General features: G+C 60.7%; 50 protein-coding genes (1 of these 50 running past the window's edge). 22 read left to right on the plus strand and 28 right to left on the minus strand.

Translation table 11 applies throughout. The annotated features are described in order from the left end of the window. A protein-coding gene (locus tag ACESYO_RS06600) for a thiamine diphosphokinase (RefSeq protein WP_373209627.1) crosses the window boundary here: on the minus strand, nt 1-632 show its 5' portion. The gene continues 19 nt to the left of window position 1, outside the view; only the first 632 of its 651 coding nucleotides appear in the window; the start codon lies at nt 630-632; its stop codon lies beyond the left edge, outside the window. A 231-nt stretch (nt 633-863) separates the two neighbouring features. On the opposite strand from ACESYO_RS06600, the gene ACESYO_RS06605 reads away from it, so the two are divergent. Next, nucleotides 864-1,343 carry a DUF2798 domain-containing protein gene (locus tag ACESYO_RS06605; protein ID WP_058965133.1) on the plus strand — a complete coding sequence of 160 codons (480 nt, stop codon included), beginning with the start codon at nt 864-866 and terminating at the stop codon, nt 1,341-1,343. Nucleotides 1,344-1,433: 90 nt separating this feature from the next. Here the strand turns inward: ACESYO_RS06605 and rsgA are convergent, their stop codons facing one another. From rsgA to ACESYO_RS06660, 11 genes are all read right to left on the minus strand, one after another. Next, nucleotides 1,434-2,333 (minus strand): ribosome small subunit-dependent GTPase A, encoded by a 900-nt coding sequence (gene rsgA, locus ACESYO_RS06610; RefSeq protein WP_373211227.1) that lies wholly within the window; start codon nt 2,331-2,333, stop codon nt 1,434-1,436. 79 nt (nt 2,334-2,412) lie between these two features. Beyond that, entirely contained in the window at nt 2,413-4,320 is a 1,908-nt protein-coding gene (gene pknB, locus ACESYO_RS06615; RefSeq protein ID WP_373209628.1) for a Stk1 family PASTA domain-containing Ser/Thr kinase, read from the minus strand. 1 nt (nt 4,321) lies between these two features. Beyond that, nucleotides 4,322-5,062, minus strand: coding sequence for a Stp1/IreP family PP2C-type Ser/Thr phosphatase (locus tag ACESYO_RS06620; protein ID WP_058965136.1), 741 nt, complete (start codon nt 5,060-5,062; stop codon nt 4,322-4,324). Continuing rightward, entirely contained in the window at nt 5,059-6,099 is a 1,041-nt protein-coding gene (gene rlmN, locus ACESYO_RS06625; protein ID WP_283128280.1) for a 23S rRNA (adenine(2503)-C(2))-methyltransferase RlmN, read from the minus strand. The genes ACESYO_RS06620 and rlmN overlap by 4 nt, the downstream gene beginning before the upstream one ends. A 3-nt stretch (nt 6,100-6,102) precedes the next feature. Beyond that, complete coding sequence (gene rsmB / locus ACESYO_RS06630; protein WP_283128281.1) at nt 6,103-7,407, minus strand: 16S rRNA (cytosine(967)-C(5))-methyltransferase RsmB; 1,305 nt, start codon at nt 7,405-7,407, stop codon at nt 6,103-6,105. 24 nt (nt 7,408-7,431) lie between these two features. Further along, nucleotides 7,432-8,346: a methionyl-tRNA formyltransferase gene (gene fmt / locus ACESYO_RS06635; RefSeq protein WP_058965139.1), complete on the minus strand. Its 915-nt coding sequence runs from the start codon at nt 8,344-8,346 to the stop codon at nt 7,432-7,434. Next, on the minus strand, nt 8,346-8,876 hold the full coding sequence (gene def, locus ACESYO_RS06640; protein WP_058965140.1) for a peptide deformylase: 531 nt from the start codon (nt 8,874-8,876) through the stop codon (nt 8,346-8,348). The genes fmt and def overlap by 1 nt, the downstream gene beginning before the upstream one ends. 73 nt (nt 8,877-8,949) lie before the next feature. Continuing rightward, nucleotides 8,950-11,202, minus strand: coding sequence for a replication restart helicase PriA (gene priA, locus ACESYO_RS06645; RefSeq protein ID WP_373209629.1), 2,253 nt, complete (start codon nt 11,200-11,202; stop codon nt 8,950-8,952). Between the two features lie 34 nt (nt 11,203-11,236). Continuing rightward, nucleotides 11,237-11,809, minus strand: coding sequence for a guanylate kinase (gmk, locus tag ACESYO_RS06650; protein ID WP_283128284.1), 573 nt, complete (start codon nt 11,807-11,809; stop codon nt 11,237-11,239). Beyond that, nucleotides 11,802-12,080, minus strand: coding sequence for an extracellular matrix/biofilm regulator RemA (remA, locus tag ACESYO_RS06655; RefSeq protein ID WP_058965143.1), 279 nt, complete (start codon nt 12,078-12,080; stop codon nt 11,802-11,804). The genes gmk and remA overlap by 8 nt, the downstream gene beginning before the upstream one ends. Before the next feature lie 13 nt (nt 12,081-12,093). Further along, nucleotides 12,094-12,972: a YicC/YloC family endoribonuclease gene (locus ACESYO_RS06660; protein ID WP_058965144.1), complete on the minus strand. Its 879-nt coding sequence runs from the start codon at nt 12,970-12,972 to the stop codon at nt 12,094-12,096. A gap of 261 nt (nt 12,973-13,233) precedes the next feature. Here ACESYO_RS06660 and ACESYO_RS06665 point away from each other — a divergent pair, with 261 nt between their 5' ends. Together ACESYO_RS06665 and ACESYO_RS06670 are read left to right on the plus strand one after the other, a co-directional pair. Then, nucleotides 13,234-14,004 carry a heparan-alpha-glucosaminide N-acetyltransferase domain-containing protein gene (locus ACESYO_RS06665; protein ID WP_058965145.1) on the plus strand — a complete coding sequence of 257 codons (771 nt, stop codon included), beginning with the start codon at nt 13,234-13,236 and terminating at the stop codon, nt 14,002-14,004. A 218-nt stretch (nt 14,005-14,222) separates the two neighbouring features. Continuing rightward, nucleotides 14,223-15,620, plus strand: a complete 1,398-nt coding sequence (locus tag ACESYO_RS06670; RefSeq protein ID WP_283128285.1) for a [FeFe] hydrogenase, group A — start codon at nt 14,223-14,225, stop codon at nt 15,618-15,620. Nucleotides 15,621-15,721: 101 nt separating this feature from the next. Here ACESYO_RS06670 and ACESYO_RS06675 read toward each other — a convergent pair whose 3' ends face one another. The 6 genes from ACESYO_RS06675 to ACESYO_RS06700 all read right to left on the minus strand — a co-directional run bounded on the left by ACESYO_RS06675 (nt 15,722) and on the right by ACESYO_RS06700 (nt 19,977). Beyond that, on the minus strand, nt 15,722-16,564 hold the full coding sequence (locus ACESYO_RS06675; protein ID WP_058965146.1) for a pseudouridine synthase: 843 nt from the start codon (nt 16,562-16,564) through the stop codon (nt 15,722-15,724). Between the two features lie 76 nt (nt 16,565-16,640). Then, complete coding sequence (gene ytfJ / locus ACESYO_RS06680; protein WP_087182244.1) at nt 16,641-17,036, minus strand: GerW family sporulation protein; 396 nt, start codon at nt 17,034-17,036, stop codon at nt 16,641-16,643. Nucleotides 17,037-17,115: 79 nt separating this feature from the next. Beyond that, complete coding sequence (locus tag ACESYO_RS06685) at nt 17,116-17,958, minus strand: DUF2953 domain-containing protein (RefSeq protein WP_058965148.1); 843 nt, start codon at nt 17,956-17,958, stop codon at nt 17,116-17,118. A gap of 37 nt (nt 17,959-17,995) precedes the next feature. Beyond that, nucleotides 17,996-18,562: an SMC-Scp complex subunit ScpB gene (gene scpB / locus ACESYO_RS06690; protein WP_283128286.1), complete on the minus strand. Its 567-nt coding sequence runs from the start codon at nt 18,560-18,562 to the stop codon at nt 17,996-17,998. Between the two features lie 8 nt (nt 18,563-18,570). After that, entirely contained in the window at nt 18,571-19,290 is a 720-nt protein-coding gene (locus ACESYO_RS06695; RefSeq protein WP_058965150.1) for a segregation and condensation protein A, read from the minus strand. A gap of 12 nt (nt 19,291-19,302) precedes the next feature. Next, complete coding sequence (locus ACESYO_RS06700) at nt 19,303-19,977, minus strand: site-2 protease family protein (protein WP_058965151.1); 675 nt, start codon at nt 19,975-19,977, stop codon at nt 19,303-19,305. A gap of 262 nt (nt 19,978-20,239) precedes the next feature. Here ACESYO_RS06700 and rpmB point away from each other — a divergent pair, with 262 nt between their 5' ends. From rpmB to ACESYO_RS06740, 8 genes are all read left to right on the plus strand, one after another. After that, nucleotides 20,240-20,428 (plus strand): 50S ribosomal protein L28, encoded by a 189-nt coding sequence (gene rpmB / locus ACESYO_RS06705; RefSeq protein WP_077138557.1) that lies wholly within the window; start codon nt 20,240-20,242, stop codon nt 20,426-20,428. A 149-nt stretch (nt 20,429-20,577) separates the two neighbouring features. Beyond that, nucleotides 20,578-21,342 carry an esterase family protein gene (locus ACESYO_RS06710; protein ID WP_283128287.1) on the plus strand — a complete coding sequence of 255 codons (765 nt, stop codon included), beginning with the start codon at nt 20,578-20,580 and terminating at the stop codon, nt 21,340-21,342. Between the two features lie 143 nt (nt 21,343-21,485). Next, nucleotides 21,486-21,998 carry an RNA polymerase sigma factor gene (locus ACESYO_RS06715; protein WP_283128288.1) on the plus strand — a complete coding sequence of 171 codons (513 nt, stop codon included), beginning with the start codon at nt 21,486-21,488 and terminating at the stop codon, nt 21,996-21,998. Next, a complete protein-coding gene (locus ACESYO_RS06720) occupies nt 21,995-22,543 on the plus strand; it encodes a zf-HC2 domain-containing protein (RefSeq protein WP_283128289.1) in 549 nt (182 codons plus the stop codon). The genes ACESYO_RS06715 and ACESYO_RS06720 overlap by 4 nt, the downstream gene beginning before the upstream one ends. Next, entirely contained in the window at nt 22,536-23,522 is a 987-nt protein-coding gene (locus ACESYO_RS06725; protein ID WP_283128290.1) for a YfjL-like protein, read from the plus strand. Before ACESYO_RS06720 ends, ACESYO_RS06725 begins: the two co-directional genes overlap by 8 nt. A 160-nt stretch (nt 23,523-23,682) precedes the next feature. Then, nucleotides 23,683-24,669 (plus strand): diaminopimelate dehydrogenase, encoded by a 987-nt coding sequence (locus ACESYO_RS06730; protein WP_283128291.1) that lies wholly within the window; start codon nt 23,683-23,685, stop codon nt 24,667-24,669. Nucleotides 24,670-24,703: 34 nt separating this feature from the next. Beyond that, a complete protein-coding gene (locus ACESYO_RS06735; RefSeq protein ID WP_283128292.1) occupies nt 24,704-25,372 on the plus strand; it encodes an MBL fold metallo-hydrolase in 669 nt (222 codons plus the stop codon). Between the two features lie 42 nt (nt 25,373-25,414). Next, complete coding sequence (locus tag ACESYO_RS06740) at nt 25,415-25,786, plus strand: VOC family protein (RefSeq protein ID WP_283128293.1); 372 nt, start codon at nt 25,415-25,417, stop codon at nt 25,784-25,786. Between the two features lie 89 nt (nt 25,787-25,875). Here ACESYO_RS06740 and ACESYO_RS06745 read toward each other — a convergent pair whose 3' ends face one another. Together ACESYO_RS06745 and ACESYO_RS06750 are read right to left on the minus strand one after the other, a co-directional pair. Continuing rightward, nucleotides 25,876-27,234, minus strand: a complete 1,359-nt coding sequence (locus ACESYO_RS06745) for an MATE family efflux transporter (RefSeq protein WP_283128294.1) — start codon at nt 27,232-27,234, stop codon at nt 25,876-25,878. A 186-nt stretch (nt 27,235-27,420) separates the two neighbouring features. After that, nucleotides 27,421-27,744, minus strand: coding sequence for a hypothetical protein (locus ACESYO_RS06750; RefSeq protein ID WP_058965159.1), 324 nt, complete (start codon nt 27,742-27,744; stop codon nt 27,421-27,423). A gap of 283 nt (nt 27,745-28,027) precedes the next feature. On the opposite strand from ACESYO_RS06750, the gene ACESYO_RS06755 reads away from it, so the two are divergent. The 4 genes from ACESYO_RS06755 to msrB all read left to right on the plus strand — a co-directional run bounded on the left by ACESYO_RS06755 (nt 28,028) and on the right by msrB (nt 34,268). Then, the gene (locus ACESYO_RS06755; RefSeq protein ID WP_087185407.1) at nt 28,028-29,251 is read left to right on the plus strand and encodes an IS110 family RNA-guided transposase; all 1,224 of its coding nucleotides are present in this window, start codon (nt 28,028-28,030) and stop codon (nt 29,249-29,251) included. Nucleotides 29,252-29,523: 272 nt separating this feature from the next. Continuing rightward, nucleotides 29,524-30,591 carry a hypothetical protein gene (locus ACESYO_RS06760; RefSeq protein ID WP_283128435.1) on the plus strand — a complete coding sequence of 356 codons (1,068 nt, stop codon included), beginning with the start codon at nt 29,524-29,526 and terminating at the stop codon, nt 30,589-30,591. A gap of 58 nt (nt 30,592-30,649) precedes the next feature. Continuing rightward, a complete protein-coding gene (locus tag ACESYO_RS06765) occupies nt 30,650-32,995 on the plus strand; it encodes an ATP-dependent DNA helicase (protein WP_373209630.1) in 2,346 nt (781 codons plus the stop codon). A gap of 301 nt (nt 32,996-33,296) precedes the next feature. After that, a complete protein-coding gene (gene msrB, locus ACESYO_RS06770; RefSeq protein ID WP_373209643.1) occupies nt 33,297-34,268 on the plus strand; it encodes a peptide-methionine (R)-S-oxide reductase MsrB in 972 nt (323 codons plus the stop codon). A gap of 98 nt (nt 34,269-34,366) precedes the next feature. Here msrB and ACESYO_RS06775 read toward each other — a convergent pair whose 3' ends face one another. Together ACESYO_RS06775 and ACESYO_RS06780 are read right to left on the minus strand one after the other, a co-directional pair. After that, the gene (locus ACESYO_RS06775) at nt 34,367-35,644 is read right to left on the minus strand and encodes a sensor histidine kinase (protein ID WP_373209631.1); all 1,278 of its coding nucleotides are present in this window, start codon (nt 35,642-35,644) and stop codon (nt 34,367-34,369) included. Beyond that, complete coding sequence (locus ACESYO_RS06780) at nt 35,632-36,330, minus strand: response regulator transcription factor (protein ID WP_373209632.1); 699 nt, start codon at nt 36,328-36,330, stop codon at nt 35,632-35,634. The genes ACESYO_RS06775 and ACESYO_RS06780 overlap by 13 nt, the downstream gene beginning before the upstream one ends. A 110-nt stretch (nt 36,331-36,440) precedes the next feature. Between ACESYO_RS06780 and ACESYO_RS06785 the strand changes: the two genes are divergently transcribed. Continuing rightward, nucleotides 36,441-38,681, plus strand: coding sequence for an ABC transporter substrate-binding protein (locus ACESYO_RS06785; protein ID WP_373209633.1), 2,241 nt, complete (start codon nt 36,441-36,443; stop codon nt 38,679-38,681). A gap of 1 nt (nt 38,682) precedes the next feature. Here ACESYO_RS06785 and ACESYO_RS06790 read toward each other — a convergent pair whose 3' ends face one another. Then, nucleotides 38,683-39,777 carry a sensor histidine kinase gene (locus ACESYO_RS06790; RefSeq protein ID WP_283128441.1) on the minus strand — a complete coding sequence of 365 codons (1,095 nt, stop codon included), beginning with the start codon at nt 39,775-39,777 and terminating at the stop codon, nt 38,683-38,685. Beyond that, nucleotides 39,698-40,408, minus strand: a complete 711-nt coding sequence (locus tag ACESYO_RS06795) for a response regulator transcription factor (protein WP_373209634.1) — start codon at nt 40,406-40,408, stop codon at nt 39,698-39,700. Before ACESYO_RS06795 ends, ACESYO_RS06790 begins: the two co-directional genes overlap by 80 nt. Before the next feature lie 152 nt (nt 40,409-40,560). On the opposite strand from ACESYO_RS06795, the gene ACESYO_RS06800 reads away from it, so the two are divergent. The 5 genes from ACESYO_RS06800 to ACESYO_RS06820 are packed head-to-tail and all read left to right on the plus strand — an operon-like array spanning nt 40,561 to nt 47,088. Next, the gene (locus ACESYO_RS06800; protein ID WP_373209635.1) at nt 40,561-42,879 is read left to right on the plus strand and encodes an ABC transporter substrate-binding protein; all 2,319 of its coding nucleotides are present in this window, start codon (nt 40,561-40,563) and stop codon (nt 42,877-42,879) included. A 10-nt stretch (nt 42,880-42,889) separates the two neighbouring features. Next, a complete protein-coding gene (locus tag ACESYO_RS06805) occupies nt 42,890-43,735 on the plus strand; it encodes a carbohydrate ABC transporter permease (protein ID WP_373209636.1) in 846 nt (281 codons plus the stop codon). Further along, the gene (locus tag ACESYO_RS06810; protein ID WP_373209637.1) at nt 43,729-44,586 is read left to right on the plus strand and encodes a carbohydrate ABC transporter permease; all 858 of its coding nucleotides are present in this window, start codon (nt 43,729-43,731) and stop codon (nt 44,584-44,586) included. The genes ACESYO_RS06805 and ACESYO_RS06810 overlap by 7 nt, the downstream gene beginning before the upstream one ends. A gap of 1 nt (nt 44,587) precedes the next feature. Beyond that, nucleotides 44,588-46,096: a hypothetical protein gene (locus ACESYO_RS06815; protein WP_373209638.1), complete on the plus strand. Its 1,509-nt coding sequence runs from the start codon at nt 44,588-44,590 to the stop codon at nt 46,094-46,096. Further along, nucleotides 46,093-47,088 (plus strand): ABC transporter permease, encoded by a 996-nt coding sequence (locus ACESYO_RS06820; protein ID WP_373209639.1) that lies wholly within the window; start codon nt 46,093-46,095, stop codon nt 47,086-47,088. The genes ACESYO_RS06815 and ACESYO_RS06820 overlap by 4 nt, the downstream gene beginning before the upstream one ends. Before the next feature lie 74 nt (nt 47,089-47,162). Here ACESYO_RS06820 and ACESYO_RS06825 read toward each other — a convergent pair whose 3' ends face one another. From ACESYO_RS06825 to ACESYO_RS06840, 4 genes are read right to left on the minus strand one after another with little or no spacing between them, the layout of a single operon-like run. Then, nucleotides 47,163-48,320 (minus strand): ABC transporter permease, encoded by a 1,158-nt coding sequence (locus ACESYO_RS06825; protein WP_373209640.1) that lies wholly within the window; start codon nt 48,318-48,320, stop codon nt 47,163-47,165. Beyond that, complete coding sequence (locus ACESYO_RS06830) at nt 48,286-48,987, minus strand: hypothetical protein (RefSeq protein WP_058965167.1); 702 nt, start codon at nt 48,985-48,987, stop codon at nt 48,286-48,288. The genes ACESYO_RS06825 and ACESYO_RS06830 overlap by 35 nt, the downstream gene beginning before the upstream one ends. A gap of 23 nt (nt 48,988-49,010) precedes the next feature. Further along, nucleotides 49,011-49,862, minus strand: coding sequence for a carbohydrate ABC transporter permease (locus ACESYO_RS06835; protein WP_346672681.1), 852 nt, complete (start codon nt 49,860-49,862; stop codon nt 49,011-49,013). Next, the gene (locus ACESYO_RS06840; RefSeq protein ID WP_373209641.1) at nt 49,859-50,734 is read right to left on the minus strand and encodes a carbohydrate ABC transporter permease; all 876 of its coding nucleotides are present in this window, start codon (nt 50,732-50,734) and stop codon (nt 49,859-49,861) included. Before ACESYO_RS06840 ends, ACESYO_RS06835 begins: the two co-directional genes overlap by 4 nt. A 137-nt stretch (nt 50,735-50,871) precedes the next feature. Between ACESYO_RS06840 and ACESYO_RS06845 the strand changes: the two genes are divergently transcribed. Continuing rightward, complete coding sequence (locus ACESYO_RS06845) at nt 50,872-52,221, plus strand: hypothetical protein (protein WP_373209642.1); 1,350 nt, start codon at nt 50,872-50,874, stop codon at nt 52,219-52,221. The last annotated feature ends 141 nt before the right edge of the window (nt 52,222-52,362 follow it).

The following is a 52,362-nucleotide window of genomic DNA, read 5'->3' on the forward strand; positions in this document are numbered from 1 at the left end:
TCCTTTCTGGTGCGAATCACCAGCAAAGCACCCTCCCGCACCGTGATAACGGCTCCGCCGGGCAGGGTCTCGTTGCTTACCCCCAGCGGGAAATCCACCGTGGTAAGGGTAGCGTCCTCCAGCGTGTATTTGGCGCCCCGCTCGCACACGCCCTCGGCCCTGCCCTCCAGCGGCAGCACCGAGAAATATTCCTCCGGCTCGTAGGGCAGCTCCAGACGCCCGCCGGGCATCAGGTAGCAGAGCAGGCTGTCCTCATCGGCCAGCGTTACCTGCACGCCCTGCTTTTCCAGCCAGAGGCCGGTACCGATGTTGGCCAGCGTATGCTCCAGCCGGTGACCGCCCAGCGCTCCCAGCAGCAAAACCTGCGAAAAGCTCTTTTCCACCGCCAGCTTTGCGGCGTAGTGGGTGTCGGTGTCGTCCTTGACCCGGGGCAGCACCACAGCGCCGGTTCCTTCCGGCTCAGGTGCACTGTCGAAATCCCCCAGAATCACATCCGGTTCCCGCCCCAGAATCTTCCGGGTACTCTGGTAGCCGCCATCGCAGGCGATCAGATAGTCGCCGGGCCGCAGCAGCTCCTTCATGGAGGCTGCCAGTGGCGCGGCCGACACGATCACGCATCGTGTTTGCTGCATACGATTCTCCTTTCCGCGCCCCCCTTTGGACGGCAGAGCTTACGCCTGATTGTACCACACTGCCGCCCGGGATGCAAACCGCCCTTTGCCTTTTGGAAAAAACAGTGGTATAATACATTCAAACAGAAAACTGCCATGAGTCTGGCACAATAGAAATAAGTCGTTACGGCGTAGTCTATTCATCCGATGGACTGGGCCGTTTTCTTATTTTAAGAAGGAGTGTTTTCTATCATGCCAAAGACAAAACTGGAAGAACTGGTGTATGGCCTGCTGATGACCCTGTTCATGGTGCTGGCCATGGAGCTTTATAACACCGGCCTGCGCATGGGCGGGCTGACCAATGCGGGGATTCTGGCCGCACTGCCGGAAACGCTGATCATCTTTCCCATCTGCTTTGTGATGGGCTTCTGCTTTGTGGACCGGTTCGCTCCGCGCATCGCCTTCCGTCTGGTGGATCCGGCGGTGGACCGGCCAATTTTTGTGATTCTGGCCCGTGCCAGCATCACGGTGGCGTTCATGTGCCCCATCATGAGCTTCTGGGCCACGGTCATTTTCAAGCGGCCGGGTTGGGAGTTTGTACCCTGCTGGCTGCAGACCGTTGCCTGCAATTTCCCCATGGCGTTTTTCTGGCAGATCTTTTTCTGCGGGCCGCTGGTTCGGTTTTTGTTCCGTCTGCTGTTCCGCCGGGGCAAAACCTCCTCTGCGGCATAAATTCAACCCATCCTCTTTCTCCCCATCAAAATGCCCCGCGCATGCCGTTTCCGGCACACGCGGGGCATTTTTTGTTTATCAGAGAAGCGGTCAGCGCAGCTCCCAGTCCTTGATGTCCTTCACTTCGTCGTACATGGCGGCGTAGCTGTCGTATCGGCTCTGGCTGATTTTGCCCTCCTTCAGGGCTTCCAACACCGCACAGCCCTTTTCGGCCCGGTGAGCACAGCCGGTGAACTTACATTCGTGCACATAGGGCGCAAATTCCGGAAAAGCGTATTGCAGATTCTCTTTGGGAATGTAGCAGGCTTTGCCGGTATCCAGGCTGGCAAAGCCCGGGGTATCGGCCACATAACCGCCGAAGGCCTCGAAGATTTCCACCTCGCGGGTGGTGTGGCGGCCGCGGCCCAGCTTCTGGCTGATGGAGCCGGTCTGCTGGGCAAGATCGGGCAGCAGGGCGTTGAGCAGAGTGCTCTTCCCCACGCCGGAGTTGCCGCAGAACGCGCAGAGCTTGCCCCGGATCATGGCTTTGATCTCCTCCAGACCGCCGCCGGTGGCATGGTCAATCACCACCACCGGCAGGGTGGACAGCGCATAGGCTTCGGTCAGCTTTTCGGTGCTGGCCAGGTCACCCTTGGTAAACACCAGCACCGGCTGAACCTCCTTGTCCACCGCGATGGCAGTGAGCTTGTCCAGCACCAGCGTGCTGGGCACCGGCTGGGTGGTGCTGGCCACAATGAACAGCACATCCAGATTGGCAATGGGCGGCCGCACGAACACATTCCGGCGGGGCGCAATCTCGGCAATCACATTGCCGCCGTTCTCCACCTCCACCGTGACCCGGTCGCCCGCCACCGGGGTAATGCCCCGTTTGCGGAAGATGCCCTTGGCCTTGCATTCCAGCAGCTCATCGCCGCACTGCACATAGTAAAACCCGCCGATTCCTTTTTTGATGTATCCTTCCGGCATAGTAATGCGTTCCTTTCCCTGCATTCCCTTGATTGTACCAGTTCAAAAGGCCGGGCCGCAGATGCCACGGCCCGGCCCGAACGACGTGTGATTTCAGTCAGAATCAATCGTCCTCTTGATTCTGCATGGTATCCGAATTGCCCTGATCCGGAGTAACCACCACCGGCGGCTGTGTCGCACTGGGGGTGGGACTGGGCGTAGGTTCCGGAGTAGGCTCCGGTGTGGGTTCCGGGGTCGGTTCCGGGGTGGGCTCCGGCCCCAGCGACACGGTGTAGCCCACCGTGGTATTGATGCGTACCAAAGTGCCCGACTCGTAGGTCTGGTCAATTACACGGCCCGCCTCATACTCGCTGCTGTAAGCCTCGGTACGGGTACCGGTGCGCAGGTTGCTGGCGGTCAGAGCCTTCTGGGCGTCCGCCTCGGTCAGACCGATCAGCTGGGGCACCGAACGCTCCAGATCCACCTTCTTCTGGCTCACATACATGGTCACGGTGGAACCGCTGGCCACCTGTTCGCCGTTGGCGGGATCGGTGCGGATTACGCTGCCCTCCGGTACGGTGTCGTCCGCCTCATTCACCCGGCGTACCTGCAGGCCCTCGTTCTTCAGAGCCTCCTCCGCTTCGGATGCAGTCCAGCCGTTCACCGACGGGATATTCACATACAATGTGCCGATGCTCACCTTCAGGGTGACCTTCTGGCCCTCCTTCACGGTACGGGGCCCACGGGGCGACTGGCTGATGATGATGCCTTCCTCGGTCTCACTGCTGTTCACCATTTCCGCGGTCAGGCTGAGGGTATCGCTGTACTGGGCCTTCACTTCCTCCCAGTTCATACCGGTGAAGTCCGGCAATTCCACGTCCTCCTTGCTGCTGAACAGGGGGTTGGTGGAATTTGCAAAGATCATAAAGCACAGAATGGCGGAGCCCAGGGCGAAGGCCGTGGCCATGCCCGCCAGCACCGGCAGCAGGCCGATGCGTTTTTTCTTCTTTTTCCGGCTGCGGGTACCTGTGGTATGGCCCTGACCGCTGCGGGAAGCCTGCTGGCTGCCGGTGCGCCCAGTGCGCTGACCAGTGCGCCGCGGATCGTTCTGACCGGAGCCGGATCTGCTTTGTTTAACCACCTTGTCAATATACCTCGACGGCGAATCCTCTGTTAAATACTCATACTCAAACCGGATGCTGGGGTTGCGTTTGAATTCCTCAATGTCCTCCAGCATGGCGCGGGCGCTGGGATATCGCCGGTTCGGGTCCTTCGCCATGGCCCGGGCGGTGATGTCCTGCAATGCCTGCGGCACATCCGGTGCGATCTGCCCCAGAGGGACAGCCTTGTCTGAAATCTGCTTGATGGCCACCGAGACCGCATCGTCCGATTCAAAGGGCAGCTTGCCGGACAGCATCTCGTACAGCATAATGCCCACGGAATAAATATCTGCCTTGGCGTCGGTCACGTCGCCCTTCGCCTGCTCGGGGCTGATGTAATGCACCGAACCGATGGCCTTGTTGCTCACCATCTGGCTCTCGGCGCGGGAGAAGCGGGCGATGCCAAAGTCCATGATTTTGACCTTGCCATCCGCCAGCAGCATGATGTTCTGGGGCTTGATGTCCCGGTGAACCACACCCTTCCGGTGGGCGTGATCCAGTGCATCCAGAATCTGCTCGGTGAAATGCACCACCTCTTTCCAGGTGAGGGGTTCGCCCCGGCGGGTCATGTACTCCTTCAGAGTAATGCCGTCGATGTATTCCATCACGATGTACTGGAGCTTGTCGGTGACCGACACATCGAACACCTTCACGATGCCCGGATGGTCCAGAATGGAGATGGCCTTGGACTCATTTTTAAACCGGTAGACCAGCTCCGGATTTTCCAGGAATTCCTCCCGCAGGACCTTCACCGCAACCACGCGCTGGTTTTTCAGGTCCACACCCTTATACACATTGGCCATGCCGCCCACGCCCACCAGCTCTTCCAGCAGGTAGCGGCCGTCCAGCTTTTTGCCTATCAGTTGATCCATCTCAGTCCTCCGTTTGCTCTACCTCGATCAGCAGGGCGGTGATGTTATCCTGCCCGCCTGCCTGGAGCGCCTGCTCCACCAGCCGCCGCGGCACCGTGAAAAACGGATTGTGCTGGATGATGGCAAGCAGCTGGCCGTCCGGCACTACGCCGGAAAGCCCGTCGCTGCACATGAGGATCACGTCGCCGGGCTGGGCGGGCATGCTGGAATAATCAGCCCGAACCCCCGGCTCCACTCCGAGCGCTTTGGTAATGAGGTTTTTGTGGGGATAGTTCTCGGCCTCCTCGGTGGTCAGCCGCCCCGCTTCCACCAGCTCCTGCACCATGGAATGATCCCGGGTGAGCTGGCTGATCTGGCCCTCCCGGCAGAGATAGGCCCGGGAGTCGCCCACATGGGCCACATGCAGGGTGTCGTGCCGCACCAGGCAGCACACGGCGGTGGTGCCCATGCCCTTGTTTTCCGGATGCGCCTGAGCCTGATCGTAGATGGCCCGGTTGGCCTGGGTGACGCAGTGCATCAGGAAGGCCCGCTCCTGCCCCTTGGGCAGGTTTTTCAGCCCGCTTTCAAAGCAGGACTCCATGGTATCGGTGGCGATCTGTGCCGCCAGCTGACCCGATGCCGCACCGCCCATACCATCGCACACAACGGCCCAGACGGTGTCGTCCGGCAGGCGGGCGGCCCGGTAATTGTCCTGATTTTCACTGCGGCAGCTGCCGATATCGGTTTTGCCGGCCAGTTTCATGGCTGTTCCTCCTTTGCTGCCTCCCGCCGCAGCTGGCCGCAGGCAGCGCTGATGTCGCTGCCCAGACGGCGGCGCACGGTGGCGTTCACCCCCAGCTCGGTGAGCATATTCTGGAAGCGCTTCACATTCTCCGCATCGGTGGCGGAATAGGGGCTGCCGTCCACCGGATTGATGGGAATCAGGTTCACATGAGCCCCCATTCCCCGGATGAGCTTTGCCAGCTCCTTTGCGGTGGCGGGGCTGTCGTTCACGCCCCGCACCATGGAATATTCAAAGCTGATGCGCCGGCCGGTAACCTTCTGGTAGCGGCGGCAGGCGGCGATCAGTTCTTCCACCGGGTATGCGTCATTCACCGGCATCATCTGGCTGCGCATGGCGTTGTTGGGCGCATGCAGCGAGATGGAAAGAGTGAGCTGCAGCTTCTTTTCCGCCAGCCTGTCGATCTGAGGCACAATGCCGCAGGTGGACAGGCTGATATTTCGCATGCCGATGTTCACACCCTCGGGGCTGGAGATGATGGTGAGAAAATCCATCACGTTGTCGAAGTTGTCCAGCGGTTCACCGATGCCCATGAGCACAATGTGGGAAATGCGCTCGCCGATGTCCTTCTGGGCGGCGTAGATTTCCGCCGCGATCTCCCCGGCTTCCAGGTTGCGCACCCGGCCTGCCTGGGTGGAGGCACAGAACCGGCAGCCCATGCGGCAGCCCACCTGGGTGGACACACACACGGTGTTACCATAATTATAGCGCATTACCACCGTCTCGATGCAGTTGCCGTCCGCCAGACGGAAAAGATATTTCACCGTGCCGTCCCTGGACTGCTGCCGCCGCTGGATGATGGGAGCCGCGATGTAGTACTCCTCTTCCAGCTTGGCCAGCAGCGCCTTGGGCTGGTCGGTCATGGCCGAAAACTCGGTGACCAGCTTCTGGTGCAGCCAGTGAAAGATCTGTTTCGCCCGGAAGGCGGGCTGGCCCATGGCTTTCAGCTGCTCGGCCAGCTGCTCAAGGGTGTAGGATGAAATACAGGTTTTCTGCATGGTTCACAACTTCTCCATAATGGCAATGAAAAATCCGTCCGGCCCGGCCTTGCCCGGCAACAGGGTCAGCATGCCGTCCTCCACCCGTGCGCCTTCGGGCACGAAGGGGGGCGAAACCAGCCGGAAATCAGCGTTTTGCTCCAAAAAGGCCCGCACGATGTTCTGGTTCTCCCGCGGGTCGATGGTGCAGGTGGAATACACGATGCGGCCTCCCTGCTTCACATAACGAGCGGCGGCGGCCAGAATCTTCGCCTGCAGCCCGTGCAGCTGCTCCACACCGTCCATGGTTTTGTAGCGGATGTCCGGCTTTTTGGCGATGATGCCAAGGCCGGAACAGGGTACGTCACATAAAACCCGATCCGCCCCGGCAAATTCTTCCCGGTAGACGGAGGCATCATTGTGCAGCACCTTCACATTAGTCAGGCCCGCACGGGCGGCGGCCTTTTCGATCAGCGGCAGGCGGCTTTCCACCGCGTCGCAGCTGATGAGGGTGCCGGTGTTCTCCATATCCTGACCGATGGTCAGGGTTTTGCCACCCGGCGCGGCGCACAGATCCAGCACCTTTTCGCCGGGTCTGGCCTGCAGACTGTATGCCGCCAGCTGGGAGGCCTGCCCCTGCACATGGTAAAGCCCTTTCTGAAAGGCTTCGGTGGCCGCCGGGCTGCCGGTGAATTTCGCCAGCAGCGTGTTCGCCAGCCAGCCGGGCTCCACCTCCACCCCTTCCGCTTCCAGCAATCCGGTCAGCTGGGCGGGGGTGGTTTTCAGCGGGTTGCACCGCAGGGCCACCCGGGGCGCTTCAAAGAATGCCTGCAAAATCTGCTCGCATTCTTCCGGGTAATTCTTTTGCAGCAGCTTTACCACCGGCAGGCCCACGGAATACTGGATGCTCAGCCGCTCGGCCTCGGTTTTGAAGGTGGCCGCGGCCGGATCCTGTGCAACGGCCTTGCGCAGCACCGCGTTCACAAGGCCGGCGGCGCTGGATTTTTTCAGCGCCCGGCACAGGCTCACCGACTCGTTCACCGCCACCGCACGGGGCACCTGCATGTAACGGGCCTGATACAGGCCGCTGCGCAGAATGGCCCGCACCTGGGGATCCAGCTTGCTCAGCGGGCGGCTCAGACAGTTCGCCAGCGCCCAGTCCAGCGTGAGCAGCCGCTCGGTGACGCCGTAGAACAGGGCGCTCACAAAGGCCCGATCCCGGCCGTTCAGATCCTGATGCTCCAGAACTGCGTTCAGTACCAGATTGGCAAAGCCGCTCTCCTCCTGGCGAACCAGTGCCTGAACCGCGATGCGGCGGGCTTTATCCATAAACGTGTTCCTCCAATGGTAAAATTACAGCCGGTCGCCCGCTTTCAGGCGGCGGCCCGCCGCCCAGGCGGAGCCCGCCATGGGCTTGGAGCCCTCCGGCACCACCTCATCCAGCTCCAGCGCGCCCTCGGCGCAGGCGATGGTGAGGGGTTTGATGCTCAGTACGGTGCCCGGCGCGCCGCTTCCGGCGGCCACATGGCTTTTGCGCACCTTGATCTTTTTGCCCTCCTGCTCGAAGTAGGCCACCGGCCAGGGATTCATGCCCCGCACCAGATCGTGCAGCTTCTGAGCAGGCTGATCAAAGGCAAAGCGGGCCATCTCCTTGGTCAGGGGCGGGGCCAGCGTGGCCTTGCTGTGATCCTGCGGGGTGCGCACGGCAGTGCCCGCGGCGATGGAGGCAATGGTCTCCACCAGCGTTTTTGCGCCCTGCGCGGTGATCCGCTCGAACAGCTCGCCACTGGTCTCCTCGGGGCCGATGGTCACCGGGGCGACGTTCAGGATGTCGCCGGTGTCCAGGCCCTCGTCCAGATACATGATGGAGACGCCGGTCTCCTTATCGCCGTTGATCACCGACCACTGCACCGGTGCGGCGCCCCGGTACTTGGGCAGCAGCGAAACGTGCAGATTGATGCAGCCCTTGGGCGGCACGCACAGCACCTCCGGCGGCAGAATACGGCCGTAGGCCACCACCACGATCAGCTCGGGGGCCAGCTCCCGGATCTGCTGCTGCACCTCTTCGGTGCGCAGGGTCTTGGGCTGGTAAACCGGCAGATTATGCTCCAGCGCCAGCTGCTTTACCGGCGGGGCGGTGAGAATCTGCTTGCGTCCCACCGGCTTATCCTCGCGGGTGAACACGCCGCACACCTCATGCCCCGCTTCCAGAACGGCAGCCAGGCTGGCGGCGGCAATGTCCGGCGTGCCCATAAACAGAATGCGCATTATTCCTCGTCCTCTTCGATCTCGTCCGGGTAATCGTCCTCATAGAAATGATCGGCCAGATCCATGATGGTGATGCCGTCCAGATGGTTGGTCTCGTGGCAGAAGCAGCGAGCCAGCATCTCCTCGGCTTCCATTTCAAAGGTTTCGCCGTGGCGATCCTGAGCGCGGATTTTCACCTTGCGGGGGCGGCTGATGGCGCCGTTGTGGCCCGGGAAGGACAGGCAGCCCTCGTACAGGGTCACCTCATCCTCAGACTCCTCCAGAATCTCCGGGTTGATGCACTCGATGAACTTGGGCTCGTAGCCCTCGGGCATGGTGCCATCCTCCGGCAGGTCGCGCTCATCCAGAGCGATGAACAGGCGGCGCATCACGCCCACCTGGGGGCCGGCCAGACCCAGACCGCCCGCGTCGATCAGGGTTTCCTTCATGTCGTCCAGCAGGGTTGCCAGACGGTCGTCAAAATTGGTCACGGGGCGGCAGACCTTTTTCAGAATGGGATCGCCGTCCTGCACGATGGTACGCAGAGCCATAGTAGTTTATCCTCCTTAAAATGAGCCGGCGGGAATGGCCGGCGAGATTGGTTTATGAAATGTGCCCGATGGGTCAGTCGCCGTCGGAATTGAAGTCCAGCGTCACCGACGCTTTGGACGGCAGGCCCTCGTCGCTGTAAGCCGCCAGCACCCTGCCCAGCACCTGACGGAAGGCCCGGTCGTTGCGGCATTTGATGGTGAGCTTGTAGCGATAGCGGTCCTTGACCATGACGATGTTCATGGGTGCGGGGCCTAAAATCCGCAGCGGCATGCCCGGATGGGCGCTTGCCTCGATGCCCAGCAGCCGGGCAAAGCGGGCGGCCGCCTGCATGGTGCGGTTTTCGTCCGCGCCGCTGAAGGCGGCAATGCAGACGCTGCAAAAAGGCGGATACAGGCAGATCTTGCGGAACATGATCTCCTGATCGAAAAACGCCTCGTAGTTCTGGGCCGCCGCCAGATTCAGGGTGGAATTCTCCGGGTCCATGGTCTGGATCAGCGCCCGGCCTGCGGCCCCGGCCCGGCCGGAGCGGCCGATCACCTGGGTCACCAGCGAGAACACGTTCTCCACCGCCCGGAACCCTTGCGAAAAGAGCAGCGAGTCGATGCCCAGCACGCCCACCAGCGTCACCTTTTCAAAATCAAGGCCCTTGGCCACCATCTGGGTGCCCAGCATGATGTCGTATTCGCCCCGGGCGAAGGCAGCCAGCATGTTTTCGTGGGCGTTTTTCTGGCTGGTGGAGTCCTGATCCATGCGCAGCACCCGGGCGTTCGGGAACAGCTCCGCCAGCTCCTCCTCCACCCGCTGGGTGCCAAAACCGGTATAGCGCACCTTTCCGCCGCATTCCGGGCAGACGGTGGGCACCGGCGAAATCGCCTTGCCGCAATAGTGGCAAAGCAGCTTGTTTTCCGATTTATGATACACCATGGGAACGCTGCAGCTGGAGCATTTGATCACCTGCCCGCAGCCGGAGCACATGCCCACGGTCTTGTAGCCCCGTCGGTTGAGCAGCAGAATCGCCTGCTCGCCCCGGGCCAGTGTCTGGCGGATGCGCCCGTCCAGCTCAGTGCTGATGCTGCCGGAGTTGCCGGCGGCCAGCTCAGCCCGCATATCCACCATTTCCACCGCGGGCAGCGGCTGGCCCGCATAGCGCCGGGTGAGTTTATACAGGGTATAGCGCCCCTCCAGCGCGGCCTGATAGCTCTCCACACTGGGGGTGGCCGATGCAAACAGCACCAGCGCGCCGTGATCCACGGCCCGGCGCTTGGCCACCTCCCGGGCGTCAAAGCGGGGTGCGCTTTCCGACCGGTAGGTGTGCTCCTGCTCCTCGTCCAGCACGATCAGGCCGATGTTTTTCAGCGGCGCGAACACCGCGCTGCGGGTGCCCACCACAATGTCGGCCCCGCCGGACTGGATCATCTGCCACTGCAGAAGCCGCTCGGTGTGGTTGAGCGCCGAATGCTGCACTGCCACCCGCCCGCCGAAGGTCTGCTTCAGGCGGCGGATCATCTGGGGGGTCAGGCTGATCTCCGGCACCAGCACCAGAGCGGTTTTGCCCAGTTCCAGCGTGTGCTGGATCAGCTTCAGAAACACCAGCGTTTTGCCGCTGGCAGTCACCCCGTAAAGCAGGGCGGCGCTGGGCTTTTTTTCGTCCATCTGGGCGCACAGGCCGTCGTACACCTGCTGCTGCTCCTCGCTGAGGACGATCGGGTCGTTTGTCTGCGGGATATGGCTGAACAGGTCCAGAACCTTGTCCACCTGCCGTTTTTCCAGCACACCCTTTTCGCACAGGTTATCCAGCACCGCACGGCTCAGGCCCAGCTGGGCCAGCGCGCTCTGGGGTAACGGGCCGTTTTGCAGCGCCGCCACCGCTGCCTGCTGCTTGGCGGTGGGCTTTGGTTTTTCGGGCAGAGTGCCCACGAGGGAATATTCCGGTTCGGTGTGGCGCACCAGCTGCTTTTGCAGCCGGGGGCCATTCTCGGTTTCCACCGGTTTATATTGTGCCCCATAGGGGATGATGGCCTTCACCGCCTCGTACCAGGTGCAGAAGGTGCGCTCCTTCAAAAAGCGCACCAGACCCAGCAGCTCGTCGGTGAGGCGGGCGTTTTCCGGCGCTGCATCGAACAGTTCCTTGCAGCGGCCGGCTTCCTCCTGCTGGCCGGTGGCCAGCACCACGCCCATGCGGGGCTTATTGCCCCGGCCAAAGGGCACCAGCACCATGCCCCCCGGAACCACCGGATGGGCCAGTGTGGGGGGCACAAGATAGGTATAGAGCTTGTCAAAATGAAACGTGGCGCCGCTTACTGCCACCTGGACTGTTTGCAGCACCGTGCCGCGCTCCCTTCCGCCCGCCGGGGGCGGGTCACTCTTCTTCCTGCTGATACTTCTGAATCAGGCCGTAGATTTCCTCGGCGCACTCGTCCACGGTGTCGTTGATCACAACCTCGTTGTAATCCACCGCGTACTCCATCTCCTCCACCGCGCGGGCCAGACGCTTCTTGATGTCCTCCTCGCTCTCGGTGCCGCGGCCGCGCAGCCGCTCTTCCAGCTCGCCATAGCTCGGCGGCCGCACAAAGATGGTCACCGCGCCGGGATAGATGCGCTTCACGTTGCCCGCGCCGATCACCTCGATGACCAGAATCACGGTGGTGCCGTTGTTGATGCGCTTATCCACCTCGGACTTGGGGGTGCCGTAGTAGTTGCCGCAGTATTCGGCATACTCCAGAATTTCGCCCGCCTGAATGCGGTGCTCGAACTCCTCACGGGTCAGGTAAACATAGTTCACCCCGTCCTTTTCGCCGGGGCGGATCTCACGAGTGGTGGCGGAAACCGAAACCTCGATCTCCGGGTGCAGCTCCATCAGCCGCTTGACCACCGTGTCCTTACCGGAGCCGGAAGGCCCGGAGATCACGATCAGATGGCGTTCTTTATTCATTGTCCAGCTCGTCCTCCATTTCATCGTCGGCATCGTCGTTGTCGTTCAGGCGGTTGGCCACGGTCTCCGGCTGCACGGCGGACAGGATCACATGGTCGGAATCCATGATGATCACCGCACGGGTACGGCGGCCGTAGGTGGCGTCGATCAGTGCGCCCTTGTCCCGCGCTTCCTGCACAATGCGCTTGATGGGCGCGGACTCCGGGCTCACGATGGCGATCAGCCGGTTGGCGCTGACCATGTTGCCGAAGCCGATGTTGATCAGTTTCATGCTCTGGCTCTCCTTATTCGATGTTCTGGATCTGCTCGCGGATCTTTTCGATCTCGGCCTTGGTGTCCACCACAATGCGGGTGATGGCAATGTCCTGGCACTTGGAGCCGATGGTGTTGGTCTCCCGGTTCAGCTCCTGGGTCAAAAAGTCCAGCTTGCGGCCCACCGGGCCGTCGCTTTCCAGAATCTCACGGTACTGGGCGATGTGGCTGCGCAGGCGCACCGTTTCCTCATCCACGGCGGTTTTATCGCCGAAGATGGCGGCCTCGGTGAGGATGCGGGCCTCGTCGATGTTCTGATCCTGCAGAATGGTCTGCAGCCGGGTGTACAGCTTCTGGGTGTAGGCCTGCACCCGCTCGGCGCTGCCTTCCTCCACCTTGCCCACGTTGGCCTCGATGGTGGCCAGGCGGCTCATCACGTCCGCCTTCAGCTTTTCGCCCTCCTTCGCCCGCATAGCCACGAAGTTTTCCAGCGCGGTGCGGCAGACCGTGCTCACATCCTGCCACAGCTGCTCCTCGTCCACATCCGCGTGGCGCACGCTCAGAACATCCGGGTAGCGGGCGATGAGCCCGGCGGTGGCGTCGTTCTTCACGCCCAGCTGATCGGCCAGCTTGGCCAGCGCGTCGGCGTAGCTTTTTGCCAGCGGCAGGTCAACCTCCACCGCCACATCCTGGCTGCCCACGCTCTGCATCTGCAGGCTCAGTTCCACCTTGCCCCGGCTGATGCTTTCGCTGAGCAGCTTTTTCAGCTTGTCGTCCAGAAAGGCACAGCTGCGGGGGATGCGGGAGGAATACTCAAAATAACGGGAGTTTACGCTTTTGATCTCGACGGTGATATCCCGCCCGTTCAGGATCGCTTCGCCGCGGCCGTAGCCGGTCATGCTCAAAGCCATTGATAAAGGCACCTCGTTCCCTGTTGGATCGCTCCTTGGATTGTTCGGGGATGCCGCCGAAAGCGGCCGGCATGGCTCTGCGCGCGCTGCTGATCCGGCCGCAGACACATTTCCCCATTTAAATATACATGCTATTATTCTACTCGGTTTGGCGCTTCATTGCAAGTTTTTTATCATTCCTGACCCTCCTGCCCTTGTTTTGCCCGCCGCCTTATATTACAATGGATGCGTTGATTTTCCGACTTTTGGGGGAGGGGTTTCATGCAGACGAGGGAACGCTGGCATCTGATCGACGGGCTGCGGGGCCTGGCACTGGCCAACATGGTGCTGTATCACCTTTTATTTGATGTCTATGTGATCTGGGGCTTTGACCCGCTTTGGCCTGCCCGCTGGCCGGTTCGGGTGTGGGAGCGGTGCATCTGCTGCTCCTTCATCTTCATCAGTGGCCTGTGCTGGCACTGGGGCAGGCGGCACGCACTGCGCCGTGGCCTTGTGCTCAACGGCTGCGGGCTACTGATTACCGCCGTTACTCTGGTCGCCGTTCCGGAGCAGGCGGTGTGGTGCGGGGTGCTCACCTTTCTGGGCTGTGCCACATTGCTCACCATCCCGGTGGACCGGCTGCTGCAGGGCCGATGGGCCGTAGCCGGCCTTGCGGTGAGCCTTGTGCTGCTGGCGGTGTTCTGGCCGGTAAACCGGGGCTGGCTGGGCTTTGGCGCATTGCAGCTCTGGCAGCTGCCGGACGCGCTTTACCATTCCCGGCTGCTCACGGTGCTGGGCTTCCCCTTTGCGGGCTTTTCCTCCAGCGACTATTTTTCCATTCTGCCCTGGTATTTTCTCTTCCTGGCCGGCTACTTCGCCCGGCCGTTGCTGTTCGCCAATGAGCAGGTAAAAAAAATGGCCCGGCTGCGGCTTCCTCTGCTGGATTGGCTGGGCCGCAAAAGCCTGCCGGTCTATCTGGTACACCAGCCTTTGTGCATGGCGGTGTGCATGGTGTTTCTTTCGCCTGCATCACCGTTCTGCCTTGTAAACTGAATTTTGTTTTTCCGCGGCGCTCTTTTCCAAACAAAAAGGGCGCTGTTTTTGCGTCCGGGGCCACCTTCTGTCCACTTATGTGCGAACCTGCCAAAACAAAGAAAAACATTTTGTTTGCTTTGTCAGTTGATATTATTAATAATTATTACTATAATTAAGACCCGGCTATTTCCGGATTTTGGAAGGAAGAATACATAACCTATTATAAAGAAAGGAATGTGAGGAAACTGAACCACCTGCCCTTATCCGTCCGCGTCCCCATTGAGGAGGACAATCCCAGCATCCTGCGCCATGAAGATGCCTGCATCCGGTGTGGCATGTGCAAGGAGGCCTGTACCAACCTGATGGGGGTGCACGGCAGCTACACGCTGGAAGAAACCGGCAACCGCGCCATCTGCATCTACTGCGGCCAGTGCGCCAACGTTTGCCCGGTAGACAGCATTGTGGAACGGGATGAATGCCCCCAGGTTCGTCAGGCAGCCGCCGACCCCGACCGGGTGCTGGTGGTCAGCACCTCGCCCTCGGTTCGCGCCGCGCTGGGCGAAGAATTCGGCATGGAGCCCGGCGCCTTTGTGGAAGGCAAAATGGTGGCGCTGCTGCGCGCACTGGGGGCCGACTATGTGCTGGACACCAACTTCGCCGCCGACCTGACCATTGTGGAGGAGGCCAGCGAGCTGATCCGCCGCATCACCGAAAAGGATCGCCCCCTGCCCCAGTTCACCAGCTGCTGCCCCGGCTGGGTACACTTTGCCGAGATGTACGCCCCCGAGCTGCTGCCCCATCTGTCCACCGCAAAGAGCCCCATCGGCATGCAGGGCCCCACGGTAAAAACCTATTTTGCAAAAAAGATGGGACTGGATCCGGAAAAAATCGTGCATGTGGCCCTCACCCCCTGCACCGCCAAGAAGTTTGAAATCCGCCGCGGAGAGCTGCACGGCGCCGCGGATCATCTGGGCATTCCCGGCCTGCGGGACACCGATCAGGTGATCACCACCCGGGAGCTGGCCCGCTGGGCAAAGGCCGAAGGTGTGGACTGGAACGCGCTGGAGGATTCCGCCTACGACTCCCTGATGGGTCAGGCCTCCGGCGCGGGCGTGATCTTCGGCAACACCGGCGGCGTGATGGAGGCTGCCCTGCGCACCGCCTACGCCTACATCAACGGCGAAAGCGCCCCCCAGAGCCTGCTGAATCTGACCCCGGTTCGCGGGTACGAGGGCGTGCGGGAGGCTCAGGTGGCAATCGGCGACCAGACGCTTCAGGTTGCGGTGGTTTACGGCACTGCCAACGCCCGGGCCTTCCTGCAGCGCATGAAGGAAAGCGGCAGGCAGTACCATTTCGTGGAGGTCATGGCCTGCCCCGGCGGCTGCATCGGCGGCGGCGGTCAGCCCAAGAACATCATGCGGGATGCGGACGAAACCCGCAAACAGCGCATCGCCGCCCTTTACCGGCGGGACGGCTCCATGGAGCTGCGCACCAGCCACGAAAACCCGGAGATCAAGCAGGTCTACGAGGAATTCTACGGTCAGCCCCTCAGCGAGATGGCCGAGCAGATGCTGCACACCAGCTACCGGGATTGCAGCGGTCTGCTGAAAGGCCAGCCCGTTTCCGGCGAATAACCCTCTTTTCTCCCCACAGAACAGCAAGCACAGCAAAGGCCCCCGGCCTGCCGCAGAACGCGGCGGACCGGGGGCCTTTTTTTAATGGATTCAGGGTGCGATCAGCCGCGCCGGGGCCGGCTGGGCCGGGAGGGGGCGGTGGTGCGCTTTTTCTGGTGCTCACGGCGCTGCTCGGCAGCCTCCTGAGCACGCTGGGTCTGGGAGCGGGCCTTGCCCTTCTGAGCGGCGGCGCGCAGGGCGGCCACCTCACTCTTGGTCAGCTCCCGGTACTGGCCGGGCTGAAGCATGCCCAGCTTCACCGCGCCCATGGCGCTGCGGCGCAGGCGGATCACTTCCAGGCCCACTGCCTCGCACATGCGGCGGATCTGCCGGTTCTTGCCCTCCTTGATGGTCATTTCCATCACGGTACGGCCCGGCTCATCCACCACCACGTTGATCACCGCAGGCTGGGTCACGCTGCCGTCGTCCAGAGTAACGCCCTTGCTCAGGGCAATGACCTGGCTCTCGTCTGCGCGGGGACGCACGGTAACCCGGTAGAGCTTGCTCACACCATGGGAGGGGTGCATCATCAGGTTGGCGAAGCCGCCGTCGTTGGTGAGCAGCAGCAGGCCCTCGCTGTCCTTATCCAGACGGCCCACCGGGAATACCCGCACCGGGTAATCGGCCAGCAGATCCATCACGGTCTTGCGGCCCCGCTCGTCGCTGGTGGTGGTCACAAAGCCACGGGGCTTGTGCAGCATCAGGTAGTGATATTCCTGCTTTTTCTCCAGTCGGATGCGCTGACCGTCGATGCTCAGGGTATCGCGATTCACATCCATCTTATCGCCCAGATTCACCGGGTGGCCGTTCACCTTCACCCGGCCCTCCAGAATGATCTGCTCCGCTGCGCGGCGGGAGCACATGCCCTGCTCGGCCATTACCTTTTGTACTCGTTCCAATGCCATAATCCGTTCCTCATATTCTCTGTTGGTTGATTGCAGAAAAAGCGGGCGGCAGATTGATCATGCCGCCCGACCTGGTTTACTGTTTCTGTGCCGGGTCGGCCGCGGCGGCCTCGCCCTTGTTCAGCAGGCCGGTGAGCTTGTCCACCAGCTCAGGCACCATGTTCAGCGCCCGGTCCACCGTGCTGTTGTGATCCGCCAGCTGGATGGTGCGCACGTTGCCGTCCTTGATGACCAGGAAGGCCACCGGGGTGACCGACACGCCCGCGCCGCTTCCGCCGCCGAACAGCTCCTTGGTGGTCTTTGCGCCAAAGTCGGAACCGCCGGACGCAAAGCCAAAGGTGACCTTGGACACCGGCAGAATGGTGGTGCCTTCCAGTGTGATGGGTTCGCCGATGATGGTGTTGGAGCCAACCATCTCGCGGATCTTGTCCAGGGTAACGCTCATCATACCCTCAAGCGGACGTTCAGCCATAGTCGTTTTCCTCCTGTGATGCAACCGGCCTTGCAAAGCCGGGGTGTTTCGTTGTGGTTCTGTCTGAGCCGGGCGGCCGTCAGATCAGCTTCTCCTTGCGAAGGCGAAGCAGCGCCCAGACTCCTGTTATTACCATTATAATCAGATGGGACGTGATTTTACAAGAGAAATGTTCCTGCCCCTGATGTTCGCCGGTGTAATCCGGCTCGATGACCAGCTGCTCCATGCGCAGATCCAGAAAGTTCTGCAGCATACCGAAGCTGGCGCCAAGGCCCGCGTGCACCGCGCCCACAGCCAGTGCGGTGGATGCGGCGTTTTCCCGGTGCACGGGCAGATAGATCCGGATATGGTGGATCTTGAAGCCTTCCAGCAGGCGGCGCAGAATCTGGCCGCCGGTGCGCACCCAGGTGAGCACCCAGTCTACGGTTTCCTGCAGGGTTTTTTCCGTTTTTTTCGGAGCTTCCTGCTTTGGCGGGGTCTTGTCCGCCTTGCGCTGCGGCGGCTGGGCGGCGACTTTTCCGGTCTGCCGGGCGGCGGGCTGAGGCGTTCCCTCTTTTTGTGCGGGCTCTGTTTTCTGCTCCGCCTGCACGGAAGAAGCTACCGGTTCCACCGGTTTTTCCGCCGGAGCTGCCAATTTTTCCTCCGCCGGTTTAACCGCCGCCTGCGTCGGCTTTGGTTGCACCGGCCCGGTTTTTTCCTGTTTCGGCTTTCGGGGCTTCTTTTGTTTTTTCGGCTTTTCCGGTTTCTCCGGGCGGGGATACAGCCGCACCCTCACCGCCAGCACCCGCAGCGCGGCAGTGAATTTGCCCTGTTCATAGCAGAGCTCAGCGGTCACCGGAACCAGAAGCGCGGCGATGAGCAGCGCCAGAAGCACCAGCAGAATCCAACCGATTCCCTTCAGAATCAGCCATACAACGGCCATCGGCTCGCCTCCTTACCCGTTGTTGCGTGTAGATAAATCAGGCCTGCGCTTCGCCTGTGCTGCCTGCCATCTCCAGCTGGACGCCGTCGCCCTCATGCAGCGGGGGCAGCTGTTCCAGTGTAGCCAGACCAAAGGTGCGCAGAAACACCTCGGTGGTGCACAGGCTGATGGGCCGGCCGGGCAGATCCAGCCGTCCGGCTTCCTCCACCAGCCCCTTTTCCATCAGCTTTGCGATGGTCGACGAGGAATCCACGCCGCGCACCTGCTCCACAAAGCCGCGGGATACCGGCTGATTGTAGGCGATGATGGCCAGCACCTCCAGCGCTGCCTGAGAAAGTGGCGTGTTGCGCCGGTTGTCCAGCACCCGCTTCACCGGTTCCTGCACGGCGGTTTTGGTGGCCATCTGCCATTTGTCGCCCAGGGGCAGGATGCACAGGCCCCGGTCCGCCTTTTCATATTCCTTTTGCAACTGCTCCAGAATGGCCACCGTCTGATCCTTCGGGATCTCCAGCGCCTCGGCAATCTTGTCCGCTCCGATGGCATCGCCATGGGCGAACAGGATGGCCTCCACAGCCGCCTTATATTCCTTTTCCTTCTGTGTCATGCCTTTTGTCAACTCTCCTGTTTCTTCATCCGGCCCCGGCGCACGGTGAGGGTTTCCTGATCGTCGATCTCGATGCGTCCCGCACGGATCAGCTCCAGCACCGCCAGAAAGGTTGCCACCGTCTGGCTGCGGCTTCCGCCCCGATTGAACAACCCCCGCAGGCTTGCCACCCGGCCTGTAACAATGCTGCGCAGCACATGCACCACTCGGCTGGCCACCGATACAAACGGCGCAGTAACCAGCGGCTCAAAGCTCTGCTGGTTGGGTGCGGCCTTGCGGCGCCGGCTTCTGCCCAACAGCAGCTCCATGGCCTGGGCCAGAAGGGTCGCTTCATGGGTCAGGCGGTAGGTGTTATCCTGCTCCAGCTCCATGGGCGGGCGCACAAAGCTGCAATGGCAGGCAGCCTGTTCGCCCAACTGGCGGGCCACCTCCTTGCAGGCGCTGTATTCGATCAGCTGGCCGGTGAGCTCTTCCTTCATCCGCTCCGCTTCCTCGCTGCGGGGCAGAAGCAGAAAGCTCTTCATCTGCACCAGACGGGCAGCCATCTCGATAAACTCGCTGGCCACCTCCATCCGGTTTTCCTGCAGGCCGTTGATCAGGCTGGTGTACTGGTCGATCAGCTCCAGAATGGGGATGTCGTAGATATTCATCTTGTTTTTGCTCACAAGATAGAGCAGCACGTCCAGCGGGCCGTCGAATTCCTCCAGATGGAAGGTCAAAGTCTCCATACTTTCCCCTCCTTACACCGCAACACCCGCAGCCATGTAGACCGCCCGGTCGATGAAGGCGGTGGCATTGTTCAGAATACCCCACATGCCGTTGTTCAACCAGTAGAGGGGAACATCAAACACGCCAAACATCAGCAAAAGGAACATGCCGATAAAGATCTGCCGCTCGTACTGCATCACCTTGAAATACAGATGCCGGGGCAGCACCAGCAGCAGGATGCGGCTGCCATCGAAGGGAGGCACCGGCAGCAGATTGAATACCGCCAGCGACACATTGATTGCCACCATATAATAAAGGAAGTAGAGCACCAGCTCCGCCGCCATGCCTGCCGGCAGGAAATAGTATGCCAGCTTATACAGCATCATAGACAGATACGCCAGCACCAGATTGGAAAGCGGCCCGGCCGCCGCGCTGAGGGCCATACCCAGCTTGGGGTTTTTGTACCGCTGGGGATACACCGGAACCGGTTTGGCCCAGCCGATACCGGCCACAATCATACACACTGCACCCAACAAATCGAAGTGCGCCATGGGATTCAGCGAAAGCCGACCCATATTTTTTGCGGTGGGATCACCCAGCTTGGCGCTTGCCCAGGCATGAGCGGACTCGTGCACAGGAATGGCAAGCAGCATGGCAAGCCCGCGCATCACCCAGACAAGCAGCTGGGCAGGACTGATCAGACCCATAGAACTCTCCCTTTTTGTTCGTTTGACGCCTTATATAAAATAAGGTAGAATACATTGCATACAAACACTGCGCGCTGCCCGGTGCAAACGCAGGGCATATCTGGCAGTTTGCTTTTTATTATAGCGTTTTTTGGGGCCATCCACAAGCAAAATGGGATTTTTTAAGAGTTTTTCAAAGATATTTTTAAAAAGCCCTTGATTTTTCCCTTCCGGCTTGCTATTATATTCTAGCGACTTAAATTAAATCGAGGAGGTGCAGCAAATGGCAAAGTGCAATTGTTGTGGCAAGGGCGTTTCCTTCGGCATCCAGGTTTCCCACTCTCATCGTCGGTCTAACCGCACCTGGAAGGCGAACGTGAAGCGTGTTAAGGCTATTGTAGACGGTTCTCCCAAGTACATCTACGCCTGCACCCGCTGCCTGCGCTCGGGCAAGGTTACCCGCGCTGTTTGATTTTTCAACGCAAAAACTGCCGGTCATCTTCGGATGACCGGCTTTTTTGTGTTCTGCTCTTCTGCCCTGCTTGACCGGTTCGCCCGGCCATTCTATAATGAAGGTAATGCAATTCGCGGTGACTTTTCACTGCTTGGGAGGGATTTTGCTTGGAGATCCAGTATTACAAGGAACCCAGCCGCTTTTTAAAGCGGGAGATGGAGTTCAAGGTGTTCGGCCATTCCGGCCTTCCCTGCCTTGCCTTCGCCTGCGAGGGAGGCCGTTTTTACGATTGGGAGGATCACGGCATGGTAGCCGCGCTGGCTCCGCTGATCGACGCAGGCCGCATCCAGTTGTTCTGTGCAGACAGTGTGGACGCGGAAAGCTGGATGGGCAGCGGCGAGGGCCGGGCCCGCAGCGAGACGCAGGAACGCTGGTTCAACTATCTGGTGGGTGAACTGATTCCCCGGGTACTGGCGCTGAACGGCGGCTCCCATACGCGGGTAGCTCTGCTGGGCTGCAGCCTGGGTGCGGGTCATGCGCTGAACCTGTATCTGCGGCGGCCGGAGCTGGTATGCGGTGCAATCTGCCTGTCCGGCAGCTATTCCGCCGCCACCTGGTTCGGCCCCTATCACGACGATCTGACCCTGCGCAACAGCCCGCTGGAATATCTGCCCCTGCTGCACACCGAGGGCCTGCCCTCCACCCGGCTGGCTCCCCTGTTTTTGTGCTGCGGCCGCGGCCCCTACGAGGATGATTTTCTGGCCGACACCCGGGCCATGGCCCAGGCGTTGACCGACCGGCGCATGCCTGCCTTTGTGGATTACTGGGGCGAGGATGTGAGCCACGACTGGCCCTGGTGGGCAAAGCAGGCCGTTTACTTTTTACTCCAGCTGCTGCAGCAGCTGAACAGCAAGGCAAAACCCACTGCATAACCCATTCCGCCGAGCTTTCCGGGCCCGGCGGAATTTTTTTGTGTTTTCTGTAACGGACGGTCGATACAGCCGTCTAATAGAGCGAAACGGCTGTTTTACATTCATTGCCCGAAAAAGGGGCAGATCGGAAAGGAGGGGTGCGCTTGCAGGACCTGGAAGAACTGTATCAGCTTTACAGCCCGGATATCTATCGCTATCTCTGCGGGCTCACCCATGACCCTGTCTGGGCGGAGGACCTGCTCAGTGAAACCTTTTTAAAGGCGGTGCGTGCCTTCGGCCGCTTCGAGAGGCGCAGCAGCATAAAAACCTGGCTGTTCACCATTGCACGCAACGTGTGGGTGGATGCACTGCGCCGCAAACGGCCCACCCTTTCCTACGACGATATGCTGGCGGGCTATCTGGAGCAGGACATGCCGGACCCCCGCGGCCTGGAGGAGGAATGCGACACCCGGGATCTGGCTCGCCGGGCACGCCAGCTGTTGGAGACGTGCAAACCAAATGCCCGCACCGTTCTTTTAATGCGGGCCCAGGGCTATTCCTTTGCGGAAATCGCCCAGGCATGCGGCATCACGGAGAATTCCGCCCGGATGCTGAGCTTCCGCACCCGCAACTGGCTGCGGGATCAACTGAAACAAGAGGAGGGATCGATGCAATGAACAAAGGCATCGTGTCAGACATTTCCTGCGACGTATGCAGGGATCTGATTCCGCTGGTGGCCGACGGCGTCGCCAGTGAGGACAGTGAAGCTCTGGTACACGCCCATGTGGCCCACTGCCCTGCCTGCCAGGCGTATCTGGATTCCGGTGGCATCCAGCTGCCCGCACCGGAACCGGACGCTGCCCGGGTGCTGGGGCGCATCCAGCGCAAGCTGCTGGCCCAAAGTGCCCTGATGGCGGTGGCCGGATTTGTGGTGTGCCTTGCGCTGGCAAACGGGCCGTTCCTGTCCTGGGGCCTGCCTGCGCTGGGTGCACTGGGTTATGTATTCCTGCGCCGCAGTGTCTGGTTCGCAGCCATCATCAGCGCCATTCCCATGGCGCTGGTGCTGCTGGTCAGCACACCGAACCGCACTTCCCTGATGCAGGCCGGGCTGTATCTGTCCGCCCTGCTGGTGGGCGCGCTCATCGCCAAACTGCTGCACTTCGCCTTCGGCGGGCTGCGCCGGGGCCAATCCGACCCAAAGGAGGAATCTTTAGATGAATAAAATCAAATGGCCGGCTCTTCCCAAAATCCGGCAGACCCCGCTCACCCGGATTGCCGCCGCCCTGCTCGCACTGGTGCTCATCGCCGGTCTGGTGCTGGTGGTGGAACGGCAGGTGGGCAACCCCATATCCGCCCGGTGGACGGTGCACACCATCAATGACGCTTTACAGGCCAAATACCCTGGTGAGGGCTATGTGGTGGGCAATGCCCGCTACACCTACGCGGACGGCAAGCGCCGCTATGTCTGCCCGGTTTATCAGACCGGAGAGGAGGACGTGGGCTTTTCCGCCTATGTGAGCAGCGGCCAGGTTTATACCAATCGCGCCCTGACGGTGGACAGCGGTCTGAACACCTCCAACCGGCTGCGCAATGAGCTGGCCGACCAGCTGGATACCAACCGGCTGTGCCGGGATCTGAAGGGCCGCTCCCCCTACGAAACCACCCTCACCTTCTACCCGGAAGATAACGACCGGGTATTCGATTCGCAAAATCCTCTGTTCCGGGTTGGGATGGAGTTTTCCGCCGATAGCCTTCCCCTGCCCACCGTACTGTATACGGGCTTCCACAGTGCAGACCGGGAACCACCTGAGGTCACGCTGGAAAAAGCCGCTTCCTATCTGGTGGCGCTGAAGCAGGCCGCCGCCAATCAGGGGCTCGCCTTTGATTACTACTCCGCCACCGTCTATGGCCGGAACATCACCTGGCTGCTGCTGGATGTGCCCACCGAAGCCATTCCGGATCAGCTGCCGGAGGAGACTGCCGCCGGGGAACCCCAGCCCGCCGCAGAAGAATCCGCAGGCGAGGCACCGGCAGAGAGCAGCTTTGACGCACTGGTGGCCCTGTTGCAGGACCGCATCACGCAGAACGGGCAGACTTCGCCCGCCGTTGCAGACGCTTCCCCCGCAAACAGCGCCCGCAGCCTGAGCGACCAGCGGTTTGCCCTGCTGTACCGTGAGGACAGCTGTTTTCAGCCGTTGTAACCGCGCTGCGGATTCTCTTTGAAACACGCAATCGCCCTGTGTGCCGTTCTATGGCGCACAGGGCTTTTCTGTTTCTCCGGCTTCTCTTACTTCTCAACTTCCGCCGGTTCATGGTATAATAGAACCAATATTTGATAAAACCAATGGAGGGAGCTTACTTATGGCGATTCGGATTGGTATTTTTGGTTACGGCAATCTGGGCCGGGGCACCGAGTGTGCGGTGCGCCAGAACCCGGACCTGGAGCTGGCTGCGATTTTTACCCGGCGGGATCTGGCCAGCATTTCTCCCCTGACCGAGGGCGTGCCGGTGGTGGCGGCAAAGGATGCTGCTGACTGGGCCGGTAAGATTGATGTGATGATCCTGTGCGGCGGCAGCGCCACTGACCTGCCGGTGCAGACCCCCGAGCTGGCCCGCTGGTTCAATCTGGTGGACAGCTTCGACACCCACGCCAAAATCCCCGAGCACTTTGCTGCGGTGGACGCCGCCGCCAAAGCCGCGGGCACCACTGCCCTGATCAGCGGCGGCTGGGACCCGGGCCTGTTCTCGCTGAACCGGGTGTATGCCGAAGCCATTCTGCCCCAGGGCGGAACCTACACCTTCTGGGGCAAGGGCGTGAGTCAGGGCCATTCCGACGCCATCCGCCGCATTGAAGGCGTGGAGGATGCCCGCCAGTACACCGTACCGGTGCCCGAGGCGCTGGAGCAGGTGCGTGCCGGGCAGCGCCCCACCCTGACCACCCGGCAGAAGCACACCCGGGAATGCTATGTGGCCGCAAAGCCCGGGGCAGATCTTGCCCGCATCGAGCAGGAAATCAAGACCATGCCCAACTATTTTGCAGACTACGACACCACCGTCACCTTTGTGAGTCTGGAGCAGCTGCACGCCGAGCACAGCGGCCTGCCCCACGGCGGCAGTGTGCTGCGCAGCGGCCTGACCGGCTGGAACGAGGAGCACACCGCCACAGTGGAATACAGCCTGAAGCTAGATTCCAACCCGGAATTCACCGCCAGCGTACTGGCCGCCTGCGCCCGTGCCGTACACCGGATGCATACCGCCGGGCAGACCGGCTGCAAAACCATTCTGGACGTTCCCCCCGCACTGCTCAGCCCCCTGAGCGGCGAGGAGCTGCGCCGCCAGCTGCTGTAAGCCGGAGCGCGAACCCCATATCCAAGGAGTTTTTATGAAGATCACTCACATCTGCCACAGCTGCTTTCTGGTAGAGCTTTCACACACACTGCTGCTGTTCGACTACTTTCAGGGCCCGCTGCCTGTGCTGGATTCGGAAAAGGCGCTGTTCGTCTTTTCCTCCCACCGGCATCACGACCACTACTCCCCCGCTGTGTGGGAGCTGAGCGAGAGCCACCCCAATGTGTTTTATGTGCTGGACGAAAACATTCCCGCCCGGCGCTCAGCCAATGTGCTGCCCGCCGCGCCCCGCAGCCGGTACGACTGGCAGGGTCTTTGCATCGAGACTCTGCGCTCCACCGACGAGGGCTGCGCCTTTCTGGTGCAGGCCGAGGGGCTCTGGTTCTACCATGCGGGCGATCTGAACTGGTGGCACTGGGAGGGTGAGCCGGACGAACAGAACGCCTGGCACGACAAGGCCTTCCACGAGGAGCTGGAGCGCATCCGGGGCCGCTTTTTCGACGCGGCCTTTGTTCCGCTGGATCCCCGGCAGGAGGAAAACGCCTGGTGGGGCTTTGTGGACTTTTTAAACGCCTGCCGCTGCGACAATGTGTTCCCCATGCACTGCTTCGACAACCGTGCCGGAATGCTGTCCTATCTGAAGCGGCCGGAGCTTGCGCCCTATCTTGCCCGCATTCACACGGAAGAGGTGTGGCAGGGCTGAGCAACCCTTTTATCAATCCATTCCAGAAAGGAATTTTTCACAATGAAGTTTAAAATGATCCACGAAAACTACAATGTCTTTGATCTGGACCGCTCCAAAGCCTTTTATGAGAAGGCTCTGGGCCTTGCGGAAGTGCGGCGCATCACCGCGCCGGACGGCTCCTTTATCATCGTGTATCTGGCCAACGAGGAAAGCGACTTCCAGCTGGAGCTGACCTGGATGCGTGACATGGACCGCCCCTACAACCTGGGCGACTGCGAGTTTCATCTGGCCTTCCAGGTGGAGGATTTTGACGCCGCTCACGCCCTGCATAAGGAGATGGGCTGCATCTGCTTTGAGAACGAAGCCATGGGCATCTACTTCATTCAGGACCCGGACGGCTACTGGCTGGAGATTGTGCCCGAAAAGAAGTAAGCGGAAAATCTGTTTTCAGGGCATAGAAAAGCGCCCGCGCAAGCTGCCGAACCGGCAGCCGCGCGGGCGCTCTTTGTTTGTATTTTGCTTTATTCCATAGTCCCGTCGATGCGGCGCATCATGCCCCGGTAGAAGGCCACCGCAGCCAGCGCGGCCAGCGTCTCCGCCACCGGGAAGGAGGCCCATACGCCGTTCAGCTCCCAGAAACGGGAAAGCACCAGTGCCAGCGGCGGAATGACCACCAGCTGCCGGATGAGCGACACCGCCAGCGACTGCATGCCCTTGCCCAGAGCCTCAAAGCAGCCGGCCAGCACGGTGCCGAAGGTGGACACCAGAAAGCCCAGGCTGGTGATGCGCAGCATGGGCACACCGATGGCCACCATGGCGCTGTTTGCATCGAAGAGGGCCATGATCTGCTCCGGCAGCAGCCAGGCGATCAGGGTGCCCAGCGCCATGATCACGGCGGTGAGGGTCAGGCTCCAGCGGATGGTGGAATGCATCCGCTGCTTCTGGCGCGCACCGTAGTTGTAGCTCACAATGGGGCGCATGCCCTGAATCAGGCCGTTGGCGGGCATGTACACAAAGGTTTGCAGCTTGAAATACAGGCCAAACACCGCCACCGCCAGCTCGTGCAGCTCCACCAGCAGGGCATTCAACACGCCCACCAGCAGGCTGGGCATGGCAGTCATCAGGCAGGAAGGAACGCCCACGCCATAAATCTTGCGGGCAATGTTCCAGTCCACCTTCATGTCCCTGCGGGTGATGTGCATACCGGTCTTTGCCCGGAAGAAGTAAATCATTGCCATGGTGCAGGCGGTCAGCTGACCGGCCACGGTGGCCACAGCCGCACCGGCCACGCCCATGCGGGGGGCACCCAGCAGGCCGAAGATCAGGATGGGGTCCAGCACGATGTTCACGATGGCGCCCACGCCCTGCAAAATCATGGGCACAAACATGTCACCCACCGACTGCAGCAGCTTTTCGATGTAAATATGGAACAGGCTGCCGAAGGCAAGGCAGATCACGATGCGGGTGTACACCAGGCTCATGCTCAGCACCTGCTCATCGGTGGTGAACAGCCGCAGGAAGGGCTCGCTGCCGAACAGGCCGATCAAAAGAAAAGCCAGCGCGTGAATGCCGGTGAACACCATGCCCATGGAGGCGGCCTTGTCCACACTGCGCTGATCGCCCTGGCCCAGGCTGCGCGCCACAAAGGCATTGGAGCCCACGCCGTAGCCCACGGCCACCGCCAGCACCAGATTCTGCAGCGGATAGGCCAGCGAAACGGCGGTGAGGGCGTCGCTGCTCAGGCGGGCCACAAAGATGCTGTCCACCACGTTATACAGCGACTGGATCAGCATGGACAAAATGGGCGGCAGCGACATGCTCACCAGCAGCGGCAGCACCGGCCGGCTGCCCATGGGATTCTGGTTGATTCGTTCGGTCATTCCGGTTCCTCCTTGGCACAAAAAACAGGGCTACAATCCCCTGTTTGTGAATCAGAAACAGGAAAATTTATAGCCCTGCGGTTTTTCGCATATTTAATTGCCGGTCAAAAATTCCCGGCGTTTCGGCGGGTATTATAATAGCACCCCGCCCGGCTGCTTGTCAAGAGGGAATTCCCGGAATTTTTCTCAGCGCAGCAGATGAATGTAGCCCAGCAGAGGAACCGGCTGCTCCTTGTCCTGCACGGCATAAACCAGACCCAGAATCCAGAGCACCAGCCCCAGCAGGCTTACCACATTTACCGCCAGCATTACGATCCAGCCCACCAGCGGAATCCAGCCCAGAACCCAGCTCACCACCGACGAAACCACCCGCAGCACCAGGAAAAACAGGTTCAGCACCAGCGCCTGATTCAGATGAAACCGGGAATTGTACCGGTCGCCCACAAAATAAGCCAGCAGCCAGCCCACCAGCGTGATGTATGCCACAATGTTCGTTGCTTTACGATCCATAAATCCACCTCCTACAATAAAGTTACGGTTCAAGGCGCGGCAGCCAGCCGCGTCTTTTTCCATCTCAAAGCCGAAGCTGTTAGAATGGGAGAGCAAATTGCCTGACATAGCTCACCTTGGGCCGACACGCCCGTAAATGAGTCCGTCAGCCGCCTCTCTCATTCGCAGCATTCGATTTGCGCAGGTTGTACCACCGATTTGCGGTGCGTTCGCGTCACCCAGGAGATTGAACAGGCGATGAGTAAACGGCGGAAAGCCATATCCAATCAGAAGGAGGAGCAAAATGAACGCAGTAGGGATCGACATTTCCAAAGGGAAAAGCACGGTGGCTGCCCTGCGGCCAATGGGTGAAGTGGCATTTCTGCCACAGGAATTTCTCCATACCGAAGTTGGTTTGGAGCAGATGGCTGGCGCCATCGTCGCATTGGGCGAAGATACCCGCGTCATCATGGAATCCACAGGCCGTTACCACGAACCGGTAGCGGCAGCACTACATGAGTACGGGATCTACGTCTGCGTCCTGAATCCGCTGCTCATCAAGCAGAGCGGCGGCGGCTCCATCCGCAAGGTCAAGACCGACAAGGCTGACGCTCTGAAGATTGCAAAGTATGGCCTTGACAACTGGGTGGATCTGCGGGAATATACTCCCATGGATACGATTAGACAACAACTGAAGCTGTGCAGCCGCCAATACAATCTCTACATGAAAACAGTGGTGTCGCTGCAAAACAATCTCATTTCGCTGACCGACAAGACCTTTCCCGGTGTAAACGAGCTTTTCTCCAGCCCAGAGCGTGCTGACGGCCACCAGAAATGGGTGGATTTTGTCATGACCTTCTGGCATTGCGATTGCATCTGCCGTGCCAGCGAAAAGGCGTTTACAGAACGTTACCAGAAGTGGTGCAAACGCAAGGGATACCATTTCAGTGCAGAGAAGGCGCTGGACATTTACGCCGGAAGCTGTGGCCATTTTACGACACTGCCGAAAAACGAGAACACAAAGCTGCTCATTGTCACGGCTGCTCAACAACTTCTGGCGGGAAAGACCACGCTGGCCACTCTGCGGGCGGAAATGACGCGGCTTGCATCCCAACTTCCAGAATACGAAACCGTGTGCGCCATGTACGGCGTTGGGAAAATAACTGCCGCGCAGCTTATGGCCGAAATTGGAGATGTGCGCCGTTTCCCGCGCCGCAGCTCCATCGTGGGCTTTGCAGGTGTTGATCCCGGCGTGGATGAATCCGGCAAGCACAGCGCAAAGAGCGTTCCCACCACAAAGCGAGGCTCACCACATTTGCGTAAAACACTCTACCAAATCATCTGCACATACCTGAAAAAGTCTCCAGCGGATGAGCCGGTGTACCAGTTCCTTGATAAGAAACGCGCAGAGGGCAAGCCCTACTTTGTCTACATGACTGCCGCTCAGAACAAGTTCCTGCGCATCTACTACGCCCGCGTGAAAGAATGCCTGGAGGCCTTTGATACAGAACCTGCTAAGCAATCGTAATCTTTAACAACCGAATTTCTTTCCGGCTGGCGAGATGCTTTCTCTCCGGTCTGGTTTGTTGTACCTTTTTTAGCCTCGCAAAATTTGCGGGACTTTTTTTATTTCATCTATTGACTTTTGTTGCAGGACTCATTTTGAAAATCGGCTTTTGCGCCGTTTCGACAAATTGTTCTTTCTGATTATACCAGCCCGAAGAACGCTTTGCAATGCCGGCGGCCGCACACCCCTGCCCTTTGCCGCATAGGATGGGCCAAAAAGTGAGGTGTTGCGGGATGAAAAAGCTTTCAAACCATGTGGATTTCTTTATGGGCGCACTGGGGCCAAAGGGCTTCCAGGGCTACTTCGACTGGCTTGATACCCGGGAACAGGTGCCGCTGTATCTGATCAAGGCAGGCCCCGGCTGCGGCAAAAGTACTCTGATGAATCGTCTGGCGCAGGCCAGCCCTCTGCCGGTGGAGCGGATTCACTGCTCCTCCGACCCGGACAGCCTGGACGGTGTGATCTTCTCTCAGCCCCGGGCAGCCATTATTGATGCCACCGCTCCCCATACCGTGGAGCCTGCCTACCCCGGCGCAGTGCAGAAGGTGGTGGATCTGCACCATGTGCTGGATAACGACTATCTGACCGCCCATCGGGGCGAGATCGTGGCTCTGTTCCGCCGGTGTTCCGCTTTGCAGGAGCAGGCAGGCCGATCCATCCGGGCGGCAGCTGCTCTTCTGGAGGACAGCCGCCGCATCACCGCGCCGCTGGTGAACGAGGAAAAGCTGCTGGGCTGGGCCCGCCGGCTGGGAGCCCGAAGACTGCCCCGCACCGATCACCCCGGCAGCGAGAGCATTCGCCTGCTGAGCGCGGTGACCCCCAAGGGCCGGATGGTCTTTTTGAACACGGTAAAAGCGCTGGCCGGCGAATTCATCGTGCTGCACGACGAGCAGGGCGCGGCGGCTCCGATGGCGCTGGCCCTGCTGCGGGAAATGGCGCTGGAACGGGGCTACTCCATCATCACCTGCCCCTGCCCGCTGCGGGAGGGCGTGATCGATCATCTGTTCATTCCCGAGCTGCGCCTTGCCTTTTTGACCGGCAATTCCTGGCACCCCATGAATCTGGACGGCCGGCAGAACGTGCACTGCACCCGTTTTCTGGAAAAGGGCGCACTGCGCGGCCAGCGGGCCCGGCTGCGGTTCGACCGGCGGGCAGCGGCCGAGCTGCTGGAGCTTGCCAGCGAGGCCCAGCGGCAGGCCAAGGCAAGCCACGATGAACTGGAAAGCTACTATCGCACGGCGGCGGATTTCTCCCAGCTGGACGAGATCGCCGCCCGGCTGACCGAGACCCTGTTTGCGTGACCGGACGCCCCTTTTGTGATACAATAGATGCAGTCTGTATCACGAGAGGGGCATTTTCATGGAACAGATCCATCTTTCGGTGCGGCAGCTGGTGGAGTTTCTTCTGCAGACCGGCAGCATCGACAGCCGCTTTTCCGGCTTTGACCGGGCGAACGAGGGCGCGCGCATCCACCGGCGGCTGCAAAAGCAGGCCGGGCCCGGCTACGAGGCCGAGGTCTACCTGAAGCAGGAATACACCGCAGCCGAGGTGGACTATCTGGTGGATGGCCGAGCGGACGGCATCTTCACCGATAAGGACGGCCTGACCGTGGTGGATGAAATCAAGACCGTGACCACCCCCAGCGACCAGATCCACGAGGACATGAACCCGGTACACTGGGCACAGGGGCAGGTTTACGCGGCCATTTATGCCCGGCAGCACGGGCTGGACGCCATTGCGGTACGGCTGACCTATTTCCAGGTAGACGACGAGGTGGTGGTGGATTTCCGCCGGGAATTCACTGCCCGTCAGCTGGAAGATTTTGTGCTGGATCTGCTGACCCGGTATGCCCCTTGGGCCAAGCGGGCCGCCGCCTGGCAGTTGACCCGGGGCGAAGCTTTGCGAGCGCTGCAATTCCCCTTTTCGGAATACCGGGCGGGCCAGTACACGCTGGCGGGCGCGGTGTATCGAACCCTGCGGGACAAGGGCCGCCTGCTCTGTCAGGCGCCCACCGGCATCGGCAAGACCATGAGCACCCTGTTCCCTGCCCTGAAAGCCATGGGCGAGGGCTGCGGTGAGCGGGTGTTTTATCTCACCGCCCGCACCACCACCCGGCAGGCAGCGGAGGATGCGCTGGCACTGCTGCGCAAAAACCAGCCCGGCCTTGCCCTGAAAAGCATTACCCTCACCGCCAAGGACACCATCTGCATGCTGGAACAGCGGGAATGCACCCCGGAGGCCTGCCCCTACGCCAACGGCTACTACGACCGCATCCGGGACGCCCTGTGGCAGGCACTGGACGAAAACGAGTTCACCCGCGCCGCACTGGAAGATCTGGCCCGGCGGTTCACGGTCTGCCCCTTTGAGCTGGGGCTGGATCTCTCGCTCTGGTGCGATGTGATCGTGGGAGATTACAACTATCTGTTCGATCCGGTGGTCAGCCTGAAACGCTTCTTCGAGAGTGGCGGCGATTACCTGTTTCTGGTGGACGAGGCCCACAATCTGCCGGACCGGGCCCGGGAGATGCACTCGGCCAGCCTGTTGAAAAGTCAGGTACTGGAAGCCCGCAAGGCGCTGGGCAAGGGCAAAAGCAAGCTGAAAACCGCTCTGGGCAAGCTGAATGACGAGTTTGTGGAGCTGCGCCGCCAGTGCGACGAAGCGGAAAACCGCACCTTCTTTGAAAAGGAGGCCCGCACCGGCCTGAACCGGGTGATCGGCCGGGTGACCGGCCCCATGGAGGAATGGCTCACCGAGCACCGGGAGGGCACGGCCCACGACCTGATCCTTGCCCTTTACTTCGAGCTGCGGGCCTATCTGCGGGTGGCCGAGCGGTACGACGACCACTATGTGACCCAGATGGCGGCTTTCGGCACCGACGTGCGCATCAGCCAGCTGTGTCTGGATCCCAGCGCCTTCCTGGATCAGAGCTTTTCCAGCGGCCGGGGCGCGGTGCTGTTCAGCGCCACCCTTTCCCCCATGGACTACTATCGGGACATTCTGGGCTGCGCCGAAGCCCGCTGCGCCGCTCTGCCCAGCCCCTTCCCCACCGAAAATCTTGGCCTCTTCTGCGCAGCGGACGTGAGCACCCGCTATAAAGACCGGCAGCAGAGCATCGAACCGGTGGCCCGATACCTCTATGAAATGTGCCGGGGCCGCACCGGCAACTATATGGCCTTTTTCCCCAGCTACAGCTATCTGACCCAGGTGCTGGAGCGGTTCGAGGAATTGTTTCCTGAGGTGCGTACGCTGGTGCAACAGCCCGGCATGGATGAGCAGGCCCGCAGAGAATTTCTGGATGCCTTCCAGCCGGATGCCGCCGAGACTCTTCTGGGCTTCAGCGTAATGGGCGGCGTATTTGGCGAAGGCGTGGATCTGGCGGGCGAGAGGCTGATCGGCACCGCCATCGTGGGGGTGGGCCTGCCCCAGGTGAATCCCCGGCAGGAGATCCTTCGGGATTATTTTGAGGCGAGCCGGGGCAGCGGCTTTGCCTACGCCTACCAATACCCGGGCTTCAACAAGGTGCTGCAGGCAGCAGGGCGGGTCATCCGTACCCCGGAGGACAAGGGCGTGGTGCTGCTGATCGACAGCCGCTTTGGCCGGGCGGAATACCGGCAGCTCTTCCCCAGCCACTGGTCCCACTGCCGCTGGCTTTACGGCCCGGCCCAGCTGGCAGACCAATTGAAGGGTTTCTGGGAGACGGTTTGATGAACCAACCTCCTCTTTTCGCGATTTCTGCGCGGTTTTGCCCCGCGGATCACGAAAAGAGGGGGCTTTTCTTTTTCCTACCATTATAGTATAATTATTTCATTCATCCCGGTACAGGAGCGGTGTATTCGCTTTCGACCGCGCCGGAAGGAAAGGAGATCCTGCCATGCACCGAAGGGTATTGGCAAGCCTGCTTGCCACAGCATTGCTGCTGAGCGGCTGCAGCCGTCCGGCGGAAGCCGCAGTGCAGCCCGCAAACAGTGAAAACGGCTCGCCGCAAAGCGAACCGGAACAGGAGGTTATGAAAATGGAATCCACCGAAAACGTGATTTATCTGGCCGGGGGCTGTTTCTGGGGCATCGAACAGCTGATGCAGTCCATCCCCGGCGTGATCGACGCCAAAAGCGGTTACGCCAACGGCTCCGGCGAGGCCGACGCCAACTACCCCACCGTATCCACCGGGAAAACCGGTTTCCGGGAAACGGTGCGGGTGGAATATGACCCGGAACAGGTGAGCCTGGACGCACTGCTGCTGGCCTACTTCTATGTGATCGACCCCACGGTGGAAAACCGGCAGGGCAACGATGTGGGCACCCAGTACCAGACCGGCGTTTACTACACAAACAACAGGGCAAAGGAGACGGTGGAGCGCATCGCGGAGATCGAGCGCAGCCGCAGCAGCCAGTTCAAGGTGGAGATCGGCCCGCTGGTGAACTTCTATCCCGCAGAGGAGTATCATCAGGATTATCTGGAAAAGAACTCCAACGGCTACTGCCACATTCCCCTTGCGGAAATGAGGCTGTTTTCCAGCCTGCGCATCGACCCGGGCGATTACCAGAAGCCCGCGGCGGAAGCCATTCGGGACAAGCTGACCAGCGAGCAGTACCGGGTCACCCAGCAAAATGGCACCGAGCGCCCCTTTGCCAACGAGTTCTGGAACCAGTTTGAAAAGGGCATTTATGTGGACGTGGTTACCGGCGAACCGCTGTTCTCCTCCACCGATAAATTCGAGAGCGGCTGCGGCTGGCCTGCCTTCTCCAGGCCCATCGAGGAGCCCGCCGTGGTGGAACTGCCGGACGACAGCCACGGTATGCATCGCACCGAAGTGCGCAGCCGCTCCGGAGATTCCCATCTGGGCCATGTATTCACCGGAGACCCGGAATCCCCCAACGGGGTACGCTACTGTATCAACAGCGCCTCGCTGCGCTTTATCCCATACGCCAAAATGGAAGCGGAAGGCTACGGCTATCTGCTGGATCTGTTTGAAGAATAAGCAGGTTTGCCTGCCCGCAAGAATGCCCCGGCTCTTTTTCAAGAGCCGGGGCATTCTTTTTACTTGATCGTTCAAACAGCCGAACAACCACCTGATTGCTATGAGCGATCCACTTCCACGCGAAACGTAGCCCCGCCGCCGGGGGTATCGCTCACACCCAGCTGCAGCCCGCAGCGCCCGGCCAGTTCCTGCGCCACCGAAAGGCCAAGCCCGAAATGTTCCCGGCTGGACCGGCTGGCATCGGCACGCCAGAATCGCCGGAACACCGCTTCCTTTGCCTGATCCGGAACCCCCGGCCCGTGATCGCACACCTCCCAGATCATTTTTCGGCCCTGTGCGGCACAGTACAGCTCAACGGCCTTGCCCTCCGGGGAATACCGCAGCGCATTGTCCAGAAATATCCCCAGAATCTGGCCGAGCTCCTCCCGGCAGACCTGAACCGGCGGCAGCGGCTGCGGAGGCAGAATCACCTGAAGCCTGCGTCCCCTGCTGTGCGCGGCGGGCTCCCATGCCTCTGCCAGCTCCAGCAGAAATGTATCCGGCTCCAGCCATTGGGGCTGACTGGCCTGTATCATTCCTCCACCGGACAAAATCAGCAGCTCGTCAATCAGGCGCCCCATGCGGGCGGTCTCTGCATCCAGCAGACTGATATGCCGCCGGGCCTCGCTTTCTTTTTCTCCCGGTAACACCGCCAACCCGGCCCGCAGCACGCTCAGCGGCGTACGCAGCTCATGGCCTGCCGCCCGCACGAACTCTCTCTGCTGCTCCATGGCCTGCCGCACCGGGCGAATGGCCCGCCCGGCCACGACCCAGCAAACCGCTGCCAGCACCCCGATGCCCGCCATCGCCACCAGCAAAAACGCCGCTGCAGCCCGCCAGAGAATTTGCCGCTCAGCGCGCAGCGGCTGCCAGACAATCAGCATCCGCCAGCCTTCGCCGGTGGTCTGTTTACAGGCGCTCAGACGCACCGGCTGGTTCGAAATCTTCACATGGGGCAGCTCTGCGGTTTCGGTTCGGGAAAAGAGCGGCGGCAGCTCCGGATCAAAGCCCGCCTGCCGGAGTGCCTGTCGGATCTGCTCCATACTGCCGTTTTCGGTCAGGCCGGAAATCACCAGCGGCTGACCGTTTTCTTCAAAATAAAGGTACAGTCCGTTTTGCTCCGCCGTGTTCTGCGTCTGGCTCAGATCCAGCGCATTCTCTGTCTCCCACTGGCTGCGCAAACCGGCAACGGCCGCTTCAAATGCGGCCTGCCGCTGGGAAGTGTACATCGATGCACACAACACAAAGGAAACCGCCGCCACCGCGAGCACCACACACCCGGTCAACGCCGCAGCCAACAGCGTCAGGCGGCGGCGCAGCCGTGCTAACATTCCCATACGCGGTAGCCAAGCCCGCGCACCGTCTGAATCTGCAGCCGGCTGCCCACCTGAAGCAGACGCCGCCGGGCAAAAAAGATATAATTATTCAAATTGCCTTCCTCCACCTCACTGTCCGCGCCCCAGACCCGATCCAGCAGCAGTTCCCGGGGCAACACCTGCCCCGCATTGCGGAACAGAAACGCCAGCAGTGCAGCCTCCCGGCCGGACACCTCACACCGCCCGCCGGGGCCGGTAAGCAGACGGGCCCCCGCATCCAGCGCAGCGTCACCGCAGCGCACCAGCACTCCGTATCCCCCGCTGCGGCTTCGGGCAAGCGCCCGCAACCGGGCCAGCAGCTCTGCCGCGTCAAAGGGTTTTGCCAGATAATCGTCCGCCCCCGCATCCAGACCTTCCACCTTGTCCGCCGGCGCACCCAGAGCGGTGAGCATCAGCACCGGCAGTGTGAATCCCTCGCGTCGGGCCTGCTGCAGCAGGTGCAATCCATCCAGTCCGGGCAGCATCCGGTCCAGAATCATCATGTCAAACGGCCCTGCGCGCAACGCTTCCAGCCCGGCAGGGCCGCTTGTGGAAACCGTCACACGATGGCCTTCCTGATGCAGCAGTTGTTCCAGAAATTCACACAGGATATGGTCATCTTCGACCAGCAGAATTTGCATGGCGGAGTCCTCCCTTTTCAGAATCATATATAATAGAATAAATCTGTTCGGTCTATTTTCTGTCTAAATGCTTTTTAGACGAAAATTAGACCTTCCCCCTGTATCCTGTGTACAGAAACCAAACAGGAGGCGAATGTATGAAACGTCGAATCCGAGCAGCGGCACTGGCTGCTGCCCTGACCCTGATATTCACCGGCTGCAGCGGCACCACCGTGAAGGAAGCCCCGGTCTCGGGCGGCTATACCGAACAACGCATCGATCTGGCCGACCCGGACTTCTACTGCACCGGTATCGTTCCCAACGGGGACGGCAGCGTCACCCTTTACGGCGCAGAGAATATGCAGGCGCTTTACCGGCAGGAAGGCTGGCAGGGCGGCGCAAAAAGTTACCTCGTCCAGCCGGACGGCACTGTTTCGGAACAGGAGCCCAGCTGGGATGCGGAGCTTGCCGCAGCCTGTGCCGACGGGGTATATGTGATCAGCATGGCCGCCAACGAACGCGGCGTTCTTTATGTGATGGCCGCAAGGCAATCGGCCCTGGGCGGGCAGGAGCCGTTCCGGCTCTGGCGGGTGGAGGACGGAGTTCTGACCGCGGTTCCGGTGGACTTCACCGGCTGTGAACTGGTTCCTTCGGATGCCGCCGAGCCGGGTGTACTCTGCACACTGGCCGGCGTCAGCGATGAATGGATCTATGTGGAGGCCAACATTGGCCGCTGGGCCATATTCGCGGCCGACGGCAGGCTGGTCAACCAATCGGACAATTCCCTGCAGGCCGGCCAGTCCCGGGTCAGCTTTCAGGCCGATGCTGTGCGAAGCGGCTATATCTGGTCGGGAACCGATGACTCCTCCCCGGCCCGAACCCTGCCGGATTTTGAAAAAGCCGGCAGTTTCTCCCTGCCCATGGGCCGCATCTTCCCGGACTGGCAGGGCGACGGCTTTTTCCATCTTTCCAACGAAAACGGCGAGGAACGGGTCATCTCCCATTATACCCTGTCCGGCAACACCCGGGAAATCCTGATGCACGGCGGCGACTATGCCTGGGGCCCCTCCTCCACCGATGTCTTTCTCGGTTGCGCCGCAGCGGACGGCTCGCTCTGGCTGGTGGTGCAGAGCAGCGGCCAGCAGACACTTTACCGGTATGTTTACGACCCCGACAGAACCGTGGAAAACACCCTTACCATCTTCTCTCTGGAAGAAAGCGCCCTGATCCGCCAGACCATTTCCGCCTGGAACGCCCTGCACCCGGAAATCCGGGTGGAATACACGGTGGGGATGACCAGTGCCGAGGGAACCTCGGCCACCCGGGAGGATGTGATCCGCCAGTTGAACACCCGGCTTCTGGCGGGCGAGGGGCCGGATCTGCTGATTCTGGACGGCCTTTCCGCAGACTCCATGATCCGGCAGGGACTGCTCACCGATCTGACCGATCTGGCAAACTGGAGCAATGTGCGGAGCAACGTGCTGGCCAGCTACACCCGGGAGGGTGGGCTGTATGCCATTCCTACCGGTATGCGGGCCTACATCACCGGCGGAAGGCCCGGCACGGTGGACGAGCGGCTGCAAACGCTGAACGGCATTGCTTCCGCCATGGAGGAAAACCGCGAGCAAACGCCCTGCATGGTATTTTCCCCTGCGCTGTATGAGCATCTGTTCGATCTGTTTTATCCGGCCAGCGCCGACGCCATCTGGAAGGATGGCAGCTTCCAGCCGGATGCCTTCATCGCCTTCACCGGCCAGCTGAACCGAATCGCCCGCGCCGCTGGTGTGCAGACCATACAAAGCTATCAGGCTGCTGCGCAGGATTCGCAGACTGCCGACGGCGAAGCACTTTACAGCAGCTTCGGCGGCGGTAACCTGAACAGCTTCTGGAACGGTGAGTGCCGCTGGTTTGCGGAAAGCTGGGAGAGCGCGGATCAGGCCATCGGCTTCGGCACACTGGAACGGGATGCGAACGGCCGCGCAACTTTTTCTTCAGGGGAAGTGACCCTTTTCCCCCTGCCGGGTGTGGACGGCAGCAGCGTTTTTGAACCGCTTTGCGCGGCCGCTCTGCCCGCCGCAGGCGACAATCAGGAGTTGGCCGTGGCATTCATTCAGCTGATGCTCCGTGACGAGATGCAAAGCGCGGCCGGGCTGGACGTACTCCCTGTGACACAGAGCGGTCTTTCCGCCGCACTGGCCCGGGTGAACAAAACCGACCCCTTTGCCATCGTCAACGACGAAAACGCCCTGCTGGACAGTCTGACCGTGGTTCTGCCCGACGAAGTGCTGCAGCAGGCCACCCGCGAGGCTGCGGCCCAGCTTTATGACGGCATCCTCACCGAGAGCGAAGCCTGCGACGCAGTAAAAGAAGCCTCCGCTCTGCGCCTGGCAGAGCAGTGAATCAACGCTGTATGGGCAGTTCCAGGCAGAATTCCGCGCCTTTGCCGGGCGCATCCTCCACCCAGAGCCTTCCTCCATGGAGAACGGCAATCTGATGGGCGATGGAAAGGCCCAGGCCGAAATGTTCCTTTCCTGTGCGGCTGCTCTCGCCCCGGGCGAAGCGGCGGAAGATGCGCTGCTTATCCGCATCCGGCACACCGGGCCCCTGATCCCGCACCGAAAACCGCACGGCACGCCCCTGCGCCCTTACTGCAAGCCGGATCTGCCCGCCCTCCGGCGTGTAATCCAGTGCATTGTGCAGCAGAATGCCGAACATCTGTTCCAGCCGCTGGGGGTCCGCCTGCACCGATGGCAGCGGCTCCTCCGGCAGATCTGCCACAAGCGTCCGGCCGCTCTCCCGCACCGGGGCCTGCCAGGCTTCCCACACCTCCAGCAGCAGAGTATCCGGCTCCATCGCCTGAAGCCGCAGGCGAAGAATCTGTGCATCCTGCCCGGCCAGAAACAGCAGCTCTTCGGTCAGCCTCTGCATCCGTGCAGTTTCTGCCCGGGCTATGGCCAGCAACCGGTTCCGGCGCTCCGGGTCATTTTCCGCCGCCTGCAGGCTGCTGCAGATTACCGTGAGCGGACTGCGCAGCTCGTGGCTTGCGGCGGCAACAAATTCATTCTGCTGGCGCAGCGCGGCTTCTGTGGGCTTCAGTGCAATGCGAGCCAGCAATGCTCCGGCAGCAGCGAGCGCAAGCGTGCCGCCCGCCCAGAGCGCTGCATATCTTGCCACCGTCCACCCGATCTGCCAGTGCAGCGTTCCCGCGCTGCGCAGCGCAAGCAGCAGATGGGGCGACTGACGCAGATTGGCACTCACCAGTGCCAACGCCGCGCAGCGATAGATCTTGCCCTCCGGCGTTTTGTAGCTGAACACACGGCTCTGGCCCGGCTGCAGCGCAGCGCACCGCTCCATCATCTGCTCTGTGAGCAGGTCGGCTGCGCCGGTTCGCTCCACATGTGCCAGAGGCACGCCGTTATCCTCCAGATAAAACAGGCAGCCGGCAGCCTGCTCCTGTTCGTCCAGCCAGCTGTCGGACAGGCTTCCTTTTCCCACCTGACCGGCCACCTCCTGGGCTGCGGCCAGCAGACTTTGCCCGTCGGTGCGTTGAAGCGTCCGGATTTCCAGAATAGCCCCGGCCCCCTGCGCCCCACACAGCATGAAACAGCACTTCCCGGCTCATCAGCTGACCGGGGCGGCGAAGCAGCGCTTCCAGCAGGGCATTCTCGTTTCTGGTCAGACGCACCATCCCCGCCGGGCCGGTCAGGGAAAGGGCCGCAGTATCCAGCGTCAGATCCCCGCAGCAGAGCCGGGTCTCCACAGTTTCCGCCGGGCGGCGGCAGAGTGCCCGCAGACGGGCGATCAGCTCCCGATTATCAAAGGGTTTGGCAAGATAGTCGTCCGCGCCTGCATCCAGGCCTTCCACCCGATCCTCCACACGGCCAAGCGCCGTGAGCATAAGCACCGGTACCGCACAGTGGGCGCGACGGGCCGCACGGACCAGTTCCACCCCGTCCATGCCGGGCAGCATCCGGTCCAGCACTGCGGCATCATAGGGATTGTGCATCAGCAGCTCCAGTCCCTCCGTTCCGCTGGCACTCACATCACAACCAAACCCGGCCTTTTCCAGAACCGGGCGCAACACTGTGCACAGGGCTTCATCGTCCTCAATCAGTAAAATTCGCATGGCTTACCCCTCCTGCTCTCTATTTTGTATTATACGCCCCCTTTCTTCAAGAAGTCTGGAAAAGCGGCTTGTCTTTTACAGGTTTTTTTCCAGTTTTACCCGGTATACTCAGAACCATACTCCCGTCCACCGGGTGAAAGGAAGGTCATAGCATGAACAGAAAAATATTTTTTCGGCGGATTGCCGCATGGGTCGCTGCGGCGGCGATGAGTGTATCGCTTGTCGGGTGCGCCTCAGGGGAAGGCCCCGTTCCCTCTGTTGCCGATTCCCCCGATTCCGGCAGTACCACTGCCGCTACCGGCAGCTGGCAGCAGCAGGATGTGACGCCCAGTGAAAATGCACGCAGCTTCCGCAGCATGGTAACACTGGAGGACGGCTCCATTCAAATGCTGGAAATACGCGACGACAGCTCCGCCGTTCTCTGGACCAGCAGCGATAGCGGTGTTACCTGGCAGCAAATTTCCACCGACTGGGCACAGCAGACAGGCGCGGATTCCTTCGGCGTTACCCGCCTTCTGCCCGGAGGCGGCTGCTTTGTCACCGCCGTGACCACCGGAGAAGGAGAACGTGCGTTCAGCTACTGGATTCAGGACGCGGGCAGCACTTCCCTGCGGCCCATAACTCTGCCCGACAGCTTTGTGGAGCTTTCCGATGCGCAGCCTGTGGACGAGGACACTCTGCTGCTGCTCGGCCTGACATTGGCCCCCGCCAGCGGCGACGTGCCGGACGTGCTGGTGGACGAAAACGGCATGATGCGCACCATCACGGTCTGGAAGATGGAGCTTCCCTCCGGGAGCTGTGAGGAATTGCCCGGCATGGCCAACGATTTCGGCGGCAGCACCATTTCCGGCATGGTGCCGGATCCCGGCGAACCCGATTCCTTTTACAGTCTGCGTTATCTGGAAAGCGGGGTTCAGCTGATGCACACTTCGCTGGACGGCAGCTCTTCGGTGGTGTTTGAAAACCTGCCGTCTCCCTCCGCCTTTGCTGCCTGTTCCGATCAGGATGGCAACTATTACTACGCTTCCCAGGAGGGCATTTACCGGGTGGCCAGAGGAGGAAGCCTGGCCGAGCTGATTGTGGATGGAGCTTCCACCGTACTTGCCAACACCAGCAATACCCCCTGGGGCATGCTCCGCTGCCCGGACGGCAGTTTTCTGGTGGTCGTTCTGGAAAACCAGCCTTCTGTGGACGGGCAGAACAGCGAATCGCAGCCCCGGGTGTATCGTTATTACTGGGATGCCGATGCTTCTGCAGCTCCTGCCGGCTCCTCCCTGACCGTGTGGAGTCTGGAAAACAACGACACCGTGCGCTCGGCAATCACCCTGTATGAGGCGGCACATCCCGGCTGCACCGTGAATTATGAAATCGCTTTGCAGGACAGTGCCGAGACCTGCGAGGATGCCATCTCCAGCCTGAATGCCGCGCTGCTGGCCGGTTCCGGGCCAGATGTGATCATTCTGGATGATCTGGACTGGGAAGCCTATGCGGAAAAGGGGCTTCTGGCCGATCTGACCGCCTATGTGGACACAGACGCCCTGCAGGCAAACCTGGCCGCCCCCTTTCTGAACGGGGACGGCAGTGCCTGCGTGCTGCCCGCCCGTTTCTCCATCCCGGTAATCTGTGGCTCTCCGGAGGATCTGGCCGCCGCCCAAACCCTGGATGACCTGGCACAGCTTTTGCTGAGCCTGCCTGCCCGCCCTGCCTGGGATGCCTCCGACTCCGGGTATTACCAGCCGTTGGACGAACCCTATGGCATGGGCTTTATGAGCGTGGAACAGCTGCTTGACTTTGCACTGGAAGCCAGCGCCCCGGCCCTTGTGGAAAGCGGCGTGAACAGCAGTGCGGTGGGGGACGTGCTGCGCTTTGTGCAGCAGGTGGGCAGCTACTACGGCATGGATCGTTATCAGGGCCTGATTTCCAACGGCGTGGTAAGCGGTTCTGATGCCAGCGAAAGCGTTGCTTACGGCGACGGCAGCTACGAATGCTTCTCCACCCGCAACGCCCGCATGGCCTGGGACGAGATGCTCTCTCCCGCTTATGTACAGGCAGTGCACACGGAAGAAGGTTCGTTTTCTGTTGCCTTGCGTCCCGGCCTGATCGAAGGCGCCTTCCTGCCCAGAACACTGGTGGGCATTTCCGTTTCCAGCACCCGGCCGGAGGAAGCCGGTGCGTTTGTGTCCATCCTGTTCGGCGATGAGGTGCAAAGCACCTGGCAGCAGGATGGCATGCCGGTTCAGGCGGCCTCTCTGCAAAACAGCATCCACCGGAACTGCACGGATGATTCCGCTCTCAGCAATGTGCAAGCGCTGATTGATGCACTGAAAACACCGGTGACCCGGATCGACAGTACCGTATACGACACCCTGCTGGAAAACGCAAATGCGCTGATTGCAGGCGGGACCACTTTGGAACAGGCTCAAACGGGGGTGGAGAATGCGCTGGCCTTGTATCTCGCGGAACAGAACTGACCGCCTTCAGGTGCGGGCAGCAGCCCTGCTGCTGGCTCCCAGTCTCACCGGTGTGGCTGTGTTTTATCTGATCCCCTTTGCCGAGGTGATCCGCCGCAGCTTCACCGACGCGCCCGGCCGCCGTTTTGTGGGGCTTGCCAATTACCAGTCGGTGCTGAGCAACAGCGCTTTTCGCACTGCCGCTTTCAATACCGCACGGTTCCTGTGCGTGTGTATTCCCGCACTGCTTATCCTCAGTCTCGGAATGGCTCTGCTGACCCGAGCGGCAGGACGGTACGGGCGCTTGTATCAGACCAGCTTTCTGCTTCCGCTTGCAATTCCGGTAGCCAGCATCGTTCTGCTGTGGAACGTGCTGTTTTCCCAGACCGGCCTTATCAACGCAATTCTGCAGGCACTGGGTGCCCAGCCCGTGGATTTCATGGGCACGGGTGCGGCCTTCTGGGTGCTTATCGCCACCTATCTCTGGAAAAACAGCGGCTATGACATGGTGCTCTGGGCGGCCGGGCTGGATCGCATTCCGACTGCCCAATACGAAGCCGCGGCAGTGGACGGCGCCAACGGCTGGCAAACCTTTCGCTGGATCACCTGGCCCGGTCTTGCCCCCACTCTGGGGCTCACCGCCCTGCTCAGCCTCATCAACAGCTTCAAGGTTTTCCGGGAGGCCTATCTTGTGGCCGGGCAGTACCCGCACGAAAGCATGTATCTGCTTCAGCACCTGTTCAACAACTGGTTTCTCAATCTGGAGCTGGGCCGCATCACTGCGGCAGCCGTGCTGATTGTGGGCGGGCTGCTCGCGCTTGCCGGCCTTTTTATGGCGGGAAAACACCTTTTTCAAAGGAAGCGAAAACAATGCTGAAACGAATGTTCTGTTTTGCCGCGCTCACCCTTCTGGCACTCTTCACCTGGTGGGTGCTGTGGTTTATGGCAATGGGAGCGCTTACGCCGGAGGATGAACTTCTGGCCACCCTTGGGCCGGCATTGGAATCCTCCGGCACCCAAAACACTGTATGGTGCGTTCTGCCCAGCTGGCCAACCCTGCAACCGCTGATTCAGCTGCTGCTGGATACACCGGTGTTTTTCTCCATGTTCTGGAACGGATGCAGGCTGGTCTTTCCCCAGGTTCTGGGGCAGATTCTGGTGGCTGCTCCGGCGGCCTGGGTATTCAGCAAGCTGCACTTTCCCGCAAGGCGGATCCTGTATGGCGCTTATCTGGTGCTGATGGTGCTGCCCTTTCAGATCACCATGGTGCCCAACTATCTGGTGCTGAGTCGGCTGCATTTAATGGACACCGCCTTTGCCGTGATTCTGCCGGGCATCTTCTCCACCTTTCCGGTGTTTATCATCAAAAAAGGGTTCGACGCTGTTCCGGATTTTCTTCTGGAAGCTGCCGCACTGGACGGTGCGGGGCCGCTGCGCTGCTTTGTTTCCATTGGTCTGCCCCTGGGGCTTCCCGCCATTCTGAGCGCGGCCACGCTGGGATTCATCGAGGCATGGAACGCCATTGAACAACCGATGCTGTTCCTGAAGGACAAAGCCAACTGGCCGCTGAGCCTTTACCTTTCCAACATTACCACAGAGGATCTGGGGCTTGCCATGGTGGCCAGCCTGATGATGCTGGCACCCCCGCTGCTGCTCTTTCTGGCCGATCAGAAATATCTGGAGCGGGGAATCAGCCTTTCCGGCTCTCTTAACGACGGGATGGGATAACATGAAACTGCTTGAACATATCACAGCCGTGCCTGCACTGCACCGCCAGACACAGGAAACCGGATCCACACAGGGTGCATCCGGCACCGCATTTCACCCCGGCCGGTACGCACTGCGTTTTTTCGCCGCCATGCTGGTGCTCACGCTGGTATCCCGGGGAATTTCCGGTGCTGCCATGCCGCAGGTAAACCTGACCTTGCCTTCTCAGGGCACCATTGTGCAGCAGGCCTCCGCCTCCGCTACCGTCACCGCCGGCGAAGGCGAAGCCCTTGCGCTTCCTGCAGGGGTTACCGTAGATGTGCTGTATGCCTCTGCCGGCCAGTCATTGAAGGCCGGCGACGCCATTGTGCAGCTGAATCAGGAGCAGTTGCAGAAAGCCCTGGATGAGTCCAACGCCACCCTTGCCCGGCAGAAGGCTCAACTGGCGCAGTTGAATGTCTCCTCTGCACCGGACACAAGCGCTGCTGATTCCGCCCGGCAAACCCTGACCCGCGCCCAGGAGGACTGTTCCATCGCTGAAAGCCGTACTCAGGCCGCAGTGGATCAGGCGGATGCCGCACTCACACAGGCACAGCAAGCCCGGGAGCAGGCGGCTCGCAGGCTGGAAGAGATGCAGCAGCAGGCCGATCCGGCTCCCTCGGAGGAAGAGCTCAACACCGCCCGGCAGATGCTGGAGGAAGCCACACAGCAAGAGGATTCCGCCCGGCAGACACTGGAGCAGGCGCAGAACGCCCGGGAGGATTCGCTGCTTTCCGCTCAGCGGAATCTGGAGGATGCGCAAACCGCACTGACACAGGCTGAATCCGACTATACGCAGGCGCAAAGCTCCGCCGCACTGACTGCGCAGAGCAATGCGGCGCAGGAACAGCAGCTGCAGCTGGAAATTGCTTCCACAGAGGAGTGTATCGCACTGCTCACTGCCTGCATGGAAACCGATGGTCTCATCTGTGCCGAACGGGACACACAGCTGCTGACCTGTGATCTGAAGGAAGGGCAGCCCTGCCCGGAATCCGGCGGACTGCGGATTGCCCGCGAGGACAGCGAGCTGGTTGCAGCCTTTTCTCTGCCTGCCGCGCAGGCGGAAAATCTTGCTGCCGGGCAATCGGTAACCATTGTACAGGGATCCTCACTCACCGAAGCGACTGTGCGCACAGCTGTTGAGGATACCGAAAGCGGAGCGTTTCAGGTCACTGCAGTACTTCCGGAAGATGCCGCCGGATTCCGGGCCGGCACAGCACAGGCCGAACTGATTTTTTCCCGCACCTCCTATGGCACCTGCCTGCCCGTATCTGCCATCCGGCAGGATACACAGGGCAGCTTCGTTCTCACCGTGGAAGAAAACCGGAGTACCTTCGGAATCAGCTACACGGCCCAGCGGGTTCCCGTTACCGTACTGGAGGTGGGCAGCGACGGACAGTACGCCGCCGTGGAGGGCACCATCGGCGGCAGCGTGATCGCTTCTTCTGACCGGGCTGTCAGCCCCGGCTCCTCCGTGAGGATTGCGCAATGAGGCGGGTGATCATCGGGCTGCTGATGCTGGCTCTTCTGGTTGCGTCCACCATCAGCATGAACCACGCTGACGCACTTGCTCAAAACTGCCAAAGCGTCAGCCTGCGCTATCGCCAGGCCCTCACCGCCGAAACGGTTCGCACCGCCCGGGACAAGCAGCCCGGCCTTACCTTCTGGGCAGAAAGCAATTGCCTGCTTTGCACCAGCCTGCATCAGACGCAGTGCACGGCGCTGTACTATCAGGGCGATGCGCTTCTGGTTATGGGGGCAGAATATTGTGCAGGCGAGCCACCCGCTCCGCTGGATTTTTCCGGCTGTGCAATTTCCACCACCCTTGCGGATGATCTCTTCGGCAGTGAGGATGTGCTGGGGCTCAGCGTTACGCTGGAAACCGGAGAATACACCGTGCGCGGCATTTTTTCAAGCAACCGGTCACTGGCTCTGATCCCTTGCGAGGATGCCGGGTTCACGGCGGTGGAGCTGCCTTTTACGGAGGATTTTCGCCAGTCTCCCGCCACCTGGGTCAATACACAGCTGACAGAAAGCGGCCTGCCGGAGCCGGACTGGCAGCTTTTCACCGGGCTATGCGCCGCCCTTGGCCGCGGGCTGGCCTGGCTTCCGCTGGCATTTGCCGCTCTGGTTCTGATTCTGCACGGAGCGAAAGCCGTCGTCCACTGGCCCTTTCCTGCCCGGGACATTGCGCTGTTCTCGGTTCTTCTGACCACCGCATCGGCATTGCCTTTGCTTCTGTCCGTCTGGCCCTCCTGGCTTACCCCTTCCCGCTGGAGCGATTTTTCCTGGTGGACGCAAACGGCGCAGACGCTCTCTTTGCAGCTGGAAGCATTCCTTCTGGCGCCCGGTATGGGGCGGGATCTGGCAATCAAGTCCAGGCTGATCGCTCAGGTTGGAATCGCACTGCTGCAATGTGTTTTATGTGAGGCACTTCGCTGCATGCTCCGGCAATGCGACAGACCCGCTGCCACCGAGACTTGATGTGCTCTGTTTTTCTCTGGCGATTTCTTTTCCGTTAAAAAGGGAGACCCTGTTTGCAAGGGTCTCCCTTTTTGTCAGTCTGTTGTTTTCTTCGGGCACGTCGGGGCATGATAGCGCCAGCGAGCCGATGCCTGCTCTTTTTCCGGAAAAGCAGATTGTTTCCTGTTTCGGTCAGGCCGCTTTATGTGGCCTGCCAGCTGCCAGAGGATCACCGCACCGACAAACAGCAGCACCGCTGCAAGGCCCAGCACTGCCAGTTCCTTTGCCGACCGCGCCGCCTGTGCCAGATAATCGCTCTGCCCTGCCAGTGCAGAAAATGTTTGCATAGGATTTGTTTCGGCCGGGCCGGCCAGCAGCTCGGCGGGAAGATTCACCCCGCAGATGGCCAGATTCAGCGCCGCCACTGCCAGAATGATCTGTGTCAGATGCAGCGCAAGCGCCCTCTTGCGGCCGTACAGCATATCGTTCCACCGGCCATACAGCCGCACGAGGCCCACATATCCCCGCAGCAGCACACAGGCACAGAGCAGCACCGTGCAGCAGAAAATCACCCCATATACCTCCTGACGCAGCAGCTGCCGCCAGACGCCCAGATCCACCCCTGCCGTTTTGGGGGTATCGTTTGCCTTTGTCTGCAAATCGTACAATACCGACAGGCGAAGGCGATCATTCTGGGCCAGCAGCATCCGGGTGGGGGTAAGGCTGCTATTCGGCTGTTCGGGATGGGTACTCAGATAAACCGGTGCAGATTCCCCTTCCGGTCGGTACACCCCGCATACCGTATACTCCACATTTTCCACGGCGAACGTATCGCCTGCTGCGGCCAGCCCCTCCGGCACCACCGCCTGATACTGCCGCAGCAATACCGCCTGCGCCGGATAAAACTCACCACTCACAAAATCAAGACCTGCCACCTGCCCCCAGTTGGACAGGGCCACCCGGGCAATAAGCTGCTGTGACCCGCCGGGAAGATCGGCTTCCAGCATTCCCTGCCAGGCGGCACTGTTTTCCGCCTTGTCTCCCACCCGGCGCTGGAGCACCTCCAGCGTGAGAGGTGAGCTTTCGCCCAGCTCCGGGTATTCCAGCAGCATGGGAACGGAATCCAGCGCACTGTGGCACAGCAGAACCTGCCTTGCAAACACTGCCGCAAAAGCCGCCAGCAGCAGCACGGCCAGCACCCGCAGGATGAGCGCCCCTTTACTTTTCCGCCTGCCCGTTTTCATCCGATTCACCCGGCAGCACCACCTTTACCAAATCCCCATCCTGAATGGGCGCGGCCGCAAAAGCCGCAATCCGGAACTCTCCGGTTTCGCCAAGCTGCACCAACGCACTCTGCGCGTCGGTGGCGGTCACCATTACTGCCACTGCCGACGCATAACTCTGCTTCCCCCAGGGGGTCCATCGCTCCTCCAGCTTCATCACCATGGTGGAGCCATCCTCCCCCGTCTGGATGGCGGACAGGGGAATTTTACACCAGCCATCGGTAAGAATTCTCGCCTGGATGGTCACCGGCCCCTCCGGCAGTTCCGGCAGCGGATTTTTCTGTTTCAGAACCACCCCGTCGCCGGTCTGCTCTTCCTCGCCGGCCAGCTCCAGACCCACCAGATTCATCTCGCTTTCCGGCGGGAAGGCCAGCAGAGAGGCTGTTTGCAGTATCTGCGCATCCTCGCCCTGTGCCTGCACACGAATCCGCAGTGCCGGGCGCTCGCCCTCGGTGCGGTAGACCGTTCCGGTGAAGAATTTTTCCTCATTCACACTGCCCCGCGTGGGAAATACCGCCTCCACCTGCGGCGCAAGCGTCCACTCCACCAGCCAAGCGACCGAGGTGCACAGCACCGCCGCCAGCACCACCGCCAGAAAAACGGCAAAACGCCGCCTGTTGTTCTTTGTTCGTTTCATGCTGTTTTCCTCCCGGGCGACACCTATTTGATGCCGGTGAACTCGATGCCCTCCACCAGCTCCTCATTGAAGAACCAGAACAGCAGCAGCACCGGCAGCATGGCCAGCACGCCGCAGGGAAAGACCACGGCCAGCGCATCTCTGCTGGTACTGGCGAGGAACACCGAAAAGGGATACATCTCACTGTCCCGCAAAAAGGCCAGCGGCTGCTCCACCATATTCCATGCGTCGATGAAGGTGAGCAGACACAGGCTCACCGCACCCGCCCGGCCCGCAGGCAGCAGCACCCGGAACAGCAGTGTCAGGGTTCCGGCTCCGTCGATCTGGCCGGCCTGCAGCACTTCATCCGGCACAGACTTGAAGATCTGAGTCATCAGGAATGTGCCGAAGGGCAGGAACATTGCCGGAAGGATCAGCGCGCCGTAGCTGTCCAGCAGATTCAGCCGTTCCAGCACAATGTAGTTGGGCACCAGCGTCACCTGCACCGGCATGAGCATGAGCACCACCAACAGGTAAAACAGCCACCGCCGACCCGGGAAGGAGTATTTTGCAAAAGCAAAGCCGCCCAGAATGCTCACCAGCAGCTGCCCGGCCACGATTGCTCCGCACATGGCCAGCGTGCGCCAGAAGCGCAGCCAGTACGCGGTGCGGCGCAAAAACACCTGCACATACCCCTGTACGGAAAAGGTTCCGGGCAGAAGGCTCAGATCCAGCGTACCCGAACCGGAGGCCAGTGCACCGTATCGCTGCACCGCTTCCTGTGGGGACATGAAGCTGTTACACAGCACATAAACCGCCGGGAACAGCACAATTACCGACAGCACCGCAAAAAGCACCGCCAGCAGCCGATCCCGCTTTTTTCGCTTTCGCTTCACAAAACCGCCTCCCCGTCCTCGGACTGCATCCGGTACAGCACGGCCACCAGAACCATCATGCCGGCAAACAGCAGAATCGCCGCCACCGACAACCGGGAATAGGTCATGTTATTGAAATTGTTGTTCAGGTAATGCTGCAGAAAATACACGCTGGTGTGGGGATGCTCCCCGCCCAGCAGAAAGGCTTCCCGGTAGGATTTGAAGGCGTTGATCACGCTGATCACCACCACAAAGAATACGGTGGGCCGCATCAGGGGCGCGGTGATGTATCGGAACACCTGCCGCTCGTTTGCCCCCTCCAGCCGGGCACACTGATACAGCTCCTCCGGGATCATGTTCAACCCTGCCAGCAGCAAAATCACATTGTAGCCGCAGTTCTTCCACACATAAAGAGCCATCAGCACCCAGAAGGCTGCCGAGCTTTCCATCCAGCGCACCGGGGAAAGGCCCAGGGCCTGCAGCAGCGCGTTCAACGCCCCCTGCTCGGCCAGGAACACATCCACCACCATCACGATGCCTGCCACCGGCACCACCATGGGAAACAGCAGCACATTGCGGAACAGCTTTGTGCCCGCGAACTTCTTCTGCAATGCCAGCGCCAGCAGCATGCTTATCACCAGAATCAACGGCACACCCAGGCCCAGAAAGCGCAGGGTGTTGCCTGCTGCCAGACGGAAGCTGTGTGTGCTCAGCACATAGGCATAATTATCCAGCCCCACAAAGGTCTGCCCGCCGGGGCCAAAAGTGAGGGAATACCAGAACGTAAGCCCAAACGGCAGAGCAAAAAACACCAGCGTGCCCAGCAGAACCGGGGCGGCCAGCGCATAGCCGGTCAGCGCCCGGCGCCGTTTCCATCGGCTGTACCCTTTCATCCCGTTTTCCCTCCTTTGCGGGTTTCTTTTGACAAAACCGCTTTGAGTGTTTATCATAGTAGTGTACTATACATTTCAGCATAGCACACCACCCAGATTTTGTAAAGGCTGGGCATGTGCCGGGAGGGATTCGATTTATGCTACGAACCCGCATCGTAAGCTGCCTGTTGGCGGCAGGGCTGCTTTTGGGCCTTGGCTGTGGCTGCACGGCCCAGCCCGCAGAAGAAACGACGCAGGAGGATGTGATGGTCATCTGCGCCGAGCTGCGGGACTACCGCAATGTGATGAAGGGCGTGAACTATTACGCGGTGCGCTACTACCCCAACGCCCAGTTTGAAATGCTCTGGCTGCCCGACCCGCAGGTGGATCCGGAAGGCCGCGAACAGCTGATCCGTCAACTGCGCACCCAGATCATGGCCGGCAAGGGGCCGGATGTGTTTCTGCTGCGCGGCACCGACAGTCTGCTGAATCCCTCGGATTCCAGTGAATATCTGTTTGAGGATCTGCACAAGGCCCAGACCGCCGGGCTGTTCTGCAATCTGACCGAGCTGTTGAGTGAAGCAGATTTTGCAGCCCTGATCCCGGCGCTGGAGCAGTATAAAACAAACAATGAGCCGCTGTACCTGCTGCCTCTGGGCTACCTGCCCCTCACCGTGAGCTACACCGATCAGACTGCGGACAACTTTGCCCGGGTGGCTCAGAGCACTTCTCCCCTGCTGGACTATCTGCCGGAGCTTATCAATGCCGCCGGGCAGGCCAACGAGGATGCGCTTTCCGGTCTGGCCCGGGCCCTGCCTCTGGCAGGCGGAACCGGCGATCTGAGCGAAACCATTGACCGGACGGATTTTGTTGAGCTGCTCCGGCTGCAAAAGCAGCTGATGCAGTCCGGCACGGCCAGCCAGCCGATGATTTCGTCGCTGAAAGAAGGGCTCACCGGCGGAGAGTTTCTTTGCTGGACCGGCATGCCTTTGTATGACCCGTTTCTGGAGCAGGCCAGCCTGCTGGCCGCACAAAACAGCCAACCGTATTTTGCGGCGGTTCCCAATCTGGAGGGCGGCGTCACTGGCATGGCCACCAGCTATGTGGGAGTTCGGGCCAACTCCACCCATCTGGATCAGGCCCGGGAGCTGATCCAGACCCTGCTCAGCGAGCACGTCCAGACCTGGGAAACAAACTTTCCCAACCCCGGTTACCGGGAGCTGAGCAGTGCCGATCAGGGCCTGCCGGTGTGCAAAACCGCCCTTGCCGCCATGCTCGGGGATCGCAACCGTTACGGCCCTTCCGGCGGCTTTGTGTGGGGAGAAATCAGCGATTCCACCATTGCCCGCTATGAGGAGTTTCAGAACAGCGTGACCGATATCACTCTGGTGGATCGGCGGTTCGAGCGGTATCTCACGATTTGTGCCCCCTATTTTGCGGGCACCCAGAGCGAAGAACTCACACTGGAAGCATTGCAGCAGGAATTCGTGATCTACGCGGACGAATGACCTATTCACAGGCATCAGATAAGCCCATAGAAAAAGGCCCCCGCGGGAAATATCCCGCGAGGGCCTCAGCCTGTAGAAAAACCTGCTTTGGCAATCAGGCCAGAGCAGGTTTTCTGTTTGAAAACAAGAAGACAGGTGGAA

It is taken from the genome of Allofournierella massiliensis (assembly GCF_964241245.1).
In the GTDB taxonomy this organism is placed as follows: domain Bacteria; phylum Bacillota; class Clostridia; order Oscillospirales; family Ruminococcaceae; genus Allofournierella; species Allofournierella massiliensis.

Bases quoted from the DNA above. Each gene is read 5' to 3' on its own strand.
- ACESYO_RS06605 (WP_058965133.1), top strand. From the start codon at position 864: ATGCCAAAGACAAAACTGGAAGAACTGGTGTATGGCCTGCTGATGACC.
- ACESYO_RS06700 (WP_058965151.1), bottom strand. From the start codon at position 19,977: ATGGGTCTGATCAGTCCTGCCCAGCTGCTTGTCTGGGTGATGCGCGGG.
- ACESYO_RS06730 (WP_283128291.1), top strand. From the start codon at position 23,683: ATGGCGATTCGGATTGGTATTTTTGGTTACGGCAATCTGGGCCGGGGC.
- ACESYO_RS06720 (WP_283128289.1), top strand. From the start codon at position 21,995: ATGAACAAAGGCATCGTGTCAGACATTTCCTGCGACGTATGCAGGGAT.
- ACESYO_RS06750 (WP_058965159.1), bottom strand. From the start codon at position 27,744: ATGGATCGTAAAGCAACGAACATTGTGGCATACATCACGCTGGTGGGC.
- rsgA (WP_373211227.1), bottom strand. From the start codon at position 2,333: ATGCAGGGAAAGGAACGCATTACTATGCCGGAAGGATACATCAAAAAA.
- ACESYO_RS06780 (WP_373209632.1), bottom strand. From the start codon at position 36,330: ATGATTCTGAAAAGGGAGGACTCCGCCATGCAAATTCTGCTGGTCGAA.
- ACESYO_RS06695 (WP_058965150.1), bottom strand. From the start codon at position 19,290: ATGGAGACTTTGACCTTCCATCTGGAGGAATTCGACGGCCCGCTGGAC.
- ACESYO_RS06620 (WP_058965136.1), bottom strand. From the start codon at position 5,062: ATGAAACTGGCCGGCAAAACCGATATCGGCAGCTGCCGCAGTGAAAAT.
- ACESYO_RS06845 (WP_373209642.1), top strand. From the start codon at position 50,872: ATGCTACGAACCCGCATCGTAAGCTGCCTGTTGGCGGCAGGGCTGCTT.
- pknB (WP_373209628.1), bottom strand. From the start codon at position 4,320: ATGGATCAACTGATAGGCAAAAAGCTGGACGGCCGCTACCTGCTGGAA.
- ACESYO_RS06660 (WP_058965144.1), bottom strand. From the start codon at position 12,972: ATGGCTTTGAGCATGACCGGCTACGGCCGCGGCGAAGCGATCCTGAAC.
- ACESYO_RS06830 (WP_058965167.1), bottom strand. From the start codon at position 48,987: ATGAAACGAACAAAGAACAACAGGCGGCGTTTTGCCGTTTTTCTGGCG.
- scpB (WP_283128286.1), bottom strand. From the start codon at position 18,562: ATGACACAGAAGGAAAAGGAATATAAGGCGGCTGTGGAGGCCATCCTG.
- ACESYO_RS06675 (WP_058965146.1), bottom strand. From the start codon at position 16,564: ATGGCATTGGAACGAGTACAAAAGGTAATGGCCGAGCAGGGCATGTGC.
- ACESYO_RS06765 (WP_373209630.1), top strand. From the start codon at position 30,650: ATGGAACAGATCCATCTTTCGGTGCGGCAGCTGGTGGAGTTTCTTCTG.
- ACESYO_RS06815 (WP_373209638.1), top strand. From the start codon at position 44,588: ATGAAACTGCTTGAACATATCACAGCCGTGCCTGCACTGCACCGCCAG.
- ACESYO_RS06685 (WP_058965148.1), bottom strand. From the start codon at position 17,958: ATGGCCGTTGTATGGCTGATTCTGAAGGGAATCGGTTGGATTCTGCTG.
- ACESYO_RS06735 (WP_283128292.1), top strand. From the start codon at position 24,704: ATGAAGATCACTCACATCTGCCACAGCTGCTTTCTGGTAGAGCTTTCA.
- ACESYO_RS06725 (WP_283128290.1), top strand. From the start codon at position 22,536: ATGAATAAAATCAAATGGCCGGCTCTTCCCAAAATCCGGCAGACCCCG.
- ACESYO_RS06820 (WP_373209639.1), top strand. From the start codon at position 46,093: ATGAGGCGGGTGATCATCGGGCTGCTGATGCTGGCTCTTCTGGTTGCG.
- ytfJ (WP_087182244.1), bottom strand. From the start codon at position 17,036: ATGGCTGAACGTCCGCTTGAGGGTATGATGAGCGTTACCCTGGACAAG.
- ACESYO_RS06760 (WP_283128435.1), top strand. From the start codon at position 29,524: ATGAAAAAGCTTTCAAACCATGTGGATTTCTTTATGGGCGCACTGGGG.
- ACESYO_RS06775 (WP_373209631.1), bottom strand. From the start codon at position 35,644: ATGGGAATGTTAGCACGGCTGCGCCGCCGCCTGACGCTGTTGGCTGCG.
- fmt (WP_058965139.1), bottom strand. From the start codon at position 8,346: ATGCGCATTCTGTTTATGGGCACGCCGGACATTGCCGCCGCCAGCCTG.
- rpmB (WP_077138557.1), top strand. From the start codon at position 20,240: ATGGCAAAGTGCAATTGTTGTGGCAAGGGCGTTTCCTTCGGCATCCAG.
- msrB (WP_373209643.1), top strand. From the start codon at position 33,297: ATGAAAATGGAATCCACCGAAAACGTGATTTATCTGGCCGGGGGCTGT.
- ACESYO_RS06665 (WP_058965145.1), top strand. From the start codon at position 13,234: ATGCAGACGAGGGAACGCTGGCATCTGATCGACGGGCTGCGGGGCCTG.
- gmk (WP_283128284.1), bottom strand. From the start codon at position 11,809: ATGAATAAAGAACGCCATCTGATCGTGATCTCCGGGCCTTCCGGCTCC.
- remA (WP_058965143.1), bottom strand. From the start codon at position 12,080: ATGAAACTGATCAACATCGGCTTCGGCAACATGGTCAGCGCCAACCGG.
- ACESYO_RS06785 (WP_373209633.1), top strand. From the start codon at position 36,441: ATGAAACGTCGAATCCGAGCAGCGGCACTGGCTGCTGCCCTGACCCTG.
- ACESYO_RS06755 (WP_087185407.1), top strand. From the start codon at position 28,028: ATGAACGCAGTAGGGATCGACATTTCCAAAGGGAAAAGCACGGTGGCT.
- ACESYO_RS06840 (WP_373209641.1), bottom strand. From the start codon at position 50,734: ATGAAAGGGTACAGCCGATGGAAACGGCGCCGGGCGCTGACCGGCTAT.
- ACESYO_RS06795 (WP_373209634.1), bottom strand. From the start codon at position 40,408: ATGCGAATTTTACTGATTGAGGACGATGAAGCCCTGTGCACAGTGTTG.
- ACESYO_RS06745 (WP_283128294.1), bottom strand. From the start codon at position 27,234: ATGACCGAACGAATCAACCAGAATCCCATGGGCAGCCGGCCGGTGCTG.
- ACESYO_RS06740 (WP_283128293.1), top strand. From the start codon at position 25,415: ATGAAGTTTAAAATGATCCACGAAAACTACAATGTCTTTGATCTGGAC.
- rsmB (WP_283128281.1), bottom strand. From the start codon at position 7,407: ATGGATAAAGCCCGCCGCATCGCGGTTCAGGCACTGGTTCGCCAGGAG.
- ACESYO_RS06810 (WP_373209637.1), top strand. From the start codon at position 43,729: ATGCTGAAACGAATGTTCTGTTTTGCCGCGCTCACCCTTCTGGCACTC.
- def (WP_058965140.1), bottom strand. From the start codon at position 8,876: ATGGCTCTGCGTACCATCGTGCAGGACGGCGATCCCATTCTGAAAAAG.
- ACESYO_RS06800 (WP_373209635.1), top strand. From the start codon at position 40,561: ATGAACAGAAAAATATTTTTTCGGCGGATTGCCGCATGGGTCGCTGCG.
- rlmN (WP_283128280.1), bottom strand. From the start codon at position 6,099: ATGCAGAAAACCTGTATTTCATCCTACACCCTTGAGCAGCTGGCCGAG.